At 41.0% G+C, this 46078-nt stretch carries 65 protein-coding genes; 20 read left to right on the top strand and 45 right to left on the bottom strand.

From position 1 onward, the window contains the following. The 8 genes from AB4161_RS15015 to AB4161_RS14980 form a co-directional block, all read left to right on the top strand. A partial coding sequence (locus AB4161_RS15015; RefSeq protein WP_372083547.1) for a hypothetical protein occupies nucleotides 1-336 on the top strand: 336 nt, incomplete at its 5' end. A gap of 91 nt (nucleotides 337-427) precedes the next feature. Continuing rightward, complete coding sequence (locus AB4161_RS15010; protein WP_136987184.1) at nucleotides 428-1849, top strand: hypothetical protein; 1422 nt, start codon at nucleotides 428-430, stop codon at nucleotides 1847-1849. A 3-nt stretch (nucleotides 1850-1852) separates the two neighbouring features. Continuing rightward, on the top strand, nucleotides 1853-3196 hold the full coding sequence (locus AB4161_RS15005; RefSeq protein WP_154723893.1) for a hypothetical protein: 1344 nt from the start codon (nucleotides 1853-1855) through the stop codon (nucleotides 3194-3196). Between the two features lie 89 nt (nucleotides 3197-3285). Beyond that, entirely contained in the window at nucleotides 3286-3501 is a 216-nt protein-coding gene (locus AB4161_RS15000) for a hypothetical protein (protein ID WP_081231368.1), read from the top strand. A 151-nt stretch (nucleotides 3502-3652) separates the two neighbouring features. Further along, nucleotides 3653-3931, top strand: a complete 279-nt coding sequence (locus tag AB4161_RS14995; protein WP_154723894.1) for a hypothetical protein — start codon at nucleotides 3653-3655, stop codon at nucleotides 3929-3931. A 17-nt stretch (nucleotides 3932-3948) separates the two neighbouring features. Continuing rightward, complete coding sequence (locus tag AB4161_RS14990) at nucleotides 3949-4131, top strand: hypothetical protein (protein WP_154723895.1); 183 nt, start codon at nucleotides 3949-3951, stop codon at nucleotides 4129-4131. A gap of 225 nt (nucleotides 4132-4356) precedes the next feature. Continuing rightward, entirely contained in the window at nucleotides 4357-5274 is a 918-nt protein-coding gene (locus tag AB4161_RS14985) for a hypothetical protein (protein ID WP_136987186.1), read from the top strand. Nucleotides 5275-5767: 493 nt separating this feature from the next. Further along, entirely contained in the window at nucleotides 5768-6004 is a 237-nt protein-coding gene (locus AB4161_RS14980) for a hypothetical protein (protein ID WP_136987187.1), read from the top strand. A gap of 74 nt (nucleotides 6005-6078) precedes the next feature. Here the strand turns inward: AB4161_RS14980 and AB4161_RS14975 are convergent, their stop codons facing one another. The 5 genes from AB4161_RS14975 to AB4161_RS14955 all read right to left on the bottom strand — a co-directional run bounded on the left by AB4161_RS14975 (nucleotide 6079) and on the right by AB4161_RS14955 (nucleotide 9458). Continuing rightward, entirely contained in the window at nucleotides 6079-6252 is a 174-nt protein-coding gene (locus AB4161_RS14975) for a hypothetical protein (RefSeq protein WP_154723896.1), read from the bottom strand. A gap of 54 nt (nucleotides 6253-6306) precedes the next feature. Further along, nucleotides 6307-6450, bottom strand: a complete 144-nt coding sequence (locus AB4161_RS14970) for a hypothetical protein (protein WP_154723897.1) — start codon at nucleotides 6448-6450, stop codon at nucleotides 6307-6309. Nucleotides 6451-6456: 6 nt separating this feature from the next. Further along, nucleotides 6457-7482 (bottom strand): EAL domain-containing protein, encoded by a 1026-nt coding sequence (locus tag AB4161_RS14965; RefSeq protein ID WP_154723898.1) that lies wholly within the window; start codon nucleotides 7480-7482, stop codon nucleotides 6457-6459. A 469-nt stretch (nucleotides 7483-7951) separates the two neighbouring features. Beyond that, nucleotides 7952-8248, bottom strand: coding sequence for a hypothetical protein (locus tag AB4161_RS14960; RefSeq protein ID WP_102305834.1), 297 nt, complete (start codon nucleotides 8246-8248; stop codon nucleotides 7952-7954). 76 nt (nucleotides 8249-8324) lie between these two features. After that, a complete protein-coding gene (locus tag AB4161_RS14955; RefSeq protein ID WP_136987190.1) occupies nucleotides 8325-9458 on the bottom strand; it encodes a hypothetical protein in 1134 nt (377 codons plus the stop codon). 329 nt (nucleotides 9459-9787) lie between these two features. Here AB4161_RS14955 and AB4161_RS14950 point away from each other — a divergent pair, with 329 nt between their 5' ends. Continuing rightward, a complete protein-coding gene (locus AB4161_RS14950; RefSeq protein ID WP_372083546.1) occupies nucleotides 9788-10912 on the top strand; it encodes a tyrosine-type recombinase/integrase in 1125 nt (374 codons plus the stop codon). A 47-nt stretch (nucleotides 10913-10959) separates the two neighbouring features. Here the strand turns inward: AB4161_RS14950 and AB4161_RS14945 are convergent, their stop codons facing one another. The 10 genes from AB4161_RS14945 to AB4161_RS14900 form a co-directional block, all read right to left on the bottom strand. After that, nucleotides 10960-11508, bottom strand: a complete 549-nt coding sequence (locus AB4161_RS14945) for a hypothetical protein (RefSeq protein WP_372083544.1) — start codon at nucleotides 11506-11508, stop codon at nucleotides 10960-10962. A 98-nt stretch (nucleotides 11509-11606) separates the two neighbouring features. Further along, nucleotides 11607-11834 carry a hypothetical protein gene (locus tag AB4161_RS14940; protein WP_102305830.1) on the bottom strand — a complete coding sequence of 76 codons (228 nt, stop codon included), beginning with the start codon at nucleotides 11832-11834 and terminating at the stop codon, nucleotides 11607-11609. Between the two features lie 56 nt (nucleotides 11835-11890). Continuing rightward, nucleotides 11891-12058, bottom strand: coding sequence for a hypothetical protein (locus tag AB4161_RS14935; RefSeq protein ID WP_157936602.1), 168 nt, complete (start codon nucleotides 12056-12058; stop codon nucleotides 11891-11893). 107 nt (nucleotides 12059-12165) lie between these two features. Then, nucleotides 12166-12381, bottom strand: coding sequence for a hypothetical protein (locus AB4161_RS14930; RefSeq protein ID WP_102305829.1), 216 nt, complete (start codon nucleotides 12379-12381; stop codon nucleotides 12166-12168). Beyond that, the gene (locus tag AB4161_RS14925) at nucleotides 12359-12778 is read right to left on the bottom strand and encodes a hypothetical protein (RefSeq protein WP_102305828.1); all 420 of its coding nucleotides are present in this window, start codon (nucleotides 12776-12778) and stop codon (nucleotides 12359-12361) included. Before AB4161_RS14925 ends, AB4161_RS14930 begins: the two co-directional genes overlap by 23 nt. Before the next feature lie 326 nt (nucleotides 12779-13104). Beyond that, nucleotides 13105-14364, bottom strand: a complete 1260-nt coding sequence (locus AB4161_RS14920) for a Y-family DNA polymerase (protein WP_136987129.1) — start codon at nucleotides 14362-14364, stop codon at nucleotides 13105-13107. A gap of 2 nt (nucleotides 14365-14366) precedes the next feature. Beyond that, the gene (locus AB4161_RS14915) at nucleotides 14367-14771 is read right to left on the bottom strand and encodes a LexA family transcriptional regulator (protein ID WP_086715489.1); all 405 of its coding nucleotides are present in this window, start codon (nucleotides 14769-14771) and stop codon (nucleotides 14367-14369) included. Nucleotides 14772-15175: 404 nt separating this feature from the next. Beyond that, nucleotides 15176-15919, bottom strand: a complete 744-nt coding sequence (locus AB4161_RS14910) for an excalibur calcium-binding domain-containing protein (protein ID WP_372083543.1) — start codon at nucleotides 15917-15919, stop codon at nucleotides 15176-15178. Between the two features lie 32 nt (nucleotides 15920-15951). Beyond that, the gene (locus AB4161_RS14905) at nucleotides 15952-16233 is read right to left on the bottom strand and encodes a hypothetical protein (RefSeq protein WP_133152255.1); all 282 of its coding nucleotides are present in this window, start codon (nucleotides 16231-16233) and stop codon (nucleotides 15952-15954) included. Nucleotides 16234-16238: 5 nt separating this feature from the next. After that, entirely contained in the window at nucleotides 16239-16457 is a 219-nt protein-coding gene (locus tag AB4161_RS14900) for a hypothetical protein (RefSeq protein ID WP_136987130.1), read from the bottom strand. Between the two features lie 175 nt (nucleotides 16458-16632). On the opposite strand from AB4161_RS14900, the gene AB4161_RS14895 reads away from it, so the two are divergent. Next, on the top strand, nucleotides 16633-16998 hold the full coding sequence (locus AB4161_RS14895; RefSeq protein WP_081231404.1) for a hypothetical protein: 366 nt from the start codon (nucleotides 16633-16635) through the stop codon (nucleotides 16996-16998). Nucleotides 16999-17029: 31 nt separating this feature from the next. Here the strand turns inward: AB4161_RS14895 and AB4161_RS14890 are convergent, their stop codons facing one another. Continuing rightward, nucleotides 17030-17965 (bottom strand): hypothetical protein, encoded by a 936-nt coding sequence (locus AB4161_RS14890; RefSeq protein ID WP_136987131.1) that lies wholly within the window; start codon nucleotides 17963-17965, stop codon nucleotides 17030-17032. 565 nt (nucleotides 17966-18530) lie between these two features. Between AB4161_RS14890 and AB4161_RS14885 the strand changes: the two genes are divergently transcribed. Then, on the top strand, nucleotides 18531-18650 hold the full coding sequence (locus AB4161_RS14885) for a transposase family protein (protein WP_102319791.1): 120 nt from the start codon (nucleotides 18531-18533) through the stop codon (nucleotides 18648-18650). 5 nt (nucleotides 18651-18655) lie between these two features. Here the strand turns inward: AB4161_RS14885 and AB4161_RS14880 are convergent, their stop codons facing one another. The 6 genes from AB4161_RS14880 to AB4161_RS14855 all read right to left on the bottom strand — a co-directional run bounded on the left by AB4161_RS14880 (nucleotide 18656) and on the right by AB4161_RS14855 (nucleotide 22803). Then, nucleotides 18656-19096 carry a YiiD C-terminal domain-containing protein gene (locus AB4161_RS14880; protein ID WP_102319792.1) on the bottom strand — a complete coding sequence of 147 codons (441 nt, stop codon included), beginning with the start codon at nucleotides 19094-19096 and terminating at the stop codon, nucleotides 18656-18658. Nucleotides 19097-19161: 65 nt separating this feature from the next. Then, the gene (locus AB4161_RS14875; RefSeq protein ID WP_102319793.1) at nucleotides 19162-19806 is read right to left on the bottom strand and encodes a DsbA family oxidoreductase; all 645 of its coding nucleotides are present in this window, start codon (nucleotides 19804-19806) and stop codon (nucleotides 19162-19164) included. A gap of 117 nt (nucleotides 19807-19923) precedes the next feature. Continuing rightward, nucleotides 19924-20235, bottom strand: a complete 312-nt coding sequence (locus tag AB4161_RS14870) for an EthD family reductase (RefSeq protein ID WP_102319794.1) — start codon at nucleotides 20233-20235, stop codon at nucleotides 19924-19926. A gap of 45 nt (nucleotides 20236-20280) precedes the next feature. Continuing rightward, entirely contained in the window at nucleotides 20281-21081 is an 801-nt protein-coding gene (locus AB4161_RS14865) for an SDR family NAD(P)-dependent oxidoreductase (protein ID WP_371985016.1), read from the bottom strand. 141 nt (nucleotides 21082-21222) lie between these two features. Further along, nucleotides 21223-22044 (bottom strand): AraC family transcriptional regulator, encoded by an 822-nt coding sequence (locus AB4161_RS14860; protein WP_198589006.1) that lies wholly within the window; start codon nucleotides 22042-22044, stop codon nucleotides 21223-21225. Nucleotides 22045-22209: 165 nt separating this feature from the next. After that, nucleotides 22210-22803, bottom strand: coding sequence for a TetR/AcrR family transcriptional regulator (locus AB4161_RS14855; RefSeq protein WP_102319796.1), 594 nt, complete (start codon nucleotides 22801-22803; stop codon nucleotides 22210-22212). Nucleotides 22804-22912: 109 nt separating this feature from the next. Between AB4161_RS14855 and AB4161_RS14850 the strand changes: the two genes are divergently transcribed. From AB4161_RS14850 to AB4161_RS14830, 5 genes are all read left to right on the top strand, one after another. After that, nucleotides 22913-23731 carry a peroxiredoxin family protein gene (locus tag AB4161_RS14850; RefSeq protein ID WP_102319797.1) on the top strand — a complete coding sequence of 273 codons (819 nt, stop codon included), beginning with the start codon at nucleotides 22913-22915 and terminating at the stop codon, nucleotides 23729-23731. An 18-nt stretch (nucleotides 23732-23749) separates the two neighbouring features. After that, complete coding sequence (locus AB4161_RS14845; RefSeq protein WP_055024802.1) at nucleotides 23750-24307, top strand: carboxymuconolactone decarboxylase family protein; 558 nt, start codon at nucleotides 23750-23752, stop codon at nucleotides 24305-24307. Nucleotides 24308-24700: 393 nt separating this feature from the next. Then, nucleotides 24701-26929 carry an AAA family ATPase gene (locus AB4161_RS14840; RefSeq protein WP_372083542.1) on the top strand — a complete coding sequence of 743 codons (2229 nt, stop codon included), beginning with the start codon at nucleotides 24701-24703 and terminating at the stop codon, nucleotides 26927-26929. Nucleotides 26930-26940: 11 nt separating this feature from the next. Continuing rightward, on the top strand, nucleotides 26941-27969 hold the full coding sequence (locus tag AB4161_RS14835; RefSeq protein WP_372083541.1) for a hypothetical protein: 1029 nt from the start codon (nucleotides 26941-26943) through the stop codon (nucleotides 27967-27969). Between the two features lie 243 nt (nucleotides 27970-28212). After that, nucleotides 28213-28449: a hypothetical protein gene (locus tag AB4161_RS14830; RefSeq protein WP_136987164.1), complete on the top strand. Its 237-nt coding sequence runs from the start codon at nucleotides 28213-28215 to the stop codon at nucleotides 28447-28449. 186 nt (nucleotides 28450-28635) lie between these two features. Here the strand turns inward: AB4161_RS14830 and AB4161_RS14825 are convergent, their stop codons facing one another. Then, on the bottom strand, nucleotides 28636-28830 hold the full coding sequence (locus AB4161_RS14825; RefSeq protein WP_136987165.1) for a hypothetical protein: 195 nt from the start codon (nucleotides 28828-28830) through the stop codon (nucleotides 28636-28638). 147 nt (nucleotides 28831-28977) lie between these two features. Here AB4161_RS14825 and AB4161_RS14820 point away from each other — a divergent pair, with 147 nt between their 5' ends. Beyond that, nucleotides 28978-29760, top strand: coding sequence for a hypothetical protein (locus AB4161_RS14820; RefSeq protein ID WP_372083540.1), 783 nt, complete (start codon nucleotides 28978-28980; stop codon nucleotides 29758-29760). Nucleotides 29761-29790: 30 nt separating this feature from the next. Here the strand turns inward: AB4161_RS14820 and AB4161_RS14815 are convergent, their stop codons facing one another. Further along, nucleotides 29791-30081: a hypothetical protein gene (locus tag AB4161_RS14815; RefSeq protein ID WP_136987166.1), complete on the bottom strand. Its 291-nt coding sequence runs from the start codon at nucleotides 30079-30081 to the stop codon at nucleotides 29791-29793. A gap of 354 nt (nucleotides 30082-30435) precedes the next feature. On the opposite strand from AB4161_RS14815, the gene AB4161_RS14810 reads away from it, so the two are divergent. After that, on the top strand, nucleotides 30436-30687 hold the full coding sequence (locus AB4161_RS14810; protein ID WP_154723908.1) for a hypothetical protein: 252 nt from the start codon (nucleotides 30436-30438) through the stop codon (nucleotides 30685-30687). A 15-nt stretch (nucleotides 30688-30702) separates the two neighbouring features. After that, complete coding sequence (locus tag AB4161_RS14805) at nucleotides 30703-32664, top strand: Ig-like domain-containing protein (protein WP_372083539.1); 1962 nt, start codon at nucleotides 30703-30705, stop codon at nucleotides 32662-32664. A gap of 51 nt (nucleotides 32665-32715) precedes the next feature. Here AB4161_RS14805 and AB4161_RS14800 read toward each other — a convergent pair whose 3' ends face one another. From AB4161_RS14800 to AB4161_RS14760, 9 genes are all read right to left on the bottom strand, one after another. Then, the gene (locus AB4161_RS14800) at nucleotides 32716-33372 is read right to left on the bottom strand and encodes a hypothetical protein (protein ID WP_372083538.1); all 657 of its coding nucleotides are present in this window, start codon (nucleotides 33370-33372) and stop codon (nucleotides 32716-32718) included. Beyond that, a complete protein-coding gene (locus tag AB4161_RS14795; protein WP_102305814.1) occupies nucleotides 33362-33799 on the bottom strand; it encodes a hypothetical protein in 438 nt (145 codons plus the stop codon). The genes AB4161_RS14800 and AB4161_RS14795 overlap by 11 nt, the downstream gene beginning before the upstream one ends. 56 nt (nucleotides 33800-33855) lie before the next feature. Next, nucleotides 33856-34038: a hypothetical protein gene (locus AB4161_RS14790; protein ID WP_102423482.1), complete on the bottom strand. Its 183-nt coding sequence runs from the start codon at nucleotides 34036-34038 to the stop codon at nucleotides 33856-33858. 2 nt (nucleotides 34039-34040) lie between these two features. Then, nucleotides 34041-34223 (bottom strand): hypothetical protein, encoded by a 183-nt coding sequence (locus AB4161_RS14785; RefSeq protein WP_136987171.1) that lies wholly within the window; start codon nucleotides 34221-34223, stop codon nucleotides 34041-34043. Nucleotides 34224-34370: 147 nt separating this feature from the next. Further along, on the bottom strand, nucleotides 34371-34610 hold the full coding sequence (locus AB4161_RS14780) for a hypothetical protein (RefSeq protein WP_136987172.1): 240 nt from the start codon (nucleotides 34608-34610) through the stop codon (nucleotides 34371-34373). A 44-nt stretch (nucleotides 34611-34654) separates the two neighbouring features. Next, on the bottom strand, nucleotides 34655-34972 hold the full coding sequence (locus tag AB4161_RS14775; RefSeq protein ID WP_231904591.1) for a hypothetical protein: 318 nt from the start codon (nucleotides 34970-34972) through the stop codon (nucleotides 34655-34657). 191 nt (nucleotides 34973-35163) lie between these two features. After that, nucleotides 35164-35286, bottom strand: coding sequence for a hypothetical protein (locus tag AB4161_RS14770; RefSeq protein ID WP_268811469.1), 123 nt, complete (start codon nucleotides 35284-35286; stop codon nucleotides 35164-35166). A 146-nt stretch (nucleotides 35287-35432) separates the two neighbouring features. After that, nucleotides 35433-35978 (bottom strand): hypothetical protein, encoded by a 546-nt coding sequence (locus tag AB4161_RS14765; RefSeq protein ID WP_372050591.1) that lies wholly within the window; start codon nucleotides 35976-35978, stop codon nucleotides 35433-35435. A 150-nt stretch (nucleotides 35979-36128) separates the two neighbouring features. Further along, a complete protein-coding gene (locus AB4161_RS14760) occupies nucleotides 36129-36575 on the bottom strand; it encodes a hypothetical protein (RefSeq protein ID WP_372083537.1) in 447 nt (148 codons plus the stop codon). A gap of 213 nt (nucleotides 36576-36788) precedes the next feature. Here AB4161_RS14760 and AB4161_RS14755 point away from each other — a divergent pair, with 213 nt between their 5' ends. Further along, a complete protein-coding gene (locus AB4161_RS14755) occupies nucleotides 36789-37886 on the top strand; it encodes a hypothetical protein (protein ID WP_372083536.1) in 1098 nt (365 codons plus the stop codon). Nucleotides 37887-38106: 220 nt separating this feature from the next. Here AB4161_RS14755 and AB4161_RS14750 read toward each other — a convergent pair whose 3' ends face one another. From AB4161_RS14750 to AB4161_RS14695, 12 genes are all read right to left on the bottom strand, one after another. Continuing rightward, nucleotides 38107-38790 (bottom strand): hypothetical protein, encoded by a 684-nt coding sequence (locus AB4161_RS14750; protein ID WP_372050589.1) that lies wholly within the window; start codon nucleotides 38788-38790, stop codon nucleotides 38107-38109. A gap of 195 nt (nucleotides 38791-38985) precedes the next feature. Continuing rightward, nucleotides 38986-39399 (bottom strand): hypothetical protein, encoded by a 414-nt coding sequence (locus AB4161_RS14745; protein ID WP_081231386.1) that lies wholly within the window; start codon nucleotides 39397-39399, stop codon nucleotides 38986-38988. An 84-nt stretch (nucleotides 39400-39483) separates the two neighbouring features. Further along, nucleotides 39484-40032: a hypothetical protein gene (locus AB4161_RS14740; RefSeq protein ID WP_154724110.1), complete on the bottom strand. Its 549-nt coding sequence runs from the start codon at nucleotides 40030-40032 to the stop codon at nucleotides 39484-39486. A gap of 101 nt (nucleotides 40033-40133) precedes the next feature. Continuing rightward, a complete protein-coding gene (locus tag AB4161_RS14735) occupies nucleotides 40134-40580 on the bottom strand; it encodes a hypothetical protein (RefSeq protein WP_372050588.1) in 447 nt (148 codons plus the stop codon). Between the two features lie 55 nt (nucleotides 40581-40635). Beyond that, nucleotides 40636-41124: a hypothetical protein gene (locus AB4161_RS14730; RefSeq protein WP_081231383.1), complete on the bottom strand. Its 489-nt coding sequence runs from the start codon at nucleotides 41122-41124 to the stop codon at nucleotides 40636-40638. Further along, the gene (locus tag AB4161_RS14725; protein WP_081231382.1) at nucleotides 41124-41648 is read right to left on the bottom strand and encodes a hypothetical protein; all 525 of its coding nucleotides are present in this window, start codon (nucleotides 41646-41648) and stop codon (nucleotides 41124-41126) included. The genes AB4161_RS14730 and AB4161_RS14725 overlap by 1 nt, the downstream gene beginning before the upstream one ends. A 93-nt stretch (nucleotides 41649-41741) precedes the next feature. Beyond that, a complete protein-coding gene (locus tag AB4161_RS14720) occupies nucleotides 41742-42434 on the bottom strand; it encodes a hypothetical protein (protein ID WP_136987179.1) in 693 nt (230 codons plus the stop codon). A 78-nt stretch (nucleotides 42435-42512) separates the two neighbouring features. Further along, nucleotides 42513-42746, bottom strand: coding sequence for a 2Fe-2S iron-sulfur cluster-binding protein (locus AB4161_RS14715; protein ID WP_081231380.1), 234 nt, complete (start codon nucleotides 42744-42746; stop codon nucleotides 42513-42515). After that, the gene (locus tag AB4161_RS14710; RefSeq protein ID WP_372050587.1) at nucleotides 42736-43206 is read right to left on the bottom strand and encodes a DUF4314 domain-containing protein; all 471 of its coding nucleotides are present in this window, start codon (nucleotides 43204-43206) and stop codon (nucleotides 42736-42738) included. The genes AB4161_RS14715 and AB4161_RS14710 overlap by 11 nt, the downstream gene beginning before the upstream one ends. A 283-nt stretch (nucleotides 43207-43489) precedes the next feature. Then, a complete protein-coding gene (locus AB4161_RS14705) occupies nucleotides 43490-43723 on the bottom strand; it encodes a hypothetical protein (RefSeq protein ID WP_136987181.1) in 234 nt (77 codons plus the stop codon). Between the two features lie 132 nt (nucleotides 43724-43855). Beyond that, nucleotides 43856-45046: a toprim domain-containing protein gene (locus AB4161_RS14700; RefSeq protein ID WP_102424207.1), complete on the bottom strand. Its 1191-nt coding sequence runs from the start codon at nucleotides 45044-45046 to the stop codon at nucleotides 43856-43858. Nucleotides 45047-45091: 45 nt separating this feature from the next. Continuing rightward, on the bottom strand, nucleotides 45092-46078 hold a 987-nt coding region (locus AB4161_RS14695; RefSeq protein WP_372050586.1), incomplete at its 5' end, for a hypothetical protein.

Raw genomic sequence — 46078 nt, 5'->3', positions numbered from 1 at the left:
GATACTCCTAACCAGTTTGACACATCGGTAGCACCTAACGATGGTGCAGAACATGACTCTATGATGCGAGAAAGTGGTACTCAACTAGCATCAACAGGATTTGACGCTCCAAACGATGGACATATGGACCCAAGTACGTCTGACGCAAACTTAGGAGACAACTCTAATAAGTTGGATATTGCGACAGCTTTAACTACTGGCGACAAGACAAATCTTGAAATGGACGCCGATGAAATTATCAATGGCGACAAGCTTGATACTGTAGTTGGCTTGGGAGGTTCAGTAGGAGAAATCGATGGTGACGTGAATTATGATCAAGACACAAAACTAACATAATGCCCATATTGATGACGTTTAATCGATATTTCTAATAACTAAACCCTATTGGTGTATACAAACTCCAATAGGGTTTTTTTTAGGTTTCCGAATGAAGATATATTCCACAATCGCATTGATGATCATGTCGTTCGTTTCTGAAGCATATGAGGTTTCAGGGAGAAGTTTATTAATCATGGATGCGCAAACTACGGTTGGCTTAGAAGCTTTAGGTGTGGAAGCCGCTAAAGTTGATGCATTGGAACGAGTTGAGCAAACCATTTCCAAGGGAGACAAATATGGACTTGTGTATTCCTACCAGCCATCCATTCAGAAACTTATTGTCTTAGCTCAGGATAAAGTTGAATGCGATGTTGGCATTTGCTTAGAAACAACCATTAAATTGATAGTCGATAAACAAATTGCTAAGGCTATCACTCAAAGCCTTCATAACAGTGCTAGTGGCATGTCGCAACTTGAGTCAAAGCCCAAAGATGTACTAAGTGCGCAGCTAAACCAATTTACATTGATAGAGTCACGCCACTCTCGGTTACCAATTGAGTTCCGCGCAGAAGACGGAATCTATTCTCAGTGGTTAAGGCTCAGAGCAAAGGAACAAAAGGAGCTTGTTAAACGTATCAAGGTATCTACGATATTTAAGGATACGGGGTTCGTTCCACAAGAAGTTAAGCTGAATAAGGTGCCTGTGTTTGACTCAATAGGTGAGCCATCAACGTCTCAGTACATTGCCTATTCGTTTGTCCTACCTGGTTCTGAGAAGATGAATGATCTGGTAAAAGCCGTTCCATCTTTAATCTCTGATACTCGGTATGTGACTATGAAGATGAGTGTCCCAGAGCTGTCCATAGAGCAGGTCGAATTTAGGGCTAAGTACCATTGCATGTTATTCGCATCGGCAGATGATTACTTATCACATCAATCGCTGACAACAGCTCAGTTGTTTCACCGAGAGCCAGAAGTAGCAATCAACGTGTCAGGAAAGATAGTCCATATAGGTCGTGGGTACTATTACGAAAAAGGTTCCGAATCTGATTCAGTATTCAAGCGTTCAGGGATACCAACCTATTGTGAATTGCTTAATGGAGAATTGGTGTTTCCTAAAGATACAAAACAGGCAACTTTATTGGGGTCCCATGTGACGGTGTTTAGTACTGTTCGTATCCGGGAGGTAGCCACGGATTTCCATGGGGATGAAACGAATATTGATGATTGGCTTCTCGTTGATTCCAACTTTGATAAAGCATGGATAGAGTCACGTTATACAGATGAGATTAATACGATCCGACAAGGATGCATTGATGCGGTGTGTTCTTCACAGGTTATAACCCCTAAACAATTCATGTTGATGCTTAATGGCGAACCCCATGTTGCCTTCTCTAAAGTCGCAGCCGGAATGAGATACCCATTCAGAATTGAGCGCTATCAACCAACGTACCCTCTTGTTGTTCCATACGTGGGCTTACAGACCGCAGGGTATGGTACTGCTTTGAGTTCGTTAACAGTGGAGGAGTGATGTATGGGACGTATGTTTATTTTGTTGTTTCTAATGTCTAGCCTAGTGACTGCAAAGCCATTCGACGCAACTGTAGAGCGCGTAGTTCCGAGCGAGCAAGTAACGCAGGCTCTGTTTCAGCAATTGAAAGATGAAGCTGCGTTTTTAGCTGTCTCTAAAGCGGATCTACGTGGTTATGTAAAGACGAGTCAAAGTTATAACGGAACTTATCTAGAGACATTGAAGGTTCTACTACCTCTAGTAGCCGATGTGGATGTAGTTAGTCAATCAGTGAATAACTGCACTGGTGCTGATTTTAAATGTGTATCACTGACAGTCAATGTGGATATAGACAGAAGAGAGTTCCAGTCTCAGCTTGAAATGATAAAGAATGATGAAGTTTTAAGAAGAAGTCTGGAGCAATATCATAGGGAGCCTGGTCATCCTCTTCGAAAGCGCATTACGATGTTGTCTTCTCAGATCGAGAGTTTGAGTAAACGTGGTGAACAGTCTGATTTGATTAATTCGCTAAAGCTGCAGCTTCATGAGAGCAAGTTGGTGGAACGTGATATTAAGTCAATGCGAATTGTGACTGAAATTGCACGGCATTATTCGGATTTCATTATCTTTACTCAAGTTGAAGGTATCGAGCGCATTTCTAGTAACAGAGTGAAGGTTACATTACGTTCACGAGGTAGCTCATATGGCAATCATGACTTTGATTCTCGTTTAGCTGCAATTATAGATAGTAACGGTTATGCAATGGACATGTACCACCGAGTGGTGCATCAAGGAAATGTTTCTTCTCGCATCAGTCTAGGAAATCACTTTGATGATGGCCACCAGCTAAAAGTGCGACAGCTTTGTATTGAACCGAACTCCTTTGAATTTCATTCACCGGTTCTACAGGCTTTATATGAAAGTGACACGAAACTTACGCTTCCGCTTTATTCACAAAGTAGATTTGTACGAGTTGGTAGCTTCAAGGGTGAACCTGTACCAAAAGAAACAAAAGTGGATAGTTACTCTTACTGTATTTGGGACAAATTCGAATACCAATATTCAGTTGAATTGGCGGATAAAGAAATAGAACACTTTGCGATGTCGGCTAGTAGGTCAGCGGCCAGTCGTCTCACTATTGGCATAGAACCGGAACAATACGCTCAGATGTCGCCTAAGCAATGGCAAGCGTATATGGATATCAATGGCTTACTTGATGCTACCCACCAGAAAAAGCCTCGTAGGGTGTCACAGGGCGCAATGTTGCCAGCCTTTGGCAACGATTCAACGCGATACCGTGAGAATGTGATCATCGGTTGTAATGCGGATACCGGCGACTGTCTAGACCGAGCAATACAACACTTCTAAATACATTCCCCCCAATTTGGGTACGGAACATATTCATTAGTAGCTTTTTTGTTGTATAACTAAAATATGCAACAACAGGAGATTACAATATGTCACGAAGAACTGAGCAACAAAGCCACGATGATTTTTGCAATAGAATGCAGAACAACCGACGCAAAAATTCTGGAGTAAGGAGACGTGGCGTATCTCATCGTCATTCATCCCCTGAAAGAGAAGAAGACAAACTGTTTGGAGGTCTTCCATATGTTCATTGGCTTTCAAATGAGATGGATCGAGACAAAGCCTTTGAAGGTGACGATGATTAATGACTGCTGCGCGTTGCATTCCCTTCAATGTGCTTCTTTGAGGGCTATTGATATTAGACCAAATCGAACATTCACGATGGTTATACGTTCCTTGGGATAGATCTGGTAGACCAGAAAATTTAAACAGGATTTTGTAGCTTAGGGGTATTAAATGGACACACATGACTTTACAGGGTTCAAAATAGCCCTTGTCCCGAACAGCCCTGAAACTCCGATGATCTTGATTTTTGATGGTGTGGCTTGCTGTAGCATCGAACTACCATCTACAGGTGAGTTTCATGTTTTACCTGCTGATGACCGAGCGTTATACCACTTAGTACAGTTCAAAATGAACGGTGCTAAAAATAACCCTCCGGAGATAGATTTTCATGTGCCAGTATCGGAAATGGAAAGGTTTAAAAAAACTAGCCTTTTACCAGTAATCAGCTAATGGGGGAAAATGCGTTAATGACAAAAATAGTAATTTCGGTAGTTATTGCGTTCGCGTTCTTGGTCTGGGTTCTACTAACAGATTACGAAGCTACTCGAACAACTCAATTGCCTCTGATGTTGATGACGGTTGTAGCGATAGGTGTCGCGTTATTTAATGGTGCATTGATTTATAACCGCATAAACAAACCGAACAAGTAGGGAAAATATTATGCTGTTTGAAGCGATCTACATTCAACAGTTTTACTCTAAAGGTTAAAATGGAAACTTAATTATCCAGTCTCAATCTTCATTACCTCGACACCTCTTTACTCCTTCACACCTAATAAACATCCAAATATCTTTCATTATTTAACCATTTTATCGCGTTATTGCTCCATTCTTTCTTTACTACCTTCGGTGTAAATGAATGAAACGGAGATGCGTATGGATTCCGATCTAGTTAATGGATATTTGAAAGAGCATCTATTCCCAAAGATGACCCAAGAAACAATCGATCAAGCCTTTGGTCACTTGGTCCCCAGATTAGGTGCTGGTGAAATGGTCGAGTTGTTATGCCCTTCCTGTGGAAACAAGGGGACCCACTTTTTAGGCACTGGCAGTTTCAACTGTGAGTCTTGTGGACCTACTTCGATTATCGACGCCTATTCAAACGACCACTCAGTAACACCACATCGCGCCATTATAGAATTATGTCGCCTAGCCGGTTTGAATATACCTGCTGACATTTACCGTGAACTCACACCTGAAGATATCAAATTCACGGATATCGTTATGGACATCGCGAGAATGAGAGTCTTGCCAAAAGAAGTGGAAGAGTGGGGGCTTTCAGTGGATGAACGCAATGTGCCTGACCATCTATCCTGTATTCCAGACGCTGAACAATTTATCGAATATGTGAACGCTGTTAACGGTTGGGTTCCCAATGCCGTTATTGATGCCATCACTGAGTTTCAAGGCGAACCCATCTTATTGTTCGTTAACAAAGGTCGCTTAGTGTTCATTAAACTCAATGGATACAGCTCCGCGAGATCACCATTCATCCGGTCTTACACAAAAGGCACTAACAAAACCAAGCGAGTGTTTGTCTCAGATGATCCACTGTTTATAGATATGTGTTGGTCTAAGGGCCTATCTGCATATTTTATCAATCCAAATTTTATGACCCCGAGAGCGATTGAGTTTCTGAGTGATGAATTCAAATCGAAATCGGTGGTTGCAGTGTGGACCAAAACCAAAAGCCAAGATTACGTATTTAGCCGAGATCAAAAAGTACATCGTTACGATTGGTTTAGTCGTAAGGTTCCAGGTTCTTATCAACGTATTGCGGAGTTAATTCAATGACTATTTTTAATGCAAAATATCAAGCGACGGTGCCTGTTTTAAATTTCGTAAGAGGCTGGGTCATTGTCCTTATTGGGTTTATGTTTTACACCTCACTGGTCAGCTCATCCCATAGTTACCACCCACCGGTGCAAGAAGTGATATCTCTTTGCCTACTTGCCGTCTGCCTGTCTTGGACTGAATTTGTAGAAATCAAAGAGGACACGGTTGAAACTTACTATCGCCATTCGCTACTCACCTTCATAAAAACACCAAGGTTCGTATATGAGATCCAAAGCGATTGGTCTTTAGAAGCTAGGCCCAGTTCATTTGGGTATACAATATGGACAGCCAAGAGCGATAACGCTTTAATTCAGATATTTCATACTGGCCATGTGTCTAATTGCTATAGCAAGAACTAAACTTTTCGTAAATTGTTGTATATAGCAAGTATGTTTGACCATTAGAGATTAAATGTATGAATTCGAAATTTGCTTTTTTTTTGGTAGCCTCAATGTCTTTCACTGTCTCTGTGTCAGTTGTCGCGTCTGAATCAGTGCAAGAAGGCGAGGGCAGTTTGAACCAACAATCCCTGAGCCAATTGGTAGAACAGCACGGGGACAAGACTATCGGTGGTTATGAACGGATGAATGAAGATGGCAACATTGAACAGTCTATTTATTCGGTGTCTGTACTCTTGGTCGATGGGGCGGTGAAGGCTGATCTTCAAGATAGTGAGCCAGTTAACTAAACGTTTTTGAAAGCACCCACCAGTTCGGTCATCAGTTACTTTTTCCTTTTCTTGCCTTAGTGGTGGGTTACAGTTTAGTCAGCATACCAAAGTCGTAGGCAAATAAATCTACTGTCGCCAGTGTCAATTTTAGTCTCATAAATAGATTCAATACTGACAATAGAAACTGCTTGTTCAACTAACCAGTTATTCAATCGCTCATGTGCGACATCCACAAGAAGTTCGTTAGCTGACGTTCTCGTGTTCATACCACATCCTAAAACATTAAATTCGATACGTTTTATCATCATTTTCCCTCTACGTTAGCCGTACCAAGACGCGTTGGTAATCAAGTTAGTCATTTGTTCTACTTCATTAGCGGATAGCGTTAATCTTGCGTCACCATGAGCCAATACAAAACGACCACTGACATTGACCAATCCACCTTTGGAACTTCCATTAGGCATCGTGTGTCAATGGTTGAAATTAGTATAATGTTGTTCGAAGTCATTGGAAGACAAGGGCTTTGAAAATAAAAAGCCCTGAAAACTCTCTATACCTGAAGATTGGTATAGTTGTAGTGCTTCTGGTGTCTCTATCCCTTCTAGAGTGGTGTTCAACCCCAGCTGCTTAGACAGGATGACAAAGTTTTCTAGCACTTTAATGCTTATCTCCTGCGATCTTGTATCATTGACTTTAAAGGTAATGAGGCTTCTGTCGAACTTGATTGTGTCGAACTTGATGGTCGTCAACATAGTCATACTATTGTGACCTGCAGTAAAGTCATCCAGAGCTAAATCGGCTCCCGACTGTTTCAGGAGCTCGATATTTCTGAGCATCATGTCATTGGTTTCAATTTTTGTTTGTTCTGTAATCTCTATTTCTATTGATATCCTTTCATTGACCACTGTACTCAAAGCATTGGCAATTTTTTTGATTGAATCAGTACACTGTAGAGTGTCGGCGGCAACATTAAACGATAAAGTGAAATCGTCAGTGATTTTATTTGTTATCAGCCAAACCTTTAATTGTTCGATGGCTTGTACAGCGATTTCGGTGTCTATTTCTGAAATCAAGCCTTCTTTGATCGAGAAGGGGATGAATTCTGCAGGTGGGATAACACAACCTTGGCATTCCCAACGTGCCAGTGCTTCACAGCCCGTTATCTTTCCACTTGTTTGTGAAACTCTACTTTGAAAATACGGTTTGATGTCACCATTATCTAAAGCAGTGTTAATACGCAGTACTTGGTTATTTCTCTCGCGAATCGTGATTACTTTTTGCATTTGAGTTAGAACGAGTCGATTGCCAAAGATGATCCCAATGATAAACCCACTGCACGCCATAATGACGCTTACTTCTTGAAAGATAGAAAGCTCTACTTTACCTTTTCCAATCAAGAGCCCAGCTAGACAAGCGGCAGCTAGTAAAGGCATACACAGAGATATCGCAAGTACGTTCCTTTCCTTCGCATATTCATTTTGTATTGAGTTAGTCATAGCTACTTATCTCGATTAGGTTCATTTCATGTCCCAATCAATTGAACTCTAACATTAATGATAAGTGTGCAAATAAGGCCCTTAAATTCATACATAGATTGTACAAATATCGGTTTTAAGCCTCTGAGCTCTATAGGGTAGTTAGATATCCACAAAATTTGTTAGTTGCTGGTGGATAAATACACAAAGTTGATTTGAGTGAATGGTTTAAAGTCTGCAGGGTTCAAGCATCGGATGTATAGAATCTTTTGAACGACTCAATAGAGTAGAGCAACTTACTGTAGAAATGAAAAAGTCGCTGTTAGGCGACTTTCACTCTGCCACATTTTCATGTGGATTCGTCAATACGTTGTCATGGCGCATTATATTGCCACAAACTCATCTTAGGTGGGACGAGCTGCATTGTTGTCAAATAGACAATCGATTTTCGCCGCTTGACTGATCCTTCGTCATGAATCTCTGATCCTCACTACTTATAAAGAGTAGGGTTAACGGACAGTTTCAAGTTAGTGATTGTTGAATCAATCTTCTCAGCCCAAGCAAGAATTTGTTGCTTATCGAACTTTAAACGCGTCAGTACCATACTGTTTGGGGCTTCAATAGCTATGCTGCCCCCGTTGACGTTCGCAACACGCAGTTGATGGCCATAGTGGGGAAATTGCTCATGAAACTTCTGATTGATTTCTGCAATGTCTTGGAGCTTGTCTTTGATTGCCGAAAATTTAGTGTCCTGGAACACATCACACAAGCTTGTTGTCGCTCTCATAATTCTCTCCAGTTAGATGAGTACACATATGGTTGTACACCATCTAATAGAAAAATGAGTGTCGAATGAATAGGACCTAATTGTTACCCAATTGGAGGTTTTTGGCCTCAAGTTCTTTGATGATGGTCTGGTTATTCGCTAGTTCTTCTTTTTGACTTTCGTTTTGCTGAGTAAGACGCTTAACATCATCCTCTAGGCGGCTACTGAAGGCACCTTGTCTTTCGATGGTACTAATGTTTTGACTGTTAGACATACGTAGCTCAGTAAACTGATCTGATAGAGAGGTTAGTCGTTCTGATGCAGTACCAAACCTTATCGTTGCTTGCTCTAACTCGCTGGCTAGGCGTGCGTTTTCAGATTTTGTTGTAATGTATTCCGCTTCAACTTCTGCTAGGTCAGTGCTGAATTTGTTTCGACTCTCACGTAATTCTTTGATCAGTTGAATATCGCCCTGAGCCTGAGTTTCGAACCTGATGATTTCTCCGGATTTCTGAGTCACAGTGTCACTTAGTTCGGATATCTTGTTTCGACATTCATTGAGCTGAGTTTCTAAGTTGCCTATTAGTGTCTCTTGGTTTTCGAGTTTGACCTCAGTCTTGGCCACTTGGCTTTGAGCCTTATCAAGATCGATTTTTTGATTATTCAACTTGTCTTGCAAGCCACCAATCTCATCCGTCAGCCGTTGTTCAATACCTTCACAGTTCTTTTGGCTTTGCGCAAGTTCGGTTGTAAGCTTGGTTATCTCTTTGTCTTTCAATGAAATTGTAGTGTTTGATTCTTCAAGCTTAACACCGGCTAACTCCAGCTCACCCTCCGTCTTCAAAAGGAGTTCATTGGCCAGATCTGCTTCATCTTTATACATGAGAACTTCGGCATTGTGCTCTGCATCTTTAGCGGCGCTTAATCGAGTGATTTCAGTTGAAAACAATTCAACAAATTCATCGCTAAAGCCTCGTTCTCTGAAGAGGTCCATTCGTTTGTTCTTAGCTTGAGTGTTCCATTCACGGACATCCACGTTAATCGTGGAGGTAGATTTAACGTCCGGCATCATTGATAAGACATTGCGAACACTGGTTTTCTCGCCTTTAACGAAGAGCGAATCACAAATTTCAAAAACACGTTGGCGTCGTTGTAGTTGATCTGCGGTAAGGTCTTTCTGTGTGCTGATGTCGCTCATTAGATGGTACTCAAGTTCAGATTTCGATGTCATTCATTTTAATCGAACATTGGTCGAACGTCCAGAACGAACGAACACCTGTTCGATGTTCGATAATTGTCGTGTGAAGCGAAGCACGGTAAAAATGTACCGTTCATTTACTGGATGCGTTGTTGTTAGAATTTTAGCCCCTCTACCCTCCAATAAAAGTGACACTGTAATTAACTCAGATAAATTGAATGTCAGGATAATCACGCGTAGATTTAAAGCCATAAATTGCACATTTTCTAGATCTCAGATAATTACAATTATATGTGATCTAGAAAAAATGCATGGAATTGGTTAGACTGTAACGAACTACGAAAGCATAAGTTGGAAATGATATGGTCGGCACTGAAATCTCACTTCATACGGACTTTTCCCGTTTAAGGCCAGAACATGTTCACCAGGCGATCATGCTCGCACGAAAGCACGGTACATCGAACGAACAGTACCAAAAAATTCAAGATGCTATTAACCACCTTTTGCGAGAGTTCAATAAACGTGAAGAGCGTTATGCTAAGAACTCACTTTCTCAACTCTATAGCAACTGGTCACGATTTGAGAAATGGTGTCACGAGCATGAACATCACTCATTGCCAGCAGCCGCAGAAACCATCGAATTATTCTTTGAAGATAAGGTCGACGACTTACACCGTAACTCAAATCGATCTTATGCGTGGGCCATTTCAAAAATTCATCGTATCTCGGGTTGTCCTGATCCTTTTCTTGATGAAATCGTTCGTGACAAGATGGCCGGTATCTTTCGCAGGAAAGTTGAAGCAGGTGAACGAATAGTACAAGCTTCAGCCTTTCGAGAAAAACACTTAGATAGAATAACCGAATTATGGCGACATTCCCCTGTCCTACGGTATCGACGTGATCTGGCATTGTTGACTGTTGCTTATGAAACTCTACTTCGGGCATCGGAAATCGCAAATATCCGTTTTGGCCACTTAGAGTACCCAGGTGACGGAACGGCATTGCTCACTATCCCTATCACTAAATCTAATCATAGTGGTGAACCTGATACAGTGGTATTTAGTCCAGAAGCTGTTGATATTATTCATGAATATGTTGAATTGGCAGGGCTTGATGACACCGATGAACAAGCCTTTTTGTTCGTTGGGATCAGCCGACACAACACTCCTTACAGGCCAAAATTAATCGACCCCACTCACCCTGAAAGTGGGAAAAACCATAAGAAAATGACGTCATGGACTGTTGAGCAGATTTTCAATAAAGCATGGGAAGCCCTTAATTTGGGTAAGGTTGGTATCGCTACTTTTACTGGCCACAGTGCAAGAGTTGGCGCTTGTCAGGATTTATTGACTGATGGGTACACCATCTTGCAAGTGCAGCAAGCTGGACGTTGGTCAACACCGGCTATGGTGATGAGATACGGTCGTGGGATATTGGCAAAAGACGGTGCAATGGCACAGAAACGAGCGTCAAGAGGAAGAACATAATCAGCCTGTTGAAACCCCGATGTTGACAGCTGCGGGGTTTCATTACGTTACGCATCACCAAATAGGTCGGGCAATATTGTAGCTTTTATGGCTGTTTCTATTTGTTCAGGCTCATCAACTACCACGACTTTTGCAGCACCAATGCCCATAAGCAAACGTTCAAGTTCCTCTTCCTCTAACTTCGTCAGTTCAAGCATTGAGTGAACGATTAACAAAGGCATCAATGTAAGCCCAGGTTGCTTTGCTTCCCGTAACATCGAACCCACCAGCTCCGCGAAACTATCAGGATTATCTAAGAGCAGTTGCTTTACTGGTATCGGTGAAATTTTACTTAACTTATTTCCTTGCCATATTAACTCGCATTGTCGTGTTGTTAGATGAATCACAGCTGGATTGGCTAGTACCTTTTTGTTGACTAGGAGATCGATACGACAAGCAATACTAATGAGCGGAATGACCAGAACCATAGCTACTAAGCTTTTTAGGTTGTTATACAGCTCTGGTTGCTCAATTATCAAATGCAGGTAATGTATCTCCAGAAATAAGAAAATACATACTATAGACATCGCATCATTTATCGTTCTTTTTTTAAGCATCTTGTTTTCTCCATTGATCTCACAATCGATATCCATCGGTGGGGATAAATTACACCGAGGTGTTCTATAGTGGTGAGTAACAGGTTCCTAACTGATTTCTAAGACTGATGCTCATAAGTGTATGAATACTCGATGGCAATCAGTTTGGCTGGTGACGTTAACCAAACAAAGGCTGAAGTTAAATAAGGTATAACGATGAGCCAAGCCTGCTCGACAATCAGTAAAGAGTCGTTGAAACTGAGGAATACAGTCCAAGCTATCAGTGACACGATACAAACTGTTTTCAACCAATTAATTTCAATCTCTCTGTGTACATTTCTTTTCATATACTCGTTTCCTTACAAGATTTAAATGTTATTGATATGGAGTATTGGACTGCGGATTATCTATGTTCGATATCGGCTTCAGAGTGGACTTTGTATGGCTTATGGCAATCGTCGCATTCAAATTCACCACCCGCTGGGTTGACACAAAAACCATCTTGTTCTTCTCCGCAGTGAGGGCAATATAGAGCCACATTCATCGTGTGTAATTCTGTCACTGTCTTCATATTCTCTCCCTGAGATTAACTGTGAGTTTGTTATACATCCTAAGTCTCCCAATTTAACTTCGTATCGGGTTTCAATATTTAGACGACGCTATGGAAGAAGGAAGAACTCAAAGTTGCTCTGCTCGCAGCTTTCTTTTCTGTTTGTAGGCAATGGTTGCCACTACCAAAACGAAGCAACAGGTAATCAGTGTTTCAACGAAACCGAAGAGTTCGCCATTGAAGCTAGTCACTAACATGACATGCGACCCGATACTTAGGATGCTTAACCTGAGTAACGCTTTATCAACAGGCCCCATATAGTCAGTGAGATCGAGTTTGAGCATTATTAGCCACCCTCCTTAACTGTTCTCGGATGTAGCCTTCTTGCCACTCGATATGGCATTCAGGGTCAAACTTCTCCCCTTTTCTGCTCGCAATAACTCCCGCTTTGAATTCGGTCGTATAATTCGAGTTAACGGTAAGTGTTGGTTCGCACATCTCACATGCTACTGCCGACAACAAATGAGTAAACATGCCTGAATCGTGTCGCTTCTCAGTGATTTCTAAGATTTTGACTAGAGCATGCAACTCATTACAATTGAATCTGGCCATTGTTAACCGTATTACAGGTGACCATTTTTCATATGTTTCAATGAACCCCTGCTCACCTGACAGAAATATTTGCTGCTCACGACATTGGTAAAGTCGTTGTGCTGTAGAAACGATCTTTATTGAAGTCATATCTGTTCCTTTCAACGCGAAGGCTTGAACTGTAGTTCTGTTTCTTCTGACTGGTGCTTAGGTACTACAAGCTTACATTTGAAGTACTTCCCCCGTGGCAGCTGATTGCCAACGGGGAGGCGTTTAATCCAGTCATCAAATGCAGGTTTTGAAGTCGAGGGGAGTCGTTGGCTTATAAACGGGTCTTTCAGCATGTCTGCCATTCTTGCTCTCTACTCTGTTATTCGAATATTGAGTTCAGTATCCAACAACCCGATACAGGCATGTTCAAATAAAGAGCTTGAATTGGAGAATAGATTGCGTATCACAAACGCGGTGGGTAGAAATTAGCAGGCGATTCTAGGTAAGTCGCTCCATTTAGTGGTGTATTGCGGAGACAGCATTTCGCGGCGCATACCCCAAGACTGTCTTGTAGGTGTTCCTTGCGCAGCCAGAAAGATAGTGTCCATTCCATACTTTGCGTTTATCTGATCAAACGAAGCCATTAACTTTGCATTATTGGGTTGTGGGTTAAATAGGTCAGCTTGCTCATGTCTTCCGTCAACGAGGTCAATCAGCCCAACACCGACTTTGTAGTACTGAACACCTTCTTTGTAGAGTGTTTTGGCCAGAGCACAGGCCGCACTGGTTAAGGTATCCACATCAGCTGTCGCGTACTCAAATTTGTGAATCGCTTTGAAACTAACCGGCTTTTCGTCAAAAGGTGAATTTCCTGCAAAGCAAACCAACACTTTACAAAGTGACTGTTGAGCACGGATCTTTCGCGAGGCAATGCCCACATGCAGACTGATAGCTTGTCTAAGCTCATCGAATTCCGTTATGCGCTTACCCAGACTGCGGGTAGAAAAAACTTGTTGTTTGTCTGCTCTTGCTATGTCGAATGGAATACACTTTTCACCATTGAGCTCCCGTATCGTTCGCTCAACACCGACATCGAATTCTTTTCTCGCTTTTGAAGGTGAAAAATTTGCTAGTTGCGCTGCGGTAGTGATCCCCATAAATTGCAATGCTTTCGTTCGCTTGCGACCAATCCCCCAAACTGAACCCACATCAATAGCCTGGAGAACACGTTGGGTTTCTTTCACTGAATCTAAAACACATACCCCCTGATAACCAGGGAGTTTTTTCGCTGCGTGGTTGGCTAATTTTGAGAGGGTGAGCGTCGGGCCGGTTCCCACACAGACCGGGATCCGACACTCTTTCCATATTGCTTTTCGAATTGCGGCCCCATGCTCTCGTAAACAAGGAATGTTTATGCACTTGTCCAGATTTAGGAAGCTTTCATCGATTGAATAGATCAGTTGTTCAGGTCCAAAACGTGCAATCACTTGCATCATCCGCAAGCTCAAACTGGAGTACAGTTCATAGTTAGATGAGAAGACTGTAACGCCATGTTGCTCACATAATGCCTTGATTTTAAAGTAAGGTTCGAACTTTGGAATGTTCAACGCCTTCGCTTGATTGTTTACCGCAACGGCACAACCATCATTGTTACTGACGGTGATAACCGGCTTTCCACGTAAATCAGGTCTGAAGACTTGATGACACGAATTGTAGAATGAATTGCCATCTATTAATGAATACATGCTTAACCCGAAAACATAGTTGATACACGGTGGAGTCTGATGGAACTCGCTAATACCCCTTCTATTGCGAAGGAGTCTTGTTCATCAATTCTTACCGGCTTCATTGATTCATTCGCACTCAGCAAGCGACGTCCTTTGATATCTAGAATTTTACAAACCAGTTCACCGTTTAGATTGGCAATGATAATATCGTGGTCTTTCGCAGTAAGGGCTCGATCTACAATCAATACATCACCTGAAAAAATCCCAACTCCTTGCATGCTATCTCCCTGTGCCAGCGCTAAAAAAGTTGATGACGGGTGTTCCACCAGCAATTCATCAAGGCTCAATTCCAGTTGTTTATATTCTGCAGCTGGGGACTCAAAACCCACCACGCCTGCACTCACTGGATAAGTTAATATATTCATAATTTATACTGGTTATTTATACAGTGCAATTCTAGCCCCGAATCTAGATAAAAGGCAAGAGAATGTCTCAGTAGGTAACTAGCGCTATAGAATTTAAGGTGAGACAGAGGTTGAGAGGGCGACATTATGAACAAGAGCCCTATATACGATAACATAATATGATATTGTGTATATTTAGGTTTCACCTATTTAAATCAAAGGGAAAGTTAAGAGGTCACTATGCCATTAGTAAGGTTTGCAATATTAGTTGTTGTACTATTTTTCGCTTGGTTAGCTTTAGTCCACATTTTCAATGACTATGGTGCTGGCGTAGGTCTAGTCTGTTTGGGGTTGTTTGTTTTTGTGGGTCGGAAGTTATCAAAGAGAACGCTGGCAAAACTTCAGTCTCGCCAGCAATAAATCGTTTACTCGCACACAACACCATCCCCGTCTCGGTCAGACATGAATGCGTATGCCGGGTCATGAGCCGTTACTGGTGCAATCCCATGATTTCGAGCTTCGGCACAAGTGATACGTCCGTTGTTGTTGTCATCATACAAGGACAACGCATGCCCCGTAGATTGGGTGACGTATTTAGTTGGAGCGCTTCCAGCAGGTGCATAGAACACCATTTCAAAAGACGGGCAATTATTGATAACACTCTCCAACGTGTTCGCTTCGACTGGATTTACACTAAGGCCATACTTAGTTTTTATCTCAATGACACGCAACGCGAACCAACATTGGTTTCTTGGCGGCAACCACTCGCCAGCGTCCAAGCCACATTTTCCAGTAGAACTAAAACGGTTCACAGCTGGGGATGCTAGGGTCAAGTTCAATAGATCTGTTGCAAATGCTTTTCTTGTTTCAGGGCTTGCCGCACAGAGTCCACTGTCATGCCCTTCACTGGCTGCAATGATATGTTCGATGTCTGTCTCTGAAGTTGATTGGTAGTAGGTGCCAGTATAAGGGCCATAAATCTGACCTCCCATACTATCGACTATCGCTGACTCTACTGAAGCGGGATATGGGTATTGGCTTTTCTTATCGTATGGTGAACATCGATGCTCTTCCTTAACTACCAACCCACGCCACATTTCATTTCCCAGTGATGAAAACGAAGCAAGTAAAACAACCAAATACATTGAACTGCGAATAATCCCCATCATAACGTTCTCTATTTATTTACGTTACATTGTCACTAAGACCAGCAGCCCGATAGAATCTGGGACCACAAACGCTGCCCCTTTTTAAGTCCACGTATATCCACGACTTTTACGGTGACTGGCTTACCTACTAAATCAGTCTCATACTTTTTCCCGGTTATTATGTTATATAAGTTTCCAGATGCATTGGCTAGAGGTATACCCAACTCTTTTGATAAACTTGCAGCAGTGTAATGCACTCCCGACTCCAACATATATGCGGCCATCTCTTGAGTGCTCATCTTGTTGTGAACCTTACTTGGTGTTGTTGTATTCATGGCCATTACACCTCTGTATAGTTACCGGAATCATACTCACGCATAATGGCAGTCTCGGTGAATTCAAGCACTTGTACTTCGCCATCTATCCCACGCGTTTTATCGGAAAATCGCACACGAAGTGTTACTTCAGTATCATCGATAATAGTCGCATGAATTCTTTGTCCATCAGGTGCATAACCTCTACCAGTATTAAATGTCAGTTCGCCTTGCTTCGTTTGCATATCTCAGTTCCTTCAATTGGCTTTGGATTAGATATACAACATCGATGTGTTCTATTAAGCACATTGTCATCACAAGGTTGTGGTTCAACCGGTATTGTGTGTTGCTGTTAGTAGCGGAATATTAGATATTACTAAGGCTATCTATTGTTATATCGAAATTTCAGGAAGTTAACAGATGTCTAAGCAGCTCAAACCTGGTGGTCTTCAATACGTGTCTCGTGTCCTAGCAAACAAATATGATGTTTCCCTGTCCACATTCGTACTGATTGATGCCACTCGAAATGGCAATATTATGACCGAGATAGCAGAGCTCTACGGGGTCAATAGAGATGGTAAGGATTCGTATCAATTTCTCAGTGACTTGGTTAAACATGCCAACAAGAAATCCTCTCTTCCAATTTTCAACGTCACGAATATGACGAGATATGACTTAATAGCAATGGGAATTGATCCCGTTTCAGGAAGACGTCCTCGTTGGCTGTCATTGACCAGCTACGGTATGACGATTCTCAAAGACTTCGACAAATTGATGTATGAATAAGGATCTAACAATGAGAGCCTTTTAATACACGCTATTTAATCAGGACCGACTCTCGCTTTATCGGCTTTTCATTGAAGCGAATTTTTACGATGTGGTTATTCTCAAACCTCTGCTTACCTATAAGATCACGATACTGTTGATAGGATTTTCCCTTGAGGCCACAGTGATTGACGTAGATAGCTACTTTATACACGGTGAAGTCGAGCCAATTTTTACGTTTCTTGTTCACATCGATGACTGCATCACTTAACGTTATTTTTAGTAGCTCCCATAACTTCCCACTAATTACGTGTGTGTTGACGCTGAGTGAGTAAAATCCACTACCATTCAATGCGCTAGTAAACATCGTCATTTCTCTGATCAGTTGGTCTTTTTTGCCTTTTATTGGTTTGTAAGGGTCTGCCAAATGGAGGGTTATATCTGATGCATGTTTCCAACGATTAGTGATCGGATACCACTCCAGCATCAATATCTCGGTGCTACCGAATACTAATTTTATCGGTGTCATTATCACCCAAGTCATGAACGCTACCAATAGGACAAGAGCATAGTTCCAGCCCGATAATAAGCAAGGCCATAGATTCTCTAAGGCCAGGTTCTCGCTATAATTTTTATTGATAAAGGTGTCGTTCCAATTGAATGAATCAAGTGCAAACAAGAGTAGATAAAAAACAGAGAACTTCGTCATAAGTTTGGCCGTCTTACAGAAACGGTGCCAATATTCGGAATGAAACATAGAGAGGTTCATGTGCGTCGGATCATCGAGCACTATCTTTTCATAGGCGATGTTTCTAATGGCTTTCGCCTGTACGAGTGAGACGCCCATTGCGACTATGAACACATAATCACCAAAATAACAGCTGAGTAAGATACACAGAGTCGGAATGATGTATTTCAGGGTTTGAATAACTACCGTGATGACGTTCATTACGTAATCAGTTAAGAGCGTGAAAGTTGGTTTTAACATAAGAATGTATTCCTTTTGATTTAAACCTACTTAATTTTTCCGAGATCGCAAAATTTTTTTTTCATATCCTGTAGGAGAGGAATAAAGTTTCATACTAAGCAGTCAAGTAACCCTGTTTGTACCGTTCTAAATGATACTCACCCAGAAATAAAGATTCATACTAATTCCTACTACAAAGTCTGAGTCACGCTACAACTGAGTAATAAAGTATCATACTGGTTGTCTTGGGCATCCACAGATTGATCGGCCCCATTCAAACACGTTTCTGGACAGGAATCATTTAGAGTACTCTGTCTAAGTCGACTAATATTGATTAGAAAAAATATCCAAAATTATCAAAGATCTATAATTAGTTTCGCCCTCTTTATCTACAAAACGAGCGGTGAACGTTAGCCGTAGAGTACAAGGCAAGATCACGAAGCTTTACCTTAAGCTAAGTTTTTTATCTTATACTTCTTTTTGATAACAAACCAAGTCAACCATGTCTGAGCTCAATTTATTCAAATACTTTGTAGCCATTGAAGATACACGCCAATCAGGATAAGTTGTAAATAAACTCTTAGATATTCTGTTCCTTACCATTAGCGTTGTGATTGCAGGGAGTCAAGGTTGGGAAGAAATTGAAGAGTTCGGGCGTGACAAACTGGATTGGTTGCGTAAGTTTTTAGTTTTCATTGCATTTTGACCTTATTACTCTTTATTAAAAACGACGTATATTCCCTCAAAAGTAGCAACCAACTCATCCGCACAAAATAGATTGCAGGCTATTTGAACACGACCTTTTCCCTTGCGTTGAAACGCACGATGAAACCGAGACCACGCCGTAAGGTTGTCATATTTACATACTGCTGTTACATCTTTGCTGGCGGGTTTCAGGTATCGAATGCTATTTTCTTGAATAACAATTTGATGTTTTTTACCCTCCAACTGGGCATAAACTAAAGACCAACCTGCCAAAATACCAACAACAGATAAGCTGCCGCCAAACACCGTATTCATGTGGTTGGTATTCATTCTCAATGGTGCAGTAATCTCGATATTTTTGCTGCTACAAGTATTCACACAGATACCGAGAGACTTTGATACTGGTATATGATGATGAAGGTAGACTTCAAGCTCTCTATGTTTCATATAGACCGTTGCCTTTTTCAGACCGCCAAAATATTGCAAAAGTCCGTTTTAGAGGGATGCAGGAATTACACTTTAGCTAATTCAGTTAATACTTGCTTATACGTATCCACTGATTGGGCTCCAGAAATAGCGCTCTCGCGATTGAATACAACTGTTGGAACACCTGATATACCCGCTTGCTTCCATTTCTGTTCCAGCGACTGGACATGACTTCGCATATTATCGTCATCTAGGCATTGCATTGCTTCGTCAACATTAATACCAAGACTTTGCAACTCTTGCTCGAGGGTACTCTTGCTGGATATATCTTTTTGCTCGCTATAAAACGAAGCAAATAACCGATTTTTAAGCTCGGTTTGCTTGCCTACACTTTTTGCATGCTCCAGAAGAATATGAGCATCAAGGGTATTTACAGCTTTTAGTCCGTCAAAGTAGTCGAATTTAAACCCAACGTCTTCTCCAAGCTCTGTCATCTCTTTTCTGAAACGAATGCTATCTTCTAATGTAGTACCGTACTTCCTTTTAAGGTGGGCACGTAGGTCTTCACCTTCAAGCGGCATATCTGGATTTAACTGAAAAGGTTGCCACTCAATCTCAATGCGATCTTCTATACCAAGCTCTTTTATCGCGGTATTTAAACGCTTATAACCGATAATACACCAAGGACAAATCACATCTGACACAATATCCAATTTGATTTTCATATTCATATTTAACTCTTTTTATCAAGCGTTTAGCTTCAATTTTTTCATTAAATAACACTAAGCAGAACCCAAATTGTTTATTATTCGGTATCCTGCTCATTTTCACCGTAGAGAGTTGCGGTTCTATATTTTTTGCTCACAAAGCTGAATTGATGGAACGGTATTAGTGAAGTTCGGTACATCAGCTTTTATCTTGTCTGCATTTGGGCCAAATGCCGTTTGAAATGACTCTATAGATTCAAATGAAATTGTACTAATCGCCACATATGCCGCTGCTTCACTAGGAACAACACTTGCTAACCCTGCATCTACTGTCGCCCCTTTTAGTGCGTCTCCCAGAAGCTCTCCTATCATAGGAACATGTTTGTTGCAGTAATAATCAAAATCAAAAATCACATCATCGTTATTTGGGTATATTACGTATACTTTAATCATTGCTTTTTTCCTTTTTCTTTCACTAAAGTTTTAAACTGTTGGGGGTTACATTTTGTTCTTGGGCATTGCTTTTCCAATCATTGATTCACCCATTATTGCCTGCTTTTGGTGGGGGATGATCCCAGAAAGAATAGCGGTCATTCGATTACGTTTACCTGGAACCACAACTGCTTTTCTACCCAAACCATTGATAGCTATTTCTGCTACTTCCGCTGGATCTTTTGCAACCATTGGTAATTTTGACCAGTCAACACCATTATCAGCTGTCATCGGTGTAGTTGTTAACCCAGGAGAAAGAACCGTTACATCAATACCTTTGGGTTTAAGTTCGCCATGAAGAGATGCACCTAGCTGAAGAACGTAGGCTTTGGTACCTGCATAATTTGAAAAATATGGGGAAACCATATGACCAGAAAGACTTGATACCATTAAAATACCGCCTCTTTTTCTTTCGATCATTGTTGGTGTAAAGTGGTGAGTCAGTTGCAACACAGAGGTAACATTAAGCTGTATCATCTTCAACTCTTGCTCTAGAGATGATTTAGCAAACGAACCATTAACTTCAATACCAGCGGCTAGTACAAGTAGCCCAATACTTTTGTCAATTTGCTTAACTTTTTCGACGCCTTCTGACGTACTTAAGTCAGCAGAAACGGTCGTTGCTTTAATTCCGTAGCGTTCCGTAAGCAACGTAGCTTGCTCTTCAAGCTCTTTTTCTCGACGAGCGACCAAAACAACGTTCAATCCTTTTGCTGCAATCTGGCTTGCCATTTCTGCGCCAATGCCTGATGTTGCCCCTGTGATAAGTGCCCAATCACCATATTTTTCTTTAAAGCTGATACCCATAATTCGTTACCTTTCTCTGTGTTTAGTTGATGGGGTAACTATATGGAATTTGGAGGTACAGGGCTCTCCATAAAAGTTCAAAAATTGCTCACATTAGTTCAAACGAGCCAACCTGAATGGAAAGGTTAAAATGCGTTGGTGTCAGGTTAAACGAAATTGAGAAGGGGATAGGCCTGTTTGTCCTTTAAAGGCACGGTTAAACGTGGAAATCGACTCGAAACCCGTTTCAAAAACGATGTCGGAGATACGTAAGCTATTATCTTTCAGTAACACTTTAGCTTTGTTGATTTTTAATTTGGTAATGTATTTTATTGGGGGTTCTGAATACACCTCTTTAAACTTACGTTTAAAAGTAGAAACACTCATATGACACAATGCTGCCAACTCATCCACACTCAGATCCGCATACAGATTACTTTGGATAATATCTTCAAATTTGGCAAAGTTAGGTTTAAACATAGAAGCAAGAAAATCGAGTTCAGAAGGTGCGCTGGTTCTTTTCGCCATAAGAATGACAAATTCACGTAGTTTGCTCTCGATAAGCAAATCATCCGCCAACTCTGGAGAATCCAGCAATATACTGATGCTATCACGATAGTGCTCTAGCAATTTGTCCACTTCAACCTGCAAAATATTATAATCGACCCTGTATTTTGACTGGCTAATATCAAAGTTAAACAGTGACTGAAATATTTCAGGATAGAGAAGGATACCAATCGCTTCACCTGCACCTTCATCATTATGATAGCTAGTGTTTTCATAAAAGTAGTTGGTGCATTTTGCCAGTATTCCGCAGTTTTTGTTCAATGAAGCAGATTCTGTCTGTTCCCTGACGTTAAAATCGCCATTTGTGACAAACGCAAAACACGCTTCACTGTCTACAAATACGCGCGGCATACGTTTGAAACTGGGTATATCTTGTTTTTGAAAAACAATACGTCCATTATATTTTATTGTTTTCATTTAAAGGCACCATTCAATAGTATTGCGATAAGGATAAAGCAGTCTACCTGCTCGATTAAATAATTGGCTCAACTAGAATCGTGTTGCTACGGTGCTGCACTCATAATCATTAGACATCTAAAACTCGACAACAAAGCTAAAGCTCGAGAATAGTCTACGCATAATCTATTTTTCAAATGTACTCAATACAAGCATGAATGCATGTATAGATCGAGCGAGAGATTCATGTGGTCTTTGCCCTCTTGATTGAACTTTGAGTCCTTGACGAAACGTAAGGAAATAGTCGGTCAAATGCTCTGCATCTATACCATCAATAAGTCGTTCTGTTTTCTCATATTGAGTAAAAAATGCCAGTGTTGCAATACGACCTTGTTCAAACTTCTTAATAACATACTCATAGAGGGCTGGTTCGTTTGATTTTAATTCAACAATACTGTTTGTAATTAAGCAGCCGTAAGTGAGTAGATCATTCTCTGGATTTAAGAACTCACTATCAAATAAATATTGAAGATTCTCTGATATTGATTTATTTGAGTCGAGTTTCCTGAGTACCACAGACATGTGATGCTCAACATAGAAATCTACTATACATTTAAACACGGTTTCTTTGTTGCCAAACGCGTTGTAAATACTGGTTTTCGTTAATCCTGTAACGGTCGATAATTGATCCACCTTAGTCGACGCATAACCATGCTGCCAAAAATATTTGGCCATAACTCCAAGCACTTCTATCTCGTCAAACTGTCTTTTCTTTGCCATTTATCTATACAACTACATAAAATTCTTATTGACACCTATTGTACTAGTTAGTACATTAATTGCAATTGTACTAACTAGTACAATTAAGCAAAACAATGAGGAACAAACGATGTATTCAGCTATAGCACTATCACTACTTGGATTTTCCACAACGGTGATTGGAAGTTTGCATTACTTTCTAAAAGTAAAAAAGAACAAGCCGCCCAAAAATCCTATCATCCTTATGCTAGCACTTGCCGCAGGTGTCCTTTTGGGGCTAGGTGCAATTATCAGTGGGATTATAAATATGCATTGGAGCTTTGTTTTCGTTGTCTTAATGTCCAGCTTTTCCATATTTCTTGGTGGTAAATTCATTTGGGTATTCAGTCAAAAAGATACTCCTCTAGGTGATATTGAGGTTGCAATTGGAGATAAGTTCCCACAATTCGAATCAACCACATATGACAACGAGATTTATTCGACTGATGACCTAAAAAATCAACGTGTTCTACTTAAGTTTTACCGAGGTGCTTGGTGTCCATACTGTAGTGCTGAATTAAAAATGTTTAACGATATGAAACCGACTCTGGATCGATATGGAGTTAAGGTCGTTGCGTTGTCGGGAGATACGGCAGAACAAGCAAAAATGCACATCGAACGAGATAGTTTAGATCTTCTTCTTTTGTCAGACCCAGAACTCAAAGTAGTTAAACAATACGGCGTTGAACACCACAAGGCTTTAGGGGCTGACTCGTCTAAAACAAAAACAGTATTAGGGCTGCCATTTCCTACTTCATTTGAATACAAATCAATGTCTATCCCAACATCGATCTTAATTGATGAACATGGTGTCATCCAATGGATAGATCAATCTGAAGACTATCGACTAAGAGCAAGCGAAGAACGATTAACTCAAGCCTTACGCAACGTTTTCACCATTAATAAATAATAAACCGAGAGAATTATTATGTTTAACTACCACAATATTGAAACAGCACCAGAAGCATCAAAGCAAATGATGGAGCAATCTAAAAAATCACTTGGTTTAATTCCAAATTTACATAAAGTGCTAGCAGATGCTCCTGCAACTTATCAAGCTTATTTGAAGACTTATGAGTTATTCACGCAAAGTACACTATTCAGTCCACTCGAAGCTCAAGTGGTTCTGATGACATCAAACTTTGAAAACAACTGTCACTATTGCGTTCCTGGTCATACGTGGATCATGAAATCAGCTAATATGCCAGAAAGCATTATTGAAGCACTACGGGAAGGAAATGAGTTACCTGATGTCAAACTACAAGCGTTGCATGTCTTTACTAAAGAGCTACTAGATAATCGTGGTCATATAGGTGATGAAAAGTTGCAGAACTTTCTAACGGTAGGATACACAGAGCGGCATGCGCTTGAAGTGTTGACAGGCCTAGCTTGCAAACTTATTTCAAATTTCACCAATGCATTATCTCATACACCAGTTGATGCCCCATTAAAGGCTTTTGACTGGACTCACCCTTCAGAGAGGTAAGATCAATCTGAAGAGAGTATCTACTGATACTCTCTTTTAATGGCCGTGTATTTTCATAAGTATATGTGTTGTGGATTAGTAAATTTGGCCACATAGTCAGAACTCTAGGCATAAAGAAAAGTAAGTCAAATTACAAACCTTTAATATAGCCTCATTCCTGCTCTAGCTTGTTATGGGGCAGAACCTTCTTAGAGTAATCACTTAAATTTGAAAATTGCGGATGACTTTTGGTATTTGAAAGTCGCTTAGTGGACTGTCTAGCCCTGATGGTGTAGTTCAATAACGGTTGAACCTCCATGAGCGTACAGATACCTTTATACAAAAGGACAACACGCAACAAATTATGAAATGAAACTGGTATAGTATCCCTATTATATTAGTCGGGATAACTTGATGTTTAAGAACATAAAATCAATAAAGAACTTCGGTATCTTCAAAGACACCAAAATGAATGCTGGTCAGCCATTCCTACAATTTAATCTGATATATGGCTTTAACTATTCAGGAAAGACTACTCTTTCACGTATCTTCAGAGCTATGCAGCAAGGACTCGTTCATGAAGACTTTACTACTGCGAGTTTTGTGGTTGATCGTTATGAAGGAGAGGCGGTATCAAGTGCTACGTTAACGCCTATAGCCAACCTTCGTGTCTTCAATTCTGATTACATCAAAGACAACGTTAATTTTGTAGATTCGAGCGTGAACCCAGTGCTCATGGTTGGTGAACGTAATATTGAATTAGAAGATGAACTTAAACATCTTGAAGAAACACTAATCCCAGCGGAACAAGGAACGTGGGAATCACTAAAAGATTTGGCTGAAAGCAAAGAGAAAGAAAATAATAAACGCCTTCAAGATGTTGCTAAGTTGGTTAACACCTTAAGCATTCTCGGTAACTCTAAATTTGACATCCGTGGTGTAAGGACACTATTACCTCAGGTTTCATCTCAAGATCTGAAAACTGATAAAGAACGGTTACAACTCGAAGAAACTGCCCGTTCACAAAAATCAGAACCCGTAAGTAATGCGTTCATTAAAGTACCAAACACAGCAGCCTTACTAGACCAAATTCAGACAATTCTGGCTGAGTCTGTTACCCGAACAACCATAGAAGAGTTAGAAGCCAATGTTGGACTCCGTCAGTGGGTCGAAGACGGTATCAAGCATCACGGTAAAGCAAAAACTTGTCAATTCTGTAAAAGCCCATTGGAACAAGTGAGGCTAGATGAGCTAAATGCTTATTTTTCAGATTCTTACAAAGCACTTTCTCAAAAAATCAGTGCTGCGATCAAACAAGTAGGAAGCATAAAGTTGGGGCATTCTGTCCCAAAAGCTACAAGTTTATACCCTGATCTAATTACCAACTTCGAACAATTGGTAGAACAGATCCCTGTACTAGAAGAACAGGTTGAACGGCTAAAAAATCGTCTGCTAGAGGTGTTAGAAGATAAGCGCAGCCGTATGGAAGAAGTTGTTCCATTTTTGCAATCGGATTACCAAATGCCTATCGCTTCTAAACTACTTGAGCAATTCAATATTCCAATAGGTGAACACAACAGACGATCAAGAGAACACAATAAAGAACAAACAGTAGCCCGTGATGCAATAAAACGGCACTTTGTTTACGTAGAAACCATGGAATATGACCAAATTAAAGCTTACGAAACGGTTGTTGAACTACAACAAAAACAAGGCGAATCAGAGGGTAATTTACTACGGCTAAAAGGTCGTGTAATGGAAATCAAAGCAGCCCTTCGGAATGTTAAACAAGGTGCTGACAACCTGAACGATAACCTTAGCCTTTATTTTGGTAAAACAGATATCGAGATTCAACCTGTTGGTGAAACTTACCAGTTCATGCGTGAAGGAAGACCAGCAAAACATCTATCTGATGGTGAACGTACAGCAATTGCCTTTGCCTATTTCATTACTGAACTAGAAGATGAATCCTTGAAGGACGCGAAGCCAATTGTGTACTTAGATGACCCGATATGTAGTTTAGATTCGAACCATATCTACAATGTTCTTGGTATTATCAAAGACAAGTTGAACCATGACAAAGTTGAGCAGTTGTTCATATCAACGCATAATTTTGAGTTTTTCAATTTGGTGAAGACATGGTTTGATTATTATAAACTAGTAAAACGTGACGGTGATGTAGTTAAACCTAAACGTGCTGAGTTCTATTTGGTAAATCGTAAGCAAAATGCTTCAACCGTGGAACAGTTACCTAAAAATCTAAAAGACCACAAATCTGAATATGCTTACTTGATAGCCAAAATCAAAGAAGCAGTAAGGAACCCTGAGCAATTTGATGCTGTAGCAGTTCAAGCATACGTACGAAAGATATTAGAAGTTTATTTTACGTTCAGGTTCAATAAACCATTCCGAGCTAATAACAACAGTTTTTTAGAGAAGCATTTATTAAATGGTATAGATAATTCTTCAGCTAAGGCGACAACACTCTATGAGTTCATAAACGAAAGAAGTCATGCACAATCTATATCCTTTGGTGTTGAACTACCAGATGCCCTACAAGCACAATTACAAGGGGTTTGGGATATCATTGATGAAGCAATTCGCACAAATGACCATCCACATTATGAAGCTTACTACGTTTAGTTATTATCCTTATGATGAACCAATATTTGACAAAGTACGACAGTATTATAGACAAGGCGATAGCTAAACGTGGTCAACCTGAGAGATATAATAGCCAACGAATCAGTGGGTATATACAGCATCACATCATTCCACAGTATATGGGTGGTAGTGATGATGGTAGTAACATTGTATACCTGACCAATCAAGAGCACTGTGAGGCTCATGGCCTGTTTGCAAAAGCTAATCCGAGCGACAACCAAGCCTACTTTGCTTGGTGGCGTATGGTGAATGTGGACGGAGTAATAGTATCTCCACAAGATTACGGTAAAGCACGAAATGAAAGTATTAGACGAAGATTACTCTTAACCGAGGAGCAAGCTAAAAAGGCTGACGATATGTATTGCCAAGGGATGACTGGTCGAGAAATAGCTGCGGCATTTGGATGTAATGAACAGGCTGCACGTAACGCTATGCAATTTTATTGCAATACGCAGTTCAAAGGAGTGGGTAAAGCAAACGCTAGACTAGATGAGGTTGAGAGCACCATTGCTATTACTGAATATCAAAAAGGCAAGACCTTAAAGCAGATTAGCGAAAAACTTGGATGTAGTGCAACGGCAGTACAGTATGCATTGGAGCAGGCGGGAATTACTCGAAGGAAAGGTGGTAGAAGTGGTATCCCTCATACAGATACAGCCAAAAAGAAAATTGCAGCAGCCAATCTTGGTAAGTCTTTCACAAATATAACTAGAGAATTGATGTCAGAAAACTCACATATGAAAGGTAGGCTACCATGGGAAAATCCTAGTACAACTAACAACCCTATGGCAATGCGTGTATGGAAGCAGTTAGAGAGTATTTATAGATTATGGCTTTCACTCGGACGATGCGGTGCCGTCAAGCTACACAAAGCAGCCAATGCTGAGTTTGGAATAACTTGCTCAATACGTCCATTTAACACAGCTATTTCTATCTTCAAGGACAAAGACAAATTGGATGCTATCATCACCGAACAACAATCCATCGGGTGGTGGTCTAAACCACCATCAATTGGATAAGATTTTTTAGGGCAAATACGCATTAACAGCTTGTTAATGAGTGTTTACTCTGACTGATAATGGGGCATTTTCGATTTAGAAATGGCAGCGTATCGACTGCGATCGCTGCCATTTTAGTATGATACTTTAATACTCAGTATGAATCTTTATTACTCTCTCACATATCCCTCAAAACTACCGTGTACCCACTTTGGATGATGCTATTGTTTGAACTTCAATGCACTTAGCGCACAGGAGAGAGATATGATTTCATGGACAAATTTGGATGACGGCACTCACGAACTTAAAATTAGTGACGCGTTTAATATCGTGCTCTACCCATCAGCTGGCTATGCCATCGCAACGGGTATCGATAGAAAGATCAGTTTATTTGGCTCTACTCTTGAAGAGCAAAAGCAAGATGTTCAAAGAACGGTAGTCGCTATACTTTTAGACATCGCGGAAAAAGTGTCACCGGATGATGTTAGATACGGTCGTTAACTAACTTTCTCTGTATCCAAATAGAGAGCACACATACCGCGCATAGAAATAGTGAAATATCGGCTAGAGAGTTTGGGGTGACATTTAAAAGTGAAGAAACAGGTTCGACATACTTCATGACGACTAAGAGAGTAAAGGCGACTGTAAGCCTCTTATAACCGCTTCCAATAGACATACGCATAACCTTTAGTCCATATTCCAGTTTTTGATGGAAAGCAACCCAATTGGCCCTTGCGCCAAACTGTACGTGACAGCCCAAATCTTCCACAAAGAACTTTCGTGTGGGTTCTTAATCCATACGAGAATTGCGGGAGCGGTGCCGCATCCAACCCAAAACCCAAATGTGATATAGAAGATCACCAATAACCATAGTTCTTGCATGAGTTGAGCTCCTTTAAGTGCCTAACGCCTTTTCCTCGACGCATTCTTGATGCGCTACTGGCAATTTATTCGTCATACAAGGCCCATTTTGTATTTAACCAATAATTGTATACAATAACATAATACGTTATCTAAGAGTTTTCCAGAATGACAAACCGCAACGCTGATTGGGTACGCTTCTTCGAATTAGAAGAGCAGTTCTTCGACGATGTACTCTCTTCCACAAATGAAGTTGAGTCCTTTGGTTCACATTGCTATCCAAAATACACTGAAGAATTTACCGAGTCGGGTCACCTTCGTCTGACCAAACCTCAACATATTCGCTGGATAGGTCACGTCAATGGCGATCAAAGCCTGTTCAATAAACTTCAGAAACAAGCCAAAGAAATTTACGACCTTCATCAATCTTTGACACTTTCGGAAAAAAGATGCTCTCGTGAACCTATTTTTTTAGTTGATGCTACGCGTATCGGTGTTTACAAAAACGTTGCGCACTCTTCGAATCTCATCACGAGCTCTGACGAAGTGAGCTTAGTACGAGGTAAATATAGCGATACACCGGAACGCGACATTCAAAACTATAACGACATGCGAAAGGATTTAATTGACCTTGGGTTCAGTACCGCTACCGTTTCGTTAGCTCCAGTAACACTCTCTTTAAAAGTAAGCACGCAAGAGTTAGTGAACTACTTTGGTCGCGAAGATATAGTGTATAGGAGACAAACAGGTCACCAATATCGCAGCCGAGTATATTGGGATCGACAATCTAGACCTATGAAACTTGGTTTCTTTATTAGCTTATCTCCAATTACTTACCATTGCGTTGTCTCTCCAAGAGAATCACGCGAAGACTCGTACCTAAACAGTGGCGAAGCCATTCCTTTCGTCGGTCCTTGCGATGGTGAATTTTGGATAAGCAAGACCTCATAATGCGGTTTATGAGGTCCCTAACCACTTAACTTATGCTTGCTCTTCGACGTCAGACGATTCGGCAGTCTTTTTCTCAGCGATCATCTTTTTCGTACCACCGATAGCTAACAATATGCCACCGACAGTTGGAAGTAATTGAAGCATCGCGAGATTTTTAACATCTTGCGGAAGATTGTTTCGTAAAGCTACTTCGGCAATGAATTCAAATAGTGGGTAGCCATTTACTGCGGCTTGGAAAAAAAATGACAGACCGCAACACAGCATTAGTATCAAACCAATGCACGTAATTCTAAAGTTAAAGTTCTTCATGTTGTTGTTCATAATGTACCTTATTTATGCTGACTGATTGGTTCAGTTCATTTATACACGCCCCATTCTCTCCTTTTAGAAATTAGCGAAGCCAATATCGCACCTTAATTGACAAAGCATCGTTTCAGGGACCGACAGCTCGGTAAACGTCACGCCAATCTCATAGTCGTATCAATTTAATCGCTGATATAGCCCTGCTTATTTGAATTTCTTGGTTCGACACTGAGATATCCTCAGCTTACGTAGCCAATCTAAACCCGTGATTTTGGGTTGGCATTGAAATTTTCTGCGGTTTAGTGCCATGGCACAGCCCCGAATACGCACGTTTCCCACAGCGTTCGCAGCAAAAGAAAACTGGAGTAAATGATGATTACAAATACGACTTCGACCAACACAGAAACCAATAGTGCTGTCCGGTTAGTGGCGGCATTAAAGGTTTTAGGTGTCACCGATGATACGCCCCTGCATTTGCGCCAATTGCTCATAAGCAGCATTTTATCGGTCGCGAAATTTAATGATGATGCAGATTTAATTGATATTTGTGAGTTTTCTCTGGCTCGTTTGCAAACCGAACTTGAGGATGATGTCAGCGAAAGCGCGGGTTCACCGATTCATTGATAAGAGGAACAAGCCATGAAATTCAATCCAAGGAACATCCTTTCTGGCATGGTCATGCACTTACTGATGACTGTCGGTGTTGCACACGCGGAATCTGACCGAGTAAACCTCCACACTTGGAAGCAGTACGGCGCAGCGGCTTCGGGAAACTGGGCGGTAAGTGCAGATGGTCAAAGCGTGTATCAAAGCATTAATGGTGCGCCTACCGCGTTTATGAGTGCCAACAAGTATGAGTATCGAACCTTCAAAGGGATCATACAGGTTGATACAGGAGCCGGTGATGATGACTATATCGGTTTCATTTACGGCGATCCTACTGCTGGTGGCTTTTACCTGTTCTCTTGGAAAAAGCTACCGACCTCTGCAGACAGTGGTTTCAGCTTGATTTACTTCGATGGCACCCTAGATCAGATGAGCGATTATGGGTGGACAGTTCATGATGTCGAACAAGGCAAAAATACAATCTTAGGCAAAAAACGAAACGTAGAGTGGATGCACGGCCAGCCCTATCAATTTGAAATGCAGCTGTTTCCCAATAGGATTGTGACCAAGTTAGATGGCGCGACAATATTTGATGTCAATAACCTGACCGTAGCTCCGGGATACTTCGGCTTTTTTAACTGGTCACAAGGGAAGGTGCGTTACAATTCCATTCAGCAACTATATCCACCTATAGCTGAACACAAAACAGGGGATATCTCTCAAGGTGTGCCTTTTACGATAACTGGCACATGGACGGATAGGAACACAACGGATAGCCACAGCTGCATGGTAAGCCAACAGCCTTATTATGGTACTGTGACGATGACTCCCCCGTGTACCTTTACTTATACCCCATCACCTGACCATGATGGCATTCAGACATTTAAATACAGAGTGACTGACGAATCGAACTTGTTTACTGACGGCAATGTCGATGTAAATGTACGATCAAGCGGCACTTCCTTCACCTTGCCTCCACACCTTGTGTCTGGTCAAATAAAGAATGTCTTCACCCAAATTAAATCAACAAGGACTGACGGTAAACCGGTCGTGAATATAATCAATAAGCCTAACTTCATGCGATTAAATGAGTTGGGTGTCATTGAAATGAATCCAACTGACGATGATCTTGGCATGCATCACGACATCACCTTCGAAACAAGCGATGGACTCAAGACGTACAATGCAGGGACATTCGATATTCAGGTTATACCCTCGACAAACAATGACTACTTGAACCAAAACTTCGAAATTATCACCTCTGATGTGCAGCTGCTTAATTTGGACAATACGCCTCACACACTAGTCACCATTCCAGCACTTGAAAGTGGTGAAGGAAATTTAGTGGAAGGCCCACATGAGGCTTTAATCACCGCTGATGCCAGTAACACCTATGACATGATGGTTGGTGATAAGATTGCCGCACCAGGTGATACGGTATCTATCACGGTCAACCTTGATAAAACAGGGACAGCTTTACCCATTTTCTATTTTACTCCGGATGCAGAAATAGCGAACTTTAGCATTGAATTCCCTTGGATCGACTCACCTCATGATTGGCGATACGTCGTTCAGAGAACTTGCTCAGACGCCGATTCAAATCGATGTGATCGAACATTGGAGATGGACCGGTTGAAAGCACCAACTGGCAACTTGCAAGTCTTTCTCAGAAAGAGTGCCAATGCTGAGTATCATAGTTATGGTTTTGCTGACCCTTCCACTTGGCGCGATTCCGATTTGGACGAACACCTTGCGACACTCAGTGAAGGTGACATAGTGGCCATCAACATCAATCAGAAATCAGATGCACTGAACGACTTCATCAATCAAGTTATCACACAGTTTGGTGATGGCGATTTGAGTAATAAGCTATCAAATATTGAAGACCAAGCGATCTTGCTCTATCGAATTGGAAGTGGAGTAAAAGAATATAAAACACAAAAGAGTACACGCTGGGGGACATCTGCGGTGACATGGTTGAGTTTGAACCAGTAACAGATGGAAGATGAAAAAAATTGCTCCCAATGGGAGCAATTTTTGTTTTAGTTAAAATTGTTCTGGTACTCGAATACCATGACTACGTAACAACCTGATGAGGTTGGACTGCACGTAAGCCAAAGTACATTCGCACCCTTCAAAATAACCTTTGTCGATAGCCAAACTGGTATTTCGACGAAGTTTTTTGTTTTGTTCATCTTCTCGGAACTCAAATAAGAGCGCCTTTAGATCATCTTCTAAGCTATTTGTTTGAGTTGGGGCTGTTTCATTCGCTACAGATTCCGAAGCTTGAAGTTTCATCCATGACCAAACATAGCTTTTGTTAGACTGCATTGATTCAGCAAATCTTCCGATAGTCCTTATGGATTGATGTTTCGCATACTTAGACCATAGGGGCTTGGCCAATTCATCAGTCAGGAATGGGACAAACTTAATTGACATCGTTTCTTGTATGTTTTCATTCGAAGCACGCAGTGGAATGATTAACGTATCCCCAAATTCGACAAATGAATGAGACGCAGCCATTAAGAACTCAATTGAGTAGTTTCTGGTCGGTGTAAGTAACCCGTGTTTGCTCGTATCGTAATCAAAATGATTATCGTGACGTCGTAAGCACAAGTACTCATGAAAGGCAGTACTAAACTTACATGGGGTAAGAGAGTTATTAATCATAACCCACTCAGCATCTATCACTTTATTGAACATGAGAACGCTCCTCTTTCTTTACTTCCAAACCCATCACGACAGGTAAAAAAGTACGTTGAAACTGACCAGCCACCAGCACGTCGCCAACGTAAATAAATTGGGAACCGGCATGTTCAGCTGTTTCAGGAGTGAAATTAGGGTTAGGTACGAATTGACGAGTGCATTCAAGTGCAACAACGGTCCAATCACTGGACATTGCGAACTCTTTGCTCTGTTGAGTCGTGTAACCTTGGTTGAGGTAATGCTGGTAACTTTCCTCGACTAAGAATTCATCACGAATCGTAAGTTGTTCACCAACAGGGATCGTCTCTGCACCAAATTGACAATCTGCAATTACAGTGGAAGATGACAAGCCAATGATGCAAGTGAGTGCAAATTTGCTCATTAGGTTACAATTCAAATTTGCTGGTTTTGTTGTGAAAGACATAGTAATTCCTCGGTATATTTCGTGCGTAAGCACATGGGGTTTAGTAAGTGCAGATGTCATTTTTTAGAATGAATATCGATTTCTGAACTGCATGATTTAAGGACCACCTCAAGATTCTCTTCGGGGATCTCGTTAACTAGGCGACCTAAAAAATATTCCACAACGACGGCTACATCAGCACCTTCTAGATGCATTGCGACCGGTTCTGCCATGGCTTTTTCTGTCATTTCAATATTCATAATCACACCTGTTGCTGTGAGGGTAGTTGTCTAATTTTCCAAGCGATTCCTTGCGGGAATGACCTAGCGTAGCGATACACATTTCCTGCTTCTGTATCTTCAAACATTTTCTTCTTCACCTTGCCGTTTATCTTGTAGAACAAGATAAAGTCAGCAAACTTACTTATTGGGATATTTCGTGGCATGAGTTAGCTCCTCCAAGAACTGGAATTCGAGACGTACTAGGCCACCACACGGGTTAGCTAATATGTCCCGTGTTGGGTTAGGTTTATTGGGGTTTAGATGGGATCTATCCGTTGGTGTTTGTTGGGTTACAAACTCCGAGCGATGGGTTACTTCTTGAGAAGGGGTTGTATAACGTCATCTTGAAAAAGATGGTCTATACGAGCAATGATGCAGTCGCCTGCGTAACTATCTATTTGGGCACTTTTAGCTTTCAAATCATTGAATGATTGATAGGTATCAGTGAGTAAATTTGATGGTGGTCTATTGAGCAATTTAATGCGTCTGACAGATTTAATAAGACTGATCTCGATGTCTACTAAAGCTGACAGTTGTTCGAAAGTAGTCATGTGGTATCTCCATTTATTCAATGGTCAACAATGAGAGAAAATCACTAAATCAAAACTTCGACAATTGGCACACTGACGTAGCCAGTTCTGCATGATTTTCCAGTTAATTTAATAATTCCAGCCTCGACAAGAACATCTTCAATTCCAGTGTTTTCACTGTAGTTTTTGATGCAGGTTTCATTTGTCAGTAGGTTGGCATTACTAACACAGGTTGTTGCAACACAAATTCGTTCACCGGGAAAGGTGTCGTTGTTAATGTTGTCATCGGTTTCAGCAGCAATCAGCTCAAGCGCAATTACACCGTTAGCGTAATGACGTTTAGCAATGCAGCAATCAAAACCAAGGAAGTTAAGTACATTCATATCTGGACTCCAGTTATTCATGGGACTATTTGGTGTGTAAACAAGATTTGTATGGGAACGTTGGTAACTCAGAGAGAGTTATTAGGGGCAGTCAAAAGACTGATTACATTTCAGATGGCGTAATAACCAGGTGAGTTAGAGGAATTTCCTCGCTGCCCATTGGACAGTGTGTTACTCAGTTTGCCCTTGTACTATGGCAAAGTAATCAGTGACTGTTTCCAATTAGTCAGCTTATTTTGCTTGTTTTGAGTACGCGTGCTTTCTAACCATTGCAGATAGCGCACACGTACATCGTGACCGTGGGTTTCAATCATTACCTATTCAAATCGATATAGTTCTCATGAAGATTGATGACTATTATCGCTGGACAATAAGTTTGAAACTTTTCTACGTCCCAAAGCGTGTGTCTAGGTACTACCAGAATCCAATACTGACCATAAAGATCAATGCATAGACTCAATCAACGTAATGACTGGAACGTCACATTGCCTCTAGTTATCTCTTCATGAACTTTCGGGCGGTGCTTAAAATTGACTAAAACTTCATACTCTTGCCCAAATTCAACATTGTCACCAAATGGACCTATAATAGCCTTTACATTTGTATCAACTGGAACCTCGATTACACATATTTTTATGGGCTTCGTATAACCATTTTTCAATGCGTGGTAAATCGCGATGTAAGGAGACAAAGTTGTAGACACAGGTTTGGTCCAGTCATCATTTTCATTTTCAGAACAGACACCGCGAAACAAAATCTGACCTTTGGCTAATGAAAGACCTTTCTCCTGTATTTCCATATCTAAATTAATGAAATCATCGACATTGAAACCTCTATAGTTTCTCTGAAATAGTTTAAATATCGGGGTATCACCGTTACTGGCCATACTCTCTTGCCATTGATTCAAAACATTTGAACTTTTAAGGAATTCTTCATACTTAATACATTCATTAGGTTTTTTGTGGGTACTAGGGTCAATGTGATATCCATAAAGCCCTGAAAACATGTCTAAACAACTTTCCAGACTACCGTCCCAACCAAGTAGCTCAACATCAAATTTATCTATGAGTACCCCCTCCATCGAAAAATATAAAGCACTTAAAAGTCACCTTGTTAACTAAACTCAACCAATCGAATAAGCTGGCGACTAGGTAAACTAGTTTGCCATTCGAGTAACTACTTCCTTATATATATGTCCATATCCCTCTGAACCGCGTCTCAGTAAGTAACTAAAATCTACCGGTCTTGTATCATAAACTTCGAATGTGTCATGAAAAGCGCTATCGCGACCAACAAATACTTTCTCCAAACAATCGTCAAACTGATTAGCAGTGATGTCGACAACAATAGTTTCATTCACCGTTAACCAAACATGGTTATTTTCACTGTACTCGCATTCAGGAGATGGACGTTTGCCGACTGACTGTACAACGTTAACAGCATATTTTTCTCTCAAATAGAGTCCCAAAATTACACTAGATACCTCACACGAACCTGAAGGAAACCTTTGAAGCTCAACATCAACATAGGTTGACTCTGAAACGACCTTCTTAATCACTTTCCGGACCAGGGTGGCCACTGTTTTTAGTTCTGATACTTGCACTTAATCTCCTTATCAATCATTAGCTAATTCCTTATATTGGGAATTTTTCGCGATTGAATTTCGTCTATGTTGCGGTCATCAAATATAAAACTCAACCAATATCAATCTATGATGTGTGTCGAAAGATAATATATTTGAAGAGCTCAAGAACTATCACTATCATAATTGCCATTCTTTATAATATTTTCAGTTAGTTAGAAAAGGAGCTGGTGAATGAGAAGCGTTGTTAGTGATGATAAAATCACGGATTTTAGGGAGTTAGTGAACTCAAACTCTAGCTTTGTGTATCAAATCTACAAAGATAAAGGCGGTAAGAACCTTTTTAACCTCGTTTGCTCTGCTATGGATTGGATCACTGTTTCTGTTAGGCACTTAGAAAATGCACCTGAGTTTGACAAGAATATAGATAGTAGATGTATGCAGGTCTACTCTCTTATCTCTTCAATAGACCTCATTTTCGAGTCAATCAAACAACTCCATCGAGTGTTTATGAATGACAATAAAGATCCGTTTCATGGTGAAAAGAAATGCTTCAAAGCTCGCCTCTTCCCTAATGAAGATGACAATAATTACTTTAAAACTATCAGGGCGTGTTTCGGTGCTCACCCAGTAAATCTTAATCAAGAGAATTCAAAGCGATTCGCAAGTTGGCCATTTACAAGCAGTTTCAACACTGGCGACCTGAGTGTTCATTTGTACAGTCGAGATGTGGGCAAAGAGGACTTAACGTTAAACCTGAATATCAATGAGCTGTTCGAATTTCTCAAGATACGATATGAGTACCTAGATGTTATCGCTGATAGGATTGAAACGCTGTTTGTTGAGTACCAACAAAAACTTTCAAAAGAAAAAATTGAGACTAAACCTGATCCTTTAGAACAACTCTATGTTCTTCGCACTGAGTCAGAAAAAAGATTAGATAACGAATACTATAATGGAGAGATTGATGACCTCATTATGATTTTTGAAGCGGAAGTAACTGACGCTGACCTTGTACCATTAGCTGATAAGTATAAAGAATCCCTCCTACCTCTGATTGAAGAGATTAAGACGAATCTACAAGAAATGAACATCGTTGACCTAGCAACCATTAGTGTACTGAGATTAAGATCTGACCTTAATAAAGAATTACGATACGAACTCGGAAAGTTCTACACTTGGGTTCACAGTGGTAGGTATGATCCGCTACTCGAATACTATTTTGAAAGGTTCGACGCTTCTACTGATGGTAAGTTCAAGTTCACCAAAACTGATGACATCAAACTTGCGTTTCTTAAAACAAAACTTATGCTCACTGAAAGGTGTGAATAAGTTGGCTTTGCCCTTTTCTTTAGCTGCTCAATACTTTTGAATATCAAAGTGACCTCAACATTACTGTTTCAACTTTGGACTGTATCTCATTAAGGGGCAAAGCCTTCTCAGAACACTGCTAAACCAAAATGGCAAACTCGCTCACGCCACTTGAACGGGAAAATCAAGCATGAAAGGTGAATGCTTTAACTGCACTCAAACTTACTATCATAAATGCCCCCTAGTGTATCGTCGGTTGAGTGTTAGGCAGCGAGTTCAGGTTGTGTTCAATTTGTTCAGCATCCGACATCTTACTGGCGATGTAGTGTTGGGTCCCCTCTTGTCGTGTTATCGGATCGATATTGATGATTTTGAGGTTGCCTGGAATGATGGCAGAACCAAATTTGGTAGATAGGTATTCGAGCTTATGAAAGATTTGAATCACTGCGGCTGCACAGTTGAGAGGCTTAACCTCTTCGAGATAATAAGTGTAATGATCGAGAGGATTGCTACGTTCTGTATGCTTTTCACAATATGCCTGCATGAGCTCCATAGTTAACGCACCAGTACCGCAAAATGGTTCATAGACCTCGTTATCATTGAGCCCCATCATTTGCTCTAAAAAATCGTCATCTTGATGATTGTTCATTCGTTTCGTCTTTGTATTCACACCTAACTCAATCAGAATGTCCCCGATTGGATCACTGTACCCATTAAGCATTGCATTGCTTAACAACTGTGCAAGCTCTACCACCCCATCTTGTACTGATTCTTTAGAATCTAACCTTGTAGTCACTTTGTGCTGATTAGTATGCGCAAAGGCCCAATAGAAGACAAAATCAGAGAAGGATTTGGAATGGCTGTCGTCAAGGTTCCAATTGGTGATGATATTCAGTGCTTGGTTGATCGTGTCCTGTTTATTCATGTGCGCTAACCCATTTAAGTTCTTGATAGTCGGTTAAAACGGTTATGCAACATACGAATGCGGATTTAGGAAGTATTTCAAAGAAATTGAAATTTAGGGTGAAGAGATATGGCTGGATGTGTCAAAGCGGATGGAAATGGTGGATGAAAAGCCACCCGATCGGGTGACTTTTCATCTTAACTACAAGGTATGCAGCTACTTATTCAGGTAACGTGTCGAGAAACACATTTTACCTCCTAAGTCTTTTAAGCGGCCATCGAGTTCTTGACGACGCTTTTTTTCAGCTTCACAACTTTTGCAGGTTCCCATCTCACGCTGGCCATGTTTAGTGGTGCGCTTGACGTGCCAAAATTCTTTAGTGAGCGGAAAAAAGTGATTGCATAAGGTACATCGTTTTTCAATACCAATGGCAGTCAATTTCATTTTTCCTAGCTGAGAGTTTTTACGCAAAATGTTGTCAGTAATTGCAAAATGGCAGGTGTCTAGTGACATCGCGATATTGGCAATTGGTACTTCAAACTTTTTGGCAATTTCATTTATCGGCATATCTTCTTTGGATAACGCTTTAATTAAGATATGGTCGGTATCATCTAAATAGGTTGATTCCACGATAGATTCCTCCAATTTTGAGGGATCTATCCCTATGAGGGAAGATCCCTCACGGGTAGTGGTGGGTTGTATCAAGGTTTGGGGTTAAATGAAGTAACCTTGATATGGACAGCTCTCAGAAGCAGGGTAATCACTGTATTGCTTACCTTTTCTGAAACTGAATTTTAATGGGTATTTAACTGGTGCTAATTGCAGGTCAGTTCTCAAATGCGATGGGAGATCGTTTGGTCTAATTTCCTCGCCGTTCACGATAATGAAATCGGAAAAAGCTTGGAATTGGGTAAACTCGCGTTCAAGCAGTGCAGGGTTCACCTGTCTTAGCACATCCAACTCATTCTCTTTAATGAATAGATGGTTATCGTATTCAAAAGAGTCTAAGCCAAAGGCCAATTTTATCCCCAGAGTTCGGAGCTCATCGTCGTCGTATGAGTTCGTGACTGTCGTTGGCAAATTATGTTTCGCTAACCATGTATAAGCATCAACACCTCCGAAAACACCATAACCTTCATAAGCCGGTTCATATATTGGGTCTTCGTTGTTTGGTTGGAGCATGTACACTGGACGACACTTCTCAGTACACGTATTAAAGATTGACTGTTTTGTGTCAGCGGTTTTGAAAGAAAAAAAGCCCATAATGTGTTCCTCTGCATAAGGTGGTTAACCTATGAGGCACACAACTCCCCTACGGGACGTATGCCCCAAAGGGAGTAAAAGGAAGATTCCTTTAAGATTGGTTACTTCGTTAAGAAGTCAGCAATAATGCTCATGGCATCTTGCGTATTTTTGATGACTGCTGCGGCGCTAGTGTCTCCGTGGTCCGAAGCGTCATACCAAATATCAGCAACAGCGCCATCTTGAAGAGCTTCAACCTCAGTTTTAGGCACAGTGCCGAGAAATGATTTCAAGATGTATAACGCTGAACTGTGCAATGTATCTGCACGGTCAGAAATCATCTTTTCAACCAACTCTGCGCTGATGTCTTCAAAGGCTTCACACTTATTGTCTTCAATGAATTCGAGCAACTTGGCTTTATCATCGAGCAATTCAGAATCAATAACTTCACTAAGGTACGCGCCAGCGGCCTCAAGATAGAAGTATTTCGATGCTGTTAAGTTGTCTAGAAACTCCAAAACGGATCGAGGGGCTTCAACATCTTGCGATGTAGGTGTTAGTTCATTCATGGTATACCTCTTGAAATGAGGGGACCGCCCTAATGGGTATCGGACCCACAGGGGGTTAAGCTATAAATAGCTTCGCAATTAAGTCAGCTAAACTGATTATCCCTAAAAGAAATCCAATCAAACCTAAACGAAAGGAAAGCTTTACATTGAGATCTGGGAACGTCCAAAACCATCTTGTAATGTCCCACCAGTCAGCTGTATTCACAGACAAACGAACGTCTTTATTAAAGGTCACACCAAGTTCATTTACACCATCGTAATCGATAGCAATATATTCCTTGTTCAGCCCTTTAATCTTGCCGCCATTCCCCATGCAATATCGGATTATCCATTGACCATTCTCTTTGTTGGTGATTCGAATTGCCGTTCGTCTTTTTAGCTTTAAGCTTCCAAAACCAACACGACTGTTTTCGAATCGAACAATTGAATGAGACAGGCCAGAGTCTTCATCAGGCAAACGCAGAACACGTTGAGCAATCATAAAGCTGTGACCATCGTGTATTCGACGACATGGACGTTGAATATCTAAAGTTTTGCGATTCATCAGTTTGCCTCCGTCAGTTCAATCGAACGCTGAATACAAAGAGACATAAACGCAGCCATGACTGGATGATTTAGATCTTCGAACCAACGTTGCCATGACTTCCAGCTAGAGTTTTCATCTAAGCTACATTCCGCAAGAGCAGAAGAATGCACGCAAGCATGGCTCAGTAATTGAGTGACTTTGCGTACCAGTGTTTCTTGATATCGAATACCCGTCACATCGAAAGGAAGTTTGCACGAAAGCTGTTCGGCTTCTTCGGTTTCAATCGGAAAGATATCGTCATTTTTTATCAAGAACGCTTGATGACTTGCTTCAAAACAAAATGTCACGAAGTGTGGATTCACGCCTTTTCCAATTGGAAACAAGACACTGCCACAAGGCTTTACAACCCAGAGAAATTGGGTGGTTGGGTTATCACGGCGAGTACGATTCAAGCTACGCGCATCAGCTTCAATATCATCAATCGCAACGATTGGTAATCCGAAGGGTTTTGCTGCAGTTAAAAGCATATCTGAAGTGATCATATTCAGTTCCTCCAAGAACTATTAAGGTTTTGAAGGGACAACTTCCCACAGGGAAGAAAGTCCCTGCTAATGGGTAAGATGTAAGGGGTTGAGCTATATAGCTCTTTGCTTGACTAGACCTAGACTCGGGCTAGTCGTGCTGAATGCACGTTTGCCAAAAAAACGAATCGATAGTTCTTGAAACAGGTACATTTCAAACATCGACTCAGGGCTAAATGAGCAATATAACTTGCGAGTACCAAACCAACTTCTTTCCATGATGTCAGCACCAAAGCTGGATACAATCGATTCAAACTGCTTGAGTTTGTACTGATCTTCCCAGGTTGTAGGTTTGACGATCCAAAAAGACATGGAATGACAATAAGGCATAGCCTCATAACTCACTGCTTGCTTGAATGCCAATCGTAATGATTTAAGCCAGCCTTCAGGGGTTGCCCATCGACCATTAGGCTTTAAATCGCCACTTTCAACACTTCGGCACCATTCACATCCGTATTTTTGGAATAGTGAATACTCAGTGTCGACACCGCAATACATCCAATCTCGGGTGCGCTTTCCTGACTCTGTATCAACACAATTGGACGGACCAATTAAGAGTTGAAGCATGTACAAGTTATCCGTTGAGATGATCTTGAACCGTCTGAAAAGTTCGGCATCGATATCGTAATCGCTCATAGTTGAACAATTGATATTGAAATGTTTGAGTAGGAAATCTTTCTTTTGTTGACTTACTACATCTGCAGGACAGAACGTAGCAAATTTCTCATAGATGATTTCATATGACATAAGGGTTTCCTCCATAGGAATTGGGGATACAAGTTCAATGTCTTTGATTGACGTTGAGTTTGTTGGGGTTATGGGTAATTAAGGTAGTTCGATGTCAATGTCTGATTGCGAATCAACGCAACAAACAAGTATTTCACCGTCTTGCTTATATCCAATAGGGTCATTTAAGTAAGTAGGAGTGCCAGTAGCTTTGAGACGACAAGCGCCACAGTAACCATTTCGGCATTCAGAATTTACTTTGTATCCAGCTCTTTCTAGTGCGACAAGCGCCGTACAAGAATCAGTTGGAATGGGTGTGTTGTTAACTCGCATAATAAACCTCGAATAAATCTCCAGCAGGCATGCAAATACCAAGAGAACGACCGTTGTCCCATTGCATATGCAATGTTCCCATGTCGTCGATACGCTTGATTTGACCAAGTTCTCCTGCATCAATTGGGTCAATATCGTTCATGTGAATCATCTTGATGACGTCACCAGGTTTAAGCGATTGCTTGATTGTTTCAGTAGTCGGGACAAATAAAGTCTCAGCCAGAAACCAGCAATCTGTAGCGAAGTTATCGTGGTATTTAGAATCTAAAAGAAATGGCACATCTAATAATCCATTTGATGTAGTTCGGAAATGTTCACGGCCAGTAAGCTCAAGAGAGGCGTTAATCCAACGAACAGCGCATTGCGAGATTTGTAGGTCCAACGGGTTATCGTTACAGATATAGCGGGTCATAGAAGACGTATAGTTTGCTAAAGCTGCATCAATGATAGAGTTGCGCATGGTAATTCCTCCAAGGAATAAAGGAACAAACGCAACCTATGGTAATAGGGTACGAACTGTTCCCTATGGGTAGGTTTTTGTGACTTGGGTATTAAAGTCAATGGGGACATGTCATAAGACAAGAGGATATTGCAACAGCATCCTAACTGGATGAGGAATAATCACTTTAATAAAGTGATAAATTTCTCGGGTAAATCAATTACAGTTAACATGAATTTCATCGTACTTTTGGCAATTACTGGCGGTATTTTCCGTGTTTACGAAGTACTTGTGTTCTAGTGACCTAATGGCTGAGTAGTAACCTTAAGGTTGATTTTCGTTTTACTGTGCCATCCTTAATTGGCACAACGGCTTTCACTTGCAATAAGCTCCACCCTAACCGCTCTGACTCTTCAAGGACGATGCATTCATAGGCAGCCTCAACTTCACTCAGTGCATTGGCCATATCAGAGAACTTTAGCTCGGACAGCCCTTCAATGTTTTTACCATCAACCGTGTACCAAGACCCAGTGACCATAAGGTTCTCCTTCAGTGATTTTATTTATATCGTTATACAGCAACCGTGCATTGTCTTGAGCTTTTTGCGTTTAGACCAATCCTTGAGCGACCTAAAAGCAAAAAGCCTCCCCGAAGGAAGGCTAATGCGTATTTAAGCAACATCGTTAAATTCTCTATCGAGAAAACCAACCGGTGTCAGCTTGTTTTTGGCTAAGTATCCGATGAAATTCTGATATCCAGAATCACACCATTCATCAAGCCAATCTTGTGATTTTGCCAATTCCTTGATGGGACTCGGTGGAGATGCAATGGTCACTTTGCAGTGATTCATATTTTTCTCTACACGTTCCTTCAAAGAGATGGCAGCTCTGTCGCCTTCCGGCATGTCTTTTCCTTGTGTAAGGCGATCTTTGTCTTTAAAAATAACCAAATCGGTTACTTCGAAAGGAATATCGATCAGCTCCATCAAGGTAGAAGAGATACCTGACCAAACAGGAATACTCTCAGCATGCTGGCAAGCCAAACAGGTTTCAGGACCTTCTCCAACACCTAACACAATTCGTGTATTACCCATTTCATCTTTGCAGATTAAAGGCATACCAAACTGTATTGATGCACCGCGAGGATCCTCTATTGGTGACATTTGCATCTTAGGGTTATCAAGCAACGGTGATTTATCTGAGCCATCGTCATTCAAAAAAATTCGATGAAAAGCAATCGCCTCACCTTTCAAATTTTGAATGTATAAAACAATGCCTGGTAAATACACTTCGTTGCTTTGTGAGTCCCACATTTTAAGTTGTGAGTGAAACCCAACGTTGCAAGGTATTTGAATGTCACCTAATCCGCGAGATATTAGATAGTTCATACCTATTTCAGATTCAGTGACAGCAAATGCCTCATGTTCAACCTTTTGCAAAATCCATAGGCGTTTGCTTATATCTGCAGGACTAAGAACAGCTTTCTCTTCTTTTTGAGCGGCTACGGCTTTCACTTCTCGTTGAGAAATGTTGTCTGTAGACTCCCCCAAAATATCTAAGATAATGTCCATCGCCTTCGATTTATTACAATTTTCAAGCCAAGCGACCATATCAATACCATCACCAATACGACCCTTACCATTGTAATAACCGCCACCAGACTCGTTCCAATCTTTGTACAAGCGAAAGACAGTTTTGCCTTTGCCAGTGAATGGATCTGGTACAGCTTTAGAAACACCATTTGAAGACTTTCGCATCGCCTCAGTTAGTTCACCGTAACATTTGAACACTGAGGACCAGCCACCATGACGCATCACTAACGCATGTACATCTTGGATTTTTGATCTTCTGTAATTGCTCATTTTGACCTCCTAAAAGGGACGCTCCGAAGAGCGTCACTGTTACGTTTAACTAATTTCAATCGATGACAACAAGTTCTGTTGAATCATGTCATCCAACACAGCGGGAAGGTCATCAGCATCACGTATCACTTGATAATTTGGAATGCCTCCGTACCTTGATTCGCAAATATTGATTGACGCAACATCAATCCCTTCGGCTTTACATTGCTCTACCTGACTTTCGACAGCATGTGTATCAGCTGGACACCCATCGGTAACAACAAGTAATTGCTTTCTGCTTGCCAAATCGAGCTTTGTAAACTCTTGACGAGCAGCTAAGACAGCCTTATTGGTTTCAGTACCATCACTAGAGTCAATACCGATTCGCGGATAGCATTGCATCAAAGGTTCATTGAATGACTTTCCAACATAAGCCATCGTATTGAAATACAAGACTGATACTGGTACATCCAACTCTTCAAGTGCAGCTGCAACCGATAAGGCGGCTTTCTGGGCAATGTCTAATCGACAGTAGCCAGTTCGATCTCCAAACTCATTTGTAACAGGCACAGCCATTGAGCCAGAAATATCAATCGCAATAACGAATGAAGATTTATGAGTCTCAACGATATCCTCTGTATAGAAAATTCGACTGTTACCAGCAGTTACACCCGCAAGTAAATCACAGTCAAAATCACTACCAGATTCATCGTACATGATGGGTACAGCCTCTTTAGCCCACATCTGCGATTCGATAATACGTTTAATCGCACGAGCACCAGAGTTGATACTGCTTTGGATTGGCATTGATAACATTCGCCCATTTAGCTCTGGCGTGACGTTATAGTTACAAATGTCCTCATAGGATGCCGGATTCACTGAAGCATGTTTATTGATCGCTTGATCGATAAGCTCATGAAGATCGGCCAATGCTTCACCCAAACGCTGAAAATCTTCATCACTGAGTGGGTTACGGGTTGAAGAGCCTTGAGAAGCGCCCTGACCAGCTGAACCGGAGTCCTGACCATCTGAGTCATCATCTGAATCTGAACC

The organism is Vibrio sp. 10N.286.51.E5, from assembly GCF_041469125.1.
In the GTDB taxonomy this organism is placed as follows: Bacteria; Pseudomonadota; Gammaproteobacteria; order Enterobacterales; family Vibrionaceae; genus Vibrio; species Vibrio crassostreae_C.
The sequence above is the reverse complement of the archived record's forward strand: the minus strand, read 5'-3'. Positions and strand labels throughout refer to the sequence as shown.

Excerpts from the sequence above, each read along its gene's own strand:
- AB4161_RS15010 (WP_136987184.1), top strand. The coding sequence starts at position 428 with ATGAAGATATATTCCACAATCGCATTGATGATCATGTCGTTCGTTTCT.
- AB4161_RS15005 (WP_154723893.1), top strand. The coding sequence starts at position 1,853 with ATGGGACGTATGTTTATTTTGTTGTTTCTAATGTCTAGCCTAGTGACT.
- AB4161_RS15000 (WP_081231368.1), top strand. The coding sequence starts at position 3,286 with ATGTCACGAAGAACTGAGCAACAAAGCCACGATGATTTTTGCAATAGA.
- AB4161_RS14995 (WP_154723894.1), top strand. The coding sequence starts at position 3,653 with ATGGACACACATGACTTTACAGGGTTCAAAATAGCCCTTGTCCCGAAC.
- AB4161_RS14990 (WP_154723895.1), top strand. The coding sequence starts at position 3,949 with ATGACAAAAATAGTAATTTCGGTAGTTATTGCGTTCGCGTTCTTGGTC.
- AB4161_RS14985 (WP_136987186.1), top strand. The coding sequence starts at position 4,357 with ATGGATTCCGATCTAGTTAATGGATATTTGAAAGAGCATCTATTCCCA.
- AB4161_RS14980 (WP_136987187.1), top strand. The coding sequence starts at position 5,768 with ATGTCTTTCACTGTCTCTGTGTCAGTTGTCGCGTCTGAATCAGTGCAA.
- AB4161_RS14975 (WP_154723896.1), bottom strand. The coding sequence starts at position 6,252 with ATGAACACGAGAACGTCAGCTAACGAACTTCTTGTGGATGTCGCACAT.
- AB4161_RS14970 (WP_154723897.1), bottom strand. The coding sequence starts at position 6,450 with ATGCCTAATGGAAGTTCCAAAGGTGGATTGGTCAATGTCAGTGGTCGT.
- AB4161_RS14965 (WP_154723898.1), bottom strand. The coding sequence starts at position 7,482 with ATGACTAACTCAATACAAAATGAATATGCGAAGGAAAGGAACGTACTT.
- AB4161_RS14960 (WP_102305834.1), bottom strand. The coding sequence starts at position 8,248 with ATGAGAGCGACAACAAGCTTGTGTGATGTGTTCCAGGACACTAAATTT.
- AB4161_RS14955 (WP_136987190.1), bottom strand. The coding sequence starts at position 9,458 with ATGACATCGAAATCTGAACTTGAGTACCATCTAATGAGCGACATCAGC.
- AB4161_RS14950 (WP_372083546.1), top strand. The coding sequence starts at position 9,788 with ATGGTCGGCACTGAAATCTCACTTCATACGGACTTTTCCCGTTTAAGG.
- AB4161_RS14945 (WP_372083544.1), bottom strand. The coding sequence starts at position 11,508 with ATGCTTAAAAAAAGAACGATAAATGATGCGATGTCTATAGTATGTATT.
- AB4161_RS14940 (WP_102305830.1), bottom strand. The coding sequence starts at position 11,834 with ATGAAAAGAAATGTACACAGAGAGATTGAAATTAATTGGTTGAAAACA.
- AB4161_RS14935 (WP_157936602.1), bottom strand. The coding sequence starts at position 12,058 with ATGAAGACAGTGACAGAATTACACACGATGAATGTGGCTCTATATTGC.
- AB4161_RS14930 (WP_102305829.1), bottom strand. The coding sequence starts at position 12,381 with ATGCTCAAACTCGATCTCACTGACTATATGGGGCCTGTTGATAAAGCG.
- AB4161_RS14925 (WP_102305828.1), bottom strand. The coding sequence starts at position 12,778 with ATGACTTCAATAAAGATCGTTTCTACAGCACAACGACTTTACCAATGT.
- AB4161_RS14920 (WP_136987129.1), bottom strand. The coding sequence starts at position 14,364 with ATGTATTCATTAATAGATGGCAATTCATTCTACAATTCGTGTCATCAA.
- AB4161_RS14915 (WP_086715489.1), bottom strand. The coding sequence starts at position 14,771 with ATGAATATATTAACTTATCCAGTGAGTGCAGGCGTGGTGGGTTTTGAG.
- AB4161_RS14910 (WP_372083543.1), bottom strand. The coding sequence starts at position 15,919 with ATGATGGGGATTATTCGCAGTTCAATGTATTTGGTTGTTTTACTTGCT.
- AB4161_RS14905 (WP_133152255.1), bottom strand. The coding sequence starts at position 16,233 with ATGAATACAACAACACCAAGTAAGGTTCACAACAAGATGAGCACTCAA.
- AB4161_RS14900 (WP_136987130.1), bottom strand. The coding sequence starts at position 16,457 with ATGCAAACGAAGCAAGGCGAACTGACATTTAATACTGGTAGAGGTTAT.
- AB4161_RS14895 (WP_081231404.1), top strand. The coding sequence starts at position 16,633 with ATGTCTAAGCAGCTCAAACCTGGTGGTCTTCAATACGTGTCTCGTGTC.
- AB4161_RS14890 (WP_136987131.1), bottom strand. The coding sequence starts at position 17,965 with ATGTTAAAACCAACTTTCACGCTCTTAACTGATTACGTAATGAACGTC.
- AB4161_RS14880 (WP_102319792.1), bottom strand. The coding sequence starts at position 19,096 with ATGAAACATAGAGAGCTTGAAGTCTACCTTCATCATCATATACCAGTA.
- AB4161_RS14875 (WP_102319793.1), bottom strand. The coding sequence starts at position 19,806 with ATGAATATGAAAATCAAATTGGATATTGTGTCAGATGTGATTTGTCCT.
- AB4161_RS14870 (WP_102319794.1), bottom strand. The coding sequence starts at position 20,235 with ATGATTAAAGTATACGTAATATACCCAAATAACGATGATGTGATTTTT.
- AB4161_RS14865 (WP_371985016.1), bottom strand. The coding sequence starts at position 21,081 with ATGGGTATCAGCTTTAAAGAAAAATATGGTGATTGGGCACTTATCACA.
- AB4161_RS14860 (WP_198589006.1), bottom strand. The coding sequence starts at position 22,044 with ATGAAAACAATAAAATATAATGGACGTATTGTTTTTCAAAAACAAGAT.
- AB4161_RS14855 (WP_102319796.1), bottom strand. The coding sequence starts at position 22,803 with ATGGCAAAGAAAAGACAGTTTGACGAGATAGAAGTGCTTGGAGTTATG.
- AB4161_RS14850 (WP_102319797.1), top strand. The coding sequence starts at position 22,913 with ATGTATTCAGCTATAGCACTATCACTACTTGGATTTTCCACAACGGTG.
- AB4161_RS14845 (WP_055024802.1), top strand. The coding sequence starts at position 23,750 with ATGTTTAACTACCACAATATTGAAACAGCACCAGAAGCATCAAAGCAA.
- AB4161_RS14840 (WP_372083542.1), top strand. The coding sequence starts at position 24,701 with ATGTTTAAGAACATAAAATCAATAAAGAACTTCGGTATCTTCAAAGAC.
- AB4161_RS14835 (WP_372083541.1), top strand. The coding sequence starts at position 26,941 with ATGATGAACCAATATTTGACAAAGTACGACAGTATTATAGACAAGGCG.
- AB4161_RS14830 (WP_136987164.1), top strand. The coding sequence starts at position 28,213 with ATGATTTCATGGACAAATTTGGATGACGGCACTCACGAACTTAAAATT.
- AB4161_RS14825 (WP_136987165.1), bottom strand. The coding sequence starts at position 28,830 with ATGCAAGAACTATGGTTATTGGTGATCTTCTATATCACATTTGGGTTT.
- AB4161_RS14820 (WP_372083540.1), top strand. The coding sequence starts at position 28,978 with ATGACAAACCGCAACGCTGATTGGGTACGCTTCTTCGAATTAGAAGAG.
- AB4161_RS14815 (WP_136987166.1), bottom strand. The coding sequence starts at position 30,081 with ATGAACAACAACATGAAGAACTTTAACTTTAGAATTACGTGCATTGGT.
- AB4161_RS14810 (WP_154723908.1), top strand. The coding sequence starts at position 30,436 with ATGATTACAAATACGACTTCGACCAACACAGAAACCAATAGTGCTGTC.
- AB4161_RS14805 (WP_372083539.1), top strand. The coding sequence starts at position 30,703 with ATGAAATTCAATCCAAGGAACATCCTTTCTGGCATGGTCATGCACTTA.
- AB4161_RS14800 (WP_372083538.1), bottom strand. The coding sequence starts at position 33,372 with ATGTTCAATAAAGTGATAGATGCTGAGTGGGTTATGATTAATAACTCT.
- AB4161_RS14795 (WP_102305814.1), bottom strand. The coding sequence starts at position 33,799 with ATGTCTTTCACAACAAAACCAGCAAATTTGAATTGTAACCTAATGAGC.
- AB4161_RS14790 (WP_102423482.1), bottom strand. The coding sequence starts at position 34,038 with ATGAATATTGAAATGACAGAAAAAGCCATGGCAGAACCGGTCGCAATG.
- AB4161_RS14785 (WP_136987171.1), bottom strand. The coding sequence starts at position 34,223 with ATGCCACGAAATATCCCAATAAGTAAGTTTGCTGACTTTATCTTGTTC.
- AB4161_RS14780 (WP_136987172.1), bottom strand. The coding sequence starts at position 34,610 with ATGACTACTTTCGAACAACTGTCAGCTTTAGTAGACATCGAGATCAGT.
- AB4161_RS14775 (WP_231904591.1), bottom strand. The coding sequence starts at position 34,972 with ATGAATGTACTTAACTTCCTTGGTTTTGATTGCTGCATTGCTAAACGT.
- AB4161_RS14770 (WP_268811469.1), bottom strand. The coding sequence starts at position 35,286 with ATGATTGAAACCCACGGTCACGATGTACGTGTGCGCTATCTGCAATGG.
- AB4161_RS14765 (WP_372050591.1), bottom strand. The coding sequence starts at position 35,978 with ATGTTTTCAGGGCTTTATGGATATCACATTGACCCTAGTACCCACAAA.
- AB4161_RS14755 (WP_372083536.1), top strand. The coding sequence starts at position 36,789 with ATGAGAAGCGTTGTTAGTGATGATAAAATCACGGATTTTAGGGAGTTA.
- AB4161_RS14750 (WP_372050589.1), bottom strand. The coding sequence starts at position 38,790 with ATGAATAAACAGGACACGATCAACCAAGCACTGAATATCATCACCAAT.
- AB4161_RS14740 (WP_154724110.1), bottom strand. The coding sequence starts at position 40,032 with ATGGGCTTTTTTTCTTTCAAAACCGCTGACACAAAACAGTCAATCTTT.
- AB4161_RS14735 (WP_372050588.1), bottom strand. The coding sequence starts at position 40,580 with ATGAATGAACTAACACCTACATCGCAAGATGTTGAAGCCCCTCGATCC.
- AB4161_RS14730 (WP_081231383.1), bottom strand. The coding sequence starts at position 41,124 with ATGAATCGCAAAACTTTAGATATTCAACGTCCATGTCGTCGAATACAC.
- AB4161_RS14725 (WP_081231382.1), bottom strand. The coding sequence starts at position 41,648 with ATGATCACTTCAGATATGCTTTTAACTGCAGCAAAACCCTTCGGATTA.
- AB4161_RS14720 (WP_136987179.1), bottom strand. The coding sequence starts at position 42,434 with ATGTCATATGAAATCATCTATGAGAAATTTGCTACGTTCTGTCCTGCA.
- AB4161_RS14715 (WP_081231380.1), bottom strand. The coding sequence starts at position 42,746 with ATGCGAGTTAACAACACACCCATTCCAACTGATTCTTGTACGGCGCTT.
- AB4161_RS14710 (WP_372050587.1), bottom strand. The coding sequence starts at position 43,206 with ATGCGCAACTCTATCATTGATGCAGCTTTAGCAAACTATACGTCTTCT.
- AB4161_RS14705 (WP_136987181.1), bottom strand. The coding sequence starts at position 43,723 with ATGGTCACTGGGTCTTGGTACACGGTTGATGGTAAAAACATTGAAGGG.
- AB4161_RS14700 (WP_102424207.1), bottom strand. The coding sequence starts at position 45,046 with ATGAGCAATTACAGAAGATCAAAAATCCAAGATGTACATGCGTTAGTG.